Annotated in this window: 56 protein-coding genes and 1 pseudogene; 31 read left to right on the forward strand and 26 right to left on the reverse strand. The window is 59.2% G+C overall.

Annotation, left to right across the window (positions count from 1 at the left end; translation table 11 throughout):
- Window positions 1-316: 316 nt before the first annotated feature.
- The 18 genes and pseudogenes from eat to ASC74_RS20750 all read left to right on the forward strand — a co-directional run bounded on the left by eat (window position 317) and on the right by ASC74_RS20750 (window position 15,115).
- Entirely contained in the window at window positions 317-1,687 is a 1,371-nt protein-coding gene (gene eat / locus ASC74_RS20680) for an ethanolamine permease (RefSeq protein ID WP_056743607.1), read from the forward strand.
- 133 nt (window positions 1,688-1,820) lie between these two features.
- Entirely contained in the window at window positions 1,821-3,215 is a 1,395-nt protein-coding gene (locus ASC74_RS20685) for an ethanolamine ammonia-lyase subunit EutB (RefSeq protein ID WP_056743609.1), read from the forward strand.
- Between the two features lie 8 nt (window positions 3,216-3,223).
- Window positions 3,224-4,048 carry an ethanolamine ammonia-lyase subunit EutC gene (eutC, locus tag ASC74_RS20690; protein ID WP_177338871.1) on the forward strand — a complete coding sequence of 275 codons (825 nt, stop codon included), beginning with the start codon at window positions 3,224-3,226 and terminating at the stop codon, window positions 4,046-4,048.
- A gap of 118 nt (window positions 4,049-4,166) precedes the next feature.
- Window positions 4,167-4,628 carry a GNAT family N-acetyltransferase gene (locus ASC74_RS20695; protein ID WP_056743612.1) on the forward strand — a complete coding sequence of 154 codons (462 nt, stop codon included), beginning with the start codon at window positions 4,167-4,169 and terminating at the stop codon, window positions 4,626-4,628.
- Between the two features lie 221 nt (window positions 4,629-4,849).
- Window positions 4,850-5,506 (forward strand): DedA family protein, encoded by a 657-nt coding sequence (locus tag ASC74_RS20700; RefSeq protein ID WP_056743613.1) that lies wholly within the window; start codon window positions 4,850-4,852, stop codon window positions 5,504-5,506.
- 6 nt (window positions 5,507-5,512) lie between these two features.
- Entirely contained in the window at window positions 5,513-6,325 is an 813-nt protein-coding gene (locus tag ASC74_RS20705) for a zinc-dependent peptidase (RefSeq protein WP_056743615.1), read from the forward strand.
- 113 nt (window positions 6,326-6,438) lie between these two features.
- Window positions 6,439-6,966: an inorganic diphosphatase gene (ppa, locus tag ASC74_RS20710; protein WP_046047374.1), complete on the forward strand. Its 528-nt coding sequence runs from the start codon at window positions 6,439-6,441 to the stop codon at window positions 6,964-6,966.
- A 223-nt stretch (window positions 6,967-7,189) separates the two neighbouring features.
- On the forward strand, window positions 7,190-7,942 hold the full coding sequence (locus ASC74_RS20715) for a S24 family peptidase (RefSeq protein WP_056743617.1): 753 nt from the start codon (window positions 7,190-7,192) through the stop codon (window positions 7,940-7,942).
- Between the two features lie 378 nt (window positions 7,943-8,320).
- Window positions 8,321-8,478 (forward strand): annotated as a pseudogene (locus tag ASC74_RS31645) (IS5/IS1182 family transposase); the annotation flags it as partial.
- A gap of 86 nt (window positions 8,479-8,564) precedes the next feature.
- Window positions 8,565-10,193, forward strand: a complete 1,629-nt coding sequence (locus ASC74_RS20720) for a glycosyltransferase family 61 protein (protein WP_056743619.1) — start codon at window positions 8,565-8,567, stop codon at window positions 10,191-10,193.
- A gap of 21 nt (window positions 10,194-10,214) precedes the next feature.
- Window positions 10,215-10,457 carry a WbqC family protein gene (locus ASC74_RS20725; RefSeq protein ID WP_269084625.1) on the forward strand — a complete coding sequence of 81 codons (243 nt, stop codon included), beginning with the start codon at window positions 10,215-10,217 and terminating at the stop codon, window positions 10,455-10,457.
- Window positions 10,458-10,466: 9 nt separating this feature from the next.
- Window positions 10,467-11,189: a class I SAM-dependent methyltransferase gene (locus ASC74_RS20730; RefSeq protein WP_056743622.1), complete on the forward strand. Its 723-nt coding sequence runs from the start codon at window positions 10,467-10,469 to the stop codon at window positions 11,187-11,189.
- Window positions 11,186-12,034, forward strand: coding sequence for an NAD-dependent epimerase/dehydratase family protein (locus ASC74_RS20735; RefSeq protein ID WP_056743624.1), 849 nt, complete (start codon window positions 11,186-11,188; stop codon window positions 12,032-12,034). The genes ASC74_RS20730 and ASC74_RS20735 overlap by 4 nt, the downstream gene beginning before the upstream one ends.
- The gene (locus ASC74_RS20740; RefSeq protein ID WP_056743626.1) at window positions 12,031-13,008 is read left to right on the forward strand and encodes an ATP-grasp domain-containing protein; all 978 of its coding nucleotides are present in this window, start codon (window positions 12,031-12,033) and stop codon (window positions 13,006-13,008) included. The genes ASC74_RS20735 and ASC74_RS20740 overlap by 4 nt, the downstream gene beginning before the upstream one ends.
- A complete protein-coding gene (locus tag ASC74_RS20745; RefSeq protein ID WP_056743628.1) occupies window positions 12,986-13,663 on the forward strand; it encodes a metallophosphoesterase family protein in 678 nt (225 codons plus the stop codon). Before ASC74_RS20740 ends, ASC74_RS20745 begins: the two co-directional genes overlap by 23 nt.
- A 19-nt stretch (window positions 13,664-13,682) precedes the next feature.
- Entirely contained in the window at window positions 13,683-13,817 is a 135-nt protein-coding gene (locus ASC74_RS32415; RefSeq protein ID WP_269084626.1) for a hypothetical protein, read from the forward strand.
- Between the two features lie 67 nt (window positions 13,818-13,884).
- Window positions 13,885-14,049: a hypothetical protein gene (locus tag ASC74_RS31930; protein WP_201784097.1), complete on the forward strand. Its 165-nt coding sequence runs from the start codon at window positions 13,885-13,887 to the stop codon at window positions 14,047-14,049.
- A complete protein-coding gene (locus ASC74_RS20750) occupies window positions 14,042-15,115 on the forward strand; it encodes a class I SAM-dependent methyltransferase (protein WP_056743630.1) in 1,074 nt (357 codons plus the stop codon). The genes ASC74_RS31930 and ASC74_RS20750 overlap by 8 nt, the downstream gene beginning before the upstream one ends.
- Window positions 15,116-15,179: 64 nt before the next feature.
- Here ASC74_RS20750 and ASC74_RS20755 read toward each other — a convergent pair whose 3' ends face one another.
- From ASC74_RS20755 to ASC74_RS20805, 11 genes are all read right to left on the reverse strand, one after another.
- Window positions 15,180-16,289 carry a DegT/DnrJ/EryC1/StrS family aminotransferase gene (locus tag ASC74_RS20755; RefSeq protein WP_056743632.1) on the reverse strand — a complete coding sequence of 370 codons (1,110 nt, stop codon included), beginning with the start codon at window positions 16,287-16,289 and terminating at the stop codon, window positions 15,180-15,182.
- The gene (locus ASC74_RS20760; RefSeq protein WP_056743634.1) at window positions 16,270-16,740 is read right to left on the reverse strand and encodes an acyltransferase; all 471 of its coding nucleotides are present in this window, start codon (window positions 16,738-16,740) and stop codon (window positions 16,270-16,272) included. The genes ASC74_RS20755 and ASC74_RS20760 overlap by 20 nt, the downstream gene beginning before the upstream one ends.
- A complete protein-coding gene (locus ASC74_RS20765; RefSeq protein WP_056743636.1) occupies window positions 16,737-17,135 on the reverse strand; it encodes a sugar 3,4-ketoisomerase in 399 nt (132 codons plus the stop codon). The genes ASC74_RS20760 and ASC74_RS20765 overlap by 4 nt, the downstream gene beginning before the upstream one ends.
- Window positions 17,132-18,667 carry a glycosyltransferase family 61 protein gene (locus ASC74_RS20770; protein WP_236713316.1) on the reverse strand — a complete coding sequence of 512 codons (1,536 nt, stop codon included), beginning with the start codon at window positions 18,665-18,667 and terminating at the stop codon, window positions 17,132-17,134. The genes ASC74_RS20765 and ASC74_RS20770 overlap by 4 nt, the downstream gene beginning before the upstream one ends.
- Before the next feature lie 106 nt (window positions 18,668-18,773).
- Entirely contained in the window at window positions 18,774-19,703 is a 930-nt protein-coding gene (locus ASC74_RS20775; protein WP_056743640.1) for a phytanoyl-CoA dioxygenase family protein, read from the reverse strand.
- Window positions 19,704-19,822: 119 nt separating this feature from the next.
- On the reverse strand, window positions 19,823-20,638 hold the full coding sequence (locus ASC74_RS20780; protein ID WP_056743642.1) for a YfaP family protein: 816 nt from the start codon (window positions 20,636-20,638) through the stop codon (window positions 19,823-19,825).
- A 3-nt stretch (window positions 20,639-20,641) separates the two neighbouring features.
- Window positions 20,642-22,261 (reverse strand): DUF2300 domain-containing protein, encoded by a 1,620-nt coding sequence (locus ASC74_RS20785; RefSeq protein WP_056743644.1) that lies wholly within the window; start codon window positions 22,259-22,261, stop codon window positions 20,642-20,644.
- 1 nt (window position 22,262) lies between these two features.
- Window positions 22,263-26,828: an alpha-2-macroglobulin family protein gene (locus ASC74_RS20790; RefSeq protein WP_082555857.1), complete on the reverse strand. Its 4,566-nt coding sequence runs from the start codon at window positions 26,826-26,828 to the stop codon at window positions 22,263-22,265.
- On the reverse strand, window positions 26,825-27,427 hold the full coding sequence (locus ASC74_RS20795; protein WP_236713317.1) for a DUF1175 domain-containing protein: 603 nt from the start codon (window positions 27,425-27,427) through the stop codon (window positions 26,825-26,827). The genes ASC74_RS20790 and ASC74_RS20795 overlap by 4 nt, the downstream gene beginning before the upstream one ends.
- A gap of 32 nt (window positions 27,428-27,459) precedes the next feature.
- Window positions 27,460-29,172 (reverse strand): DUF2138 domain-containing protein, encoded by a 1,713-nt coding sequence (locus ASC74_RS20800; protein ID WP_056743648.1) that lies wholly within the window; start codon window positions 29,170-29,172, stop codon window positions 27,460-27,462.
- Window positions 29,173-29,209: 37 nt separating this feature from the next.
- A complete protein-coding gene (locus ASC74_RS20805) occupies window positions 29,210-30,001 on the reverse strand; it encodes a YfaP family protein (protein WP_056743650.1) in 792 nt (263 codons plus the stop codon).
- A gap of 278 nt (window positions 30,002-30,279) precedes the next feature.
- On the opposite strand from ASC74_RS20805, the gene ASC74_RS20810 reads away from it, so the two are divergent.
- The 5 genes from ASC74_RS20810 to ASC74_RS20830 all read left to right on the forward strand — a co-directional run bounded on the left by ASC74_RS20810 (window position 30,280) and on the right by ASC74_RS20830 (window position 36,608).
- Window positions 30,280-31,425 (forward strand): Fic family protein, encoded by a 1,146-nt coding sequence (locus tag ASC74_RS20810; RefSeq protein ID WP_056743652.1) that lies wholly within the window; start codon window positions 30,280-30,282, stop codon window positions 31,423-31,425.
- Between the two features lie 129 nt (window positions 31,426-31,554).
- On the forward strand, window positions 31,555-31,797 hold the full coding sequence (locus tag ASC74_RS20815) for an exodeoxyribonuclease VII small subunit (protein ID WP_056743654.1): 243 nt from the start codon (window positions 31,555-31,557) through the stop codon (window positions 31,795-31,797).
- On the forward strand, window positions 31,794-32,681 hold the full coding sequence (locus ASC74_RS20820; RefSeq protein ID WP_056743656.1) for a polyprenyl synthetase family protein: 888 nt from the start codon (window positions 31,794-31,796) through the stop codon (window positions 32,679-32,681). The genes ASC74_RS20815 and ASC74_RS20820 overlap by 4 nt, the downstream gene beginning before the upstream one ends.
- A gap of 92 nt (window positions 32,682-32,773) precedes the next feature.
- Window positions 32,774-34,672, forward strand: a complete 1,899-nt coding sequence (gene dxs, locus ASC74_RS20825; RefSeq protein ID WP_056743658.1) for a 1-deoxy-D-xylulose-5-phosphate synthase — start codon at window positions 32,774-32,776, stop codon at window positions 34,670-34,672.
- Window positions 34,673-34,724: 52 nt separating this feature from the next.
- Window positions 34,725-36,608, forward strand: a complete 1,884-nt coding sequence (locus tag ASC74_RS20830; protein WP_056743660.1) for a TonB-dependent receptor domain-containing protein — start codon at window positions 34,725-34,727, stop codon at window positions 36,606-36,608.
- Between the two features lie 120 nt (window positions 36,609-36,728).
- Here ASC74_RS20830 and ASC74_RS20835 read toward each other — a convergent pair whose 3' ends face one another.
- The 12 genes from ASC74_RS20835 to nrdR all read right to left on the reverse strand — a co-directional run bounded on the left by ASC74_RS20835 (window position 36,729) and on the right by nrdR (window position 45,686).
- A complete protein-coding gene (locus ASC74_RS20835; RefSeq protein ID WP_056743662.1) occupies window positions 36,729-37,529 on the reverse strand; it encodes a cobalamin-binding protein in 801 nt (266 codons plus the stop codon).
- Entirely contained in the window at window positions 37,529-37,948 is a 420-nt protein-coding gene (locus ASC74_RS20840; RefSeq protein ID WP_033059418.1) for a hypothetical protein, read from the reverse strand. Before ASC74_RS20840 ends, ASC74_RS20835 begins: the two co-directional genes overlap by 1 nt.
- Window positions 37,945-38,562, reverse strand: a complete 618-nt coding sequence (ribA, locus tag ASC74_RS20845) for a GTP cyclohydrolase II (RefSeq protein ID WP_027924335.1) — start codon at window positions 38,560-38,562, stop codon at window positions 37,945-37,947. Before ribA ends, ASC74_RS20840 begins: the two co-directional genes overlap by 4 nt.
- 232 nt (window positions 38,563-38,794) lie before the next feature.
- Window positions 38,795-39,532 (reverse strand): substrate-binding periplasmic protein, encoded by a 738-nt coding sequence (locus ASC74_RS20850; protein ID WP_056743664.1) that lies wholly within the window; start codon window positions 39,530-39,532, stop codon window positions 38,795-38,797.
- 22 nt (window positions 39,533-39,554) lie between these two features.
- A complete protein-coding gene (locus tag ASC74_RS20855; protein WP_056743666.1) occupies window positions 39,555-40,058 on the reverse strand; it encodes a phosphatidylglycerophosphatase A family protein in 504 nt (167 codons plus the stop codon).
- Entirely contained in the window at window positions 40,055-41,020 is a 966-nt protein-coding gene (gene thiL, locus ASC74_RS20860; RefSeq protein WP_056743667.1) for a thiamine-phosphate kinase, read from the reverse strand. Before thiL ends, ASC74_RS20855 begins: the two co-directional genes overlap by 4 nt.
- Before the next feature lie 174 nt (window positions 41,021-41,194).
- Entirely contained in the window at window positions 41,195-41,695 is a 501-nt protein-coding gene (nusB, locus tag ASC74_RS20865) for a transcription antitermination factor NusB (protein ID WP_008153530.1), read from the reverse strand.
- The gene (gene ribH / locus ASC74_RS20870) at window positions 41,692-42,168 is read right to left on the reverse strand and encodes a 6,7-dimethyl-8-ribityllumazine synthase (RefSeq protein ID WP_003185938.1); all 477 of its coding nucleotides are present in this window, start codon (window positions 42,166-42,168) and stop codon (window positions 41,692-41,694) included. The genes nusB and ribH overlap by 4 nt, the downstream gene beginning before the upstream one ends.
- A gap of 91 nt (window positions 42,169-42,259) precedes the next feature.
- A complete protein-coding gene (gene ribBA / locus ASC74_RS20875) occupies window positions 42,260-43,351 on the reverse strand; it encodes a bifunctional 3,4-dihydroxy-2-butanone-4-phosphate synthase/GTP cyclohydrolase II (protein WP_056743669.1) in 1,092 nt (363 codons plus the stop codon).
- A 31-nt stretch (window positions 43,352-43,382) separates the two neighbouring features.
- Window positions 43,383-44,045: a riboflavin synthase gene (locus ASC74_RS20880; RefSeq protein ID WP_046047353.1), complete on the reverse strand. Its 663-nt coding sequence runs from the start codon at window positions 44,043-44,045 to the stop codon at window positions 43,383-43,385.
- 46 nt (window positions 44,046-44,091) lie between these two features.
- On the reverse strand, window positions 44,092-45,225 hold the full coding sequence (gene ribD / locus ASC74_RS20885) for a bifunctional diaminohydroxyphosphoribosylaminopyrimidine deaminase/5-amino-6-(5-phosphoribosylamino)uracil reductase RibD (protein WP_056743671.1): 1,134 nt from the start codon (window positions 45,223-45,225) through the stop codon (window positions 44,092-44,094).
- A complete protein-coding gene (gene nrdR, locus ASC74_RS20890; protein WP_003228656.1) occupies window positions 45,222-45,686 on the reverse strand; it encodes a transcriptional regulator NrdR in 465 nt (154 codons plus the stop codon). The genes ribD and nrdR overlap by 4 nt, the downstream gene beginning before the upstream one ends.
- A gap of 128 nt (window positions 45,687-45,814) precedes the next feature.
- On the opposite strand from nrdR, the gene ASC74_RS20895 reads away from it, so the two are divergent.
- The 3 genes from ASC74_RS20895 to trxA all read left to right on the forward strand — a co-directional run bounded on the left by ASC74_RS20895 (window position 45,815) and on the right by trxA (window position 47,987).
- Window positions 45,815-46,279, forward strand: coding sequence for a hypothetical protein (locus tag ASC74_RS20895; protein ID WP_056743691.1), 465 nt, complete (start codon window positions 45,815-45,817; stop codon window positions 46,277-46,279).
- Window positions 46,276-46,932, forward strand: a complete 657-nt coding sequence (locus ASC74_RS20900; RefSeq protein WP_046047351.1) for a class I SAM-dependent methyltransferase — start codon at window positions 46,276-46,278, stop codon at window positions 46,930-46,932. The genes ASC74_RS20895 and ASC74_RS20900 overlap by 4 nt, the downstream gene beginning before the upstream one ends.
- Before the next feature lie 182 nt (window positions 46,933-47,114).
- Window positions 47,115-47,987, forward strand: a complete 873-nt coding sequence (trxA, locus tag ASC74_RS20905) for a thioredoxin (RefSeq protein ID WP_056743673.1) — start codon at window positions 47,115-47,117, stop codon at window positions 47,985-47,987.
- Here the strand turns inward: trxA and ASC74_RS20910 are convergent.
- The gene (locus tag ASC74_RS20910) at window positions 47,984-48,331 is read right to left on the reverse strand and encodes a hypothetical protein (protein WP_056743675.1); all 348 of its coding nucleotides are present in this window, start codon (window positions 48,329-48,331) and stop codon (window positions 47,984-47,986) included. The genes trxA and ASC74_RS20910 overlap by 4 nt on opposite strands.
- Before the next feature lie 135 nt (window positions 48,332-48,466).
- Between ASC74_RS20910 and ASC74_RS20915 the strand changes: the two genes are divergently transcribed.
- The 5 genes from ASC74_RS20915 to ASC74_RS20935 all read left to right on the forward strand — a co-directional run bounded on the left by ASC74_RS20915 (window position 48,467) and on the right by ASC74_RS20935 (window position 52,621).
- Window positions 48,467-49,045: a DUF2796 domain-containing protein gene (locus tag ASC74_RS20915; protein ID WP_056743677.1), complete on the forward strand. Its 579-nt coding sequence runs from the start codon at window positions 48,467-48,469 to the stop codon at window positions 49,043-49,045.
- Window positions 49,046-49,181: 136 nt separating this feature from the next.
- Complete coding sequence (locus ASC74_RS20920; protein WP_056743679.1) at window positions 49,182-49,892, forward strand: ABC transporter ATP-binding protein; 711 nt, start codon at window positions 49,182-49,184, stop codon at window positions 49,890-49,892.
- Between the two features lies 1 nt (window position 49,893).
- Window positions 49,894-51,159: an ABC transporter permease gene (locus ASC74_RS20925; protein ID WP_046047346.1), complete on the forward strand. Its 1,266-nt coding sequence runs from the start codon at window positions 49,894-49,896 to the stop codon at window positions 51,157-51,159.
- A gap of 11 nt (window positions 51,160-51,170) precedes the next feature.
- A complete protein-coding gene (locus ASC74_RS20930; protein WP_056743681.1) occupies window positions 51,171-51,689 on the forward strand; it encodes a DUF3299 domain-containing protein in 519 nt (172 codons plus the stop codon).
- Window positions 51,690-51,922: 233 nt separating this feature from the next.
- Entirely contained in the window at window positions 51,923-52,621 is a 699-nt protein-coding gene (locus ASC74_RS20935; RefSeq protein WP_056743683.1) for an OmpW/AlkL family protein, read from the forward strand.
- A gap of 56 nt (window positions 52,622-52,677) precedes the next feature.
- On the opposite strand, the gene ASC74_RS20940 is transcribed toward ASC74_RS20935, so the two are convergent.
- Both ASC74_RS20940 and ASC74_RS20945 read right to left on the reverse strand, forming a co-directional pair.
- Window positions 52,678-53,607, reverse strand: coding sequence for an NAD-dependent epimerase/dehydratase family protein (locus ASC74_RS20940; RefSeq protein ID WP_056743686.1), 930 nt, complete (start codon window positions 53,605-53,607; stop codon window positions 52,678-52,680).
- Window positions 53,600-54,484, reverse strand: a complete 885-nt coding sequence (locus ASC74_RS20945) for a sugar nucleotide-binding protein (RefSeq protein ID WP_046047341.1) — start codon at window positions 54,482-54,484, stop codon at window positions 53,600-53,602. The genes ASC74_RS20940 and ASC74_RS20945 overlap by 8 nt, the downstream gene beginning before the upstream one ends.
- Window positions 54,485-54,809: the final 325 nt, after the last annotated feature.

Genomic DNA, 54,809 nt, shown 5'->3' on the forward strand with positions numbered 1-54,809 from the left:
ACTATCAGCAGACCAAAAACCTGCTGGTGAGCTACGACATCAATCCGTTGGGCTTCTTCTAAAAAAGCGTGGGCGATGCAGATGTTTCTGCGTCGCCCTTTCAATAGTCATCGCGAGCAGGTCGGATCGCCGCACCGTCGCTCCCACATTTACACCGCGTTTCCCTGTGGGAGCGAGCCTGCTCGCGATGGCGCCCTCAATGACACCCCGAACATTGCCCTGCCGCTCTGGCACGGGCTTTGCGTGCTCGCTTTACACGAAAACGTCGCACCTGAAAGTCCAACAAATCAAAAAATAAAAAAGACAGCGAGGACTTATGACTTCTACTACACAGCTCAAACCCACACTCGGCACCCTGCATTTATGGGGCATTGCCGTCGGCCTGGTGATTTCCGGCGAGTATTTCGGCTGGAGTTACGGCTGGGGCACCGCAGGGACCCTGGGTTTCCTCGTCACCGCGTTGATGGTGGCGACGATGTACACCTGTTTCATCTTCAGCTTCACCGAATTGACTACCGCGATCCCCCACGCGGGCGGACCGTTTGCCTACAGCCGGCGGGCCTTTGGCGAGAAAGGCGGACTGATCGCCGGCATCGCCACGCTGATCGAATTCGTCTTTGCGCCCCCGGCGATTGCCATGGCCATCGGCGCCTACCTCAACGTGCAATACCCGGAACTTGACCCCAAGATCGCCGCCGTTGGCGCCTATTTCGTGTTCATGGGCTTGAATATCCTCGGCGTCAGCATCGCCGCGACGTTTGAACTGGTGGTCACCGTGCTGGCGGTCGCCGAATTGCTGGTGTTCATGGGCGTCGTTGCGCCGGGCTTCAGCTTCAGTAATTTCGCGCTTAACGGCTGGTCGGGCGCCAACGAGTTCACCATGGGCTCGATTCCCGGCATCTTTGCGGCGATCCCCTTTGCGATCTGGTTTTTCCTTGCGATTGAAGGCGCGGCAATGGCGGCTGAAGAAGCCAAGGACCCGAAACGCACGATTCCCAGGGCTTATGTCAGTGGCATTCTGACCCTGGTGTTCCTGGCCATCGGCGTAATGGTGATGGCCGGCGGCGTTGGCGACTGGCGTCAACTGGCGAACATCAACGATCCGTTGCCTCAGGCAATGAAAGCCGTGGTCGGCAACAATTCGTCCTGGATGCACATGCTGGTGTGGATCGGCCTGTTCGGTCTGGTGGCGAGTTTCCACGGGATCATTCTCGGCTACTCACGGCAATTCTTTGCGCTGGCCCGGGCCGGTTACCTGCCTCGCGGCCTGGCCAAGCTCTCGCGCTTCCAGACTCCGCACCGGGCGATCCTGGCCGGCGGCGTGATCGGCATCGCGGCGATCTACAGCGACGGTCTGGTCAACCTGCAAGGCATGACCCTGACGGCAGCAATGATCACCATGTCGGTATTCGGTGCCATCGTGATGTACATCATCAGTATGCTGAGCCTGTTCAAACTGCGTAAAACCGAGCCGAACCTTGAGCGTACCTTCCGCGCGCCGGGCTACCCGATCGTGCCAGGGATTGCGCTGTTTCTGGCGGTGGTGTGCCTGGTGGCGATGGCCTGGTTCAATACGCTGATCGGGTGTGTGTTCCTCGGATTTATGGCTGTCGGTTACCTGTATTTCCAATTGACCGCCAAGCAACGCTTCGACGCACCGGCGGACGCGATGCTCGAAGGCGTCTGAGTTGCACCGGCTCCGGGCCTGTTGCCCGGCGCCTGCCTTATTGAAGTGCACAACAATCCCCTGTGGGAGCGTGCTTGCTCGCTCCCACAGAGAAGCAGATCGCATTACTTATAGATCAGGAGGACTCCGTCCCATGGCCGCATTTGCCCATTCCGTCGGCGCCCAGACCTATCGTTTCGAGAGTCTCAAGGAGGTCATGGCCAAGGCCAGTCCGGCGCGTTCCGGGGACTTTCTGGCCGGCGTCGCCGCCCTCAACGATGGCGAGCGTGTGGCCGCGCAGATGGCCCTCGCCAACATCCCGCTCAGCCACTTCCTGCAAGAAGTACTCATTCCTTACGAGGCCGATGAAGTCACCCGACTGATCATCGACACTCACGACAAACAAGCATTCGCCGCCGTCAGCCACCTCACCGTCGGCGGCTTTCGCGACTGGCTGCTCAGTGATGCCGCCGACGAACAGAGCCTGCGCGCCCTCGCGCCCGGTCTGACCCCGGAAATGGCCGCCGCCGTGTCGAAGATCATGCGCGTGCAGGATCTGGTGCTGGTGGCGCAGAAAATTCGCGTTGTTACAAAATTCCGCGGCACGATGGGTTTGCGTGGGCGGTTATCCACACGCCTGCAACCCAATCACCCCACCGATGAACCGGCCGGCATCGCCGCGAGCATTTTGGACGGCCTGCTGTATGGCAACGGCGACGCGATGATCGGCATCAACCCGGCCACCGACAGCATCGCCTCGATCTGCGCCATGCTGGAAATGCTCGACGCGATCATTCAGCGCTACGAGATTCCGACCCAGGCCTGCGTGCTGACGCATGTCACCACGTCCATTGAGGCAATAAATCGCGGCGTTCCGCTGGACCTGGTGTTCCAGTCGATCGCCGGCACCGAAGCGGCGAACGCCAGTTTTGGTATTAACCTGAACGTGTTGCAGGAAGGCTATGACGCCGGTTTGAGCCTGAACCGCGGCACGCTGGGCCAGAACCTGATGTATTTCGAGACCGGCCAAGGCAGCGCCCTGTCAGCCAACGCTCACCACGGCATCGATCAACAGACCTGCGAAACCCGCGCCTACGCCGTGGCGCGACATTTCAAACCGTTCCTGGTGAACACGGTTGTAGGATTCATCGGCCCGGAATACCTCTACAACGGTAAACAGATCATCCGCGCCGGCCTCGAAGACCACTTCTGCGGCAAGCTCCTGGGCGTGCCCATGGGTTGCGACATCTGTTACACCAACCACGCCGAAGCTGACCAGGACGACATGGACACCCTGCTGACCCTGTTGGGCGTGGCCGGGATCAACTTCATCATGGGCATCCCCGGCTCCGATGACATCATGCTCAACTACCAGACCACCTCGTTCCACGACGCCCTTTACGCCCGCCAGACGCTGGGCCTGAAACCGGCGCCGGAATTCGAACAATGGCTGGCGAGAATGGGCATTTTCACCCAGGCAGGCGGCAAGATTCACTTCGGCGACAGCCTGCCGCCGGCTTTCCGCCAAGCGATGGCGCAACTGGGATGAGTGTTGAAATGGATAAACCACCCGTTGACCCACAGAACCCGTTGCTGGAACTGCGTCGCCTGACGCCGGCGCGGATAGCCTTGGGTAGAACCGGCACCAGCATGCCGACCAGCGCACAGCTGGATTTCCAGTACGCCCACGCTCAGGCGCGAGATGCGGTGCACTTGCCGTTCGACCATGCGGGGCTCAGCTCACAACTGGCTGAACGCGGGCGTGCCAGTTTGCTGCTACACAGCGCCGCTACGGACCGGAACAGTTATTTGCAACGCCCCGACTTGGGGCGAAAGCTGAGTGATGAGTCGGCGCAGGCACTGCGCGATTACGCATTGGCCAATCCCGGCGGTGTCGATTTGGCCATTGTCGTTGCCGACGGGTTGTCGGCGCTGGCCGTTCATCGCCATACCCTGCCGTTTCTGGCGCGGATGGAAGATCAGATTGTGAGCGACGGCTGGTCCGTCTCACCGGTCATTCTGGTGGAACAGGGTCGGGTCGCCGTAGCCGACGAGATCGGCGAGCTGCTGGGTGCAAAAATGGTGGTGATCTTGATCGGCGAACGCCCTGGTCTCAGCTCCCCGGACAGCCTGGGGCTGTATTTCACCTACAATCCAAAGGTCGGGCTGACGGATGCCTATCGCAACTGCATCTCCAATGTCCGGCTCGAAGGCCTGAGTTACGGCATGGCGGCACACCGTTTGCTGTATTTGATGCGCGAAGCCTGCCGGCGGCAGTTGTCAGGGGTCAATCTGAAGGACGAAGCCCAGGTTCTGACACTGGAGTCGGACGCAGGAGCGGACATGAAAGGTAATTTCCTACTGAGTTCGTCGGATGCCTGAACCGTTTCCGCATTGCGTTTCTGATCCAGTTTCAGGCAGGATCGAAACACGGCCGCCCGAGTGAGAACCGTTCGCCGTCACAGTACGTGAAGACAGCCACTTGAAGACGAGACCTACCATGCGGATTATTCAAGCGACCCTCGAACACCTGGACCTGTTGACCCCGTTGTTCGTCAAATATCGCGAGTTTTATGGCTCCCTGGCTTATCCGGACTCGTCCCGGGCGTTCCTTGAAAAACGCCTGCGTCGCAAGGAGTCGGTGATCTACCTGGCCCTGGCCGATGACGACAGCAACAAACTGATGGGTTTCTGTCAGTTGTATCCGAGCTTTTCGTCCCTTTCGCTGAAGCGCGTGTGGATCCTCAACGACATTTACGTCGCCGAAGAGGCACGCCGCCAGTTGGTGGCCGACAACCTCATCCGCACCGCGAAAAAAATGGCCAAGGAAACCAACGCTGTACGCATGCGCGTTTCCACCAGCAGCAATAACGACGTCGCGCGGAAAACCTACGAATCCATCGGGTTCAAGGAAGACACCGAGTTCATGAACTACGTGTTGCCGATCAGCGACGAGCTATAAGCCGAAAAGATCGCAGCCCTTATGGGGACGGCCCTGTGGCTGCGATCGTCTTCTCACTGCGCTCCGAAATCCCCCGCTACAAACTCAACGCGCTTTTCACTTCTCAGCCCGTATAATGCCGATCTTTCCGGCTTGTAAGAAAAACTACACCCGTCTGTAGCCTTTTCGCGAAGTCATCCGCACAGGCCTGCAGAGTCGGGCCGTCACCACAGGTGCTCTCCATGGATTTCAACCCGCTCGACATTATTCTGCATCTCGATGTGTACCTCGATTTGCTGGTAAACAACTACGGGCCATGGATTTACGCCATTCTGTTCCTGGTGATCTTCTGCGAAACCGGCCTGGTGGTGATGCCATTCCTGCCGGGCGATTCCCTACTGTTCATCGCTGGCGCAGTAGCCGCCGGCGGCGGCATGGACCCGGTGCTGCTGGGTGGGCTGCTGATGCTGGCGGCAATCCTTGGCGACAGCACCAACTACCTGATCGGACGAACGGCCGGCGAGCGTTTGTTCAGTAACCCGAACTCGAAAATCTTCCGCCGCGACTACCTGCAGCAAACCCACGACTTCTACGACAAGCACGGCGGCAAAACGGTGACGTTGGCGCGTTTCATGCCGATCATTCGCACCTTTGCACCGTTTGTCGCCGGCGTGGCCAAAATGCCTTACCCGCGTTTCTTCGCCTTCAGTGTTTTTGGCACGATCCTCTGGGTGGGCGGTCTGGTGACCCTCGGTTACTTCTTCGGCAACGTACCGTTCATCAAAAAGAACCTGTCGCTGCTGGTCGTGGGCATCATCCTGCTGTCGCTGGTACCGATGATCATCGGCATGATCCGCAGTCGCCTTGCTAATGCCGCGTCCAAAGCCCAATCGCGCTGATTCACCATGTGGTCCCTTAGCGCCTGGCGTCGCCAGCGCACCTTGGCCAAGCATCCGATTGCCGACGACATGTGGCAGCGGGTGCGCCATCACCTGAGTTTTCTTGATGGCATCAGCGCCGCCGAAGACCAGTGGCTGCGCGAAGCCAGCGTGCTGTTCCTCCAGGACAAACACCTGACCGCCCTGCCCGGCGTCGAACTTCACCTAGAGCAGCGCCTGCTGCTTGCCGCCCAGGCGCAACTGCCACTGCTGCACTTGGGCGATCTGAATTGGTATCAGGGTTTCCACGAAATCGTCCTCTACCCCGACGACTTCCTCAGCCCCCAGCGCCATCGCGACGCCAGCGGCGTCGAACACGAATGGGACGGCGAACACAGTGGCGAAGCCTGGCAGCAAGGCCCGATCATCCTCGCGTGGCCCGGCGTGATCGCCAGCGGTGGCTGGGAAGGCTACAACCTGGTGATCCACGAACTCGCGCATAAACTCGACATGCTCAACGGCGACGCCAATGGCCTGCCGCCGCTGCACGCCGACATGCGGGTCAGCGACTGGGCCAAGGTCATGCAAGAGGCCTACGACGACCTCGACCGGCAACTGGACCGCAACCCGGATGCAGAAACCGCCATCGACCCGTACGCTGCGGAAAACCCGGCCGAGTTCTTCGCGGTCACCAGCGAATACTTCTTTAGCGCCCCGGATTTGCTGCACGAGGCGTATCCTCAGGTCTATGAGCAACTGAAGCTGTTTTATCGTCAGGACCCGCTGGCCCGGCTGCGGCAACTTCTGGCCGAAGACCCGGTCTATCAGGCACGCGACTAAGGTCTCTACGACCCTTGGATCGTGGCATCGGCGGCGGAATATGCCTATAATCGCCGCCACTTTTTGGTCAATCCGGCCAAGTGTTTTTGGTCAACTAACGGGGGCAACGCCCAATGAGCTACAGCAAGATTCCGGCTGGCAAAGACCTGCCGAACGACATCTACGTCGCGATCGAGATTCCGGCCAACCACGCCCCGATCAAATACGAAATCGACAAAGACAGCGATTGCCTGTTCGTTGACCGTTTCATGGCCACCCCGATGTTCTACCCGGCCAACTACGGTTTCATCCCGAACACCCTGGCTGACGACGGTGACCCCCTCGACGTGCTGGTTGTGACCCCTTACCCGGTTGCTCCAGGTTCGGTCATCCGCGCCCGTCCGGTCGGCATCCTGCACATGACCGACGACGGCGGCGGCGATGCCAAAGTCATCGCAGTGCCACACGACAAGCTGTCCCAGCTGTACGTCGACGTGAAAGAGTGCAGCGACCTGCCACCCCTGCTGATTCAGCAGATCGAGCACTTCTTCGCGAACTACAAAGACCTCGAAAAAGGCAAATGGGTGAAGATCGAAGGTTGGGGCGACGCAGAAGCCGCTCGCACCGAGATCATGAAGTCGGTTGCTGCCTATAAAGGCTGATAGCCGTCTCTCACGAACGGCTATAACGAAGAACCCCGGTTGATCCGGGGTTTTTTGTGGGCGTTTGAATATCATATTCAACAGCACATTTAACGGGCGGGCAAACCGGTTTTTTCTTGTTTAATTTTTACAAAAGACGTCTTACATCAGGACTTAAATTTCACGCCAGATTTGAACGTTTTGTTGAATCAAAGCCTTATGCCGCACGGCTAGACTCGTGTTTATGAAAAAGAACAAAACCTGCGGCCCACGATTCAGAATGCTCCTGAAAGAGCTACAAATCACGACAACAAGATTTGCCGAATTCCTGGGTATTTCCGACCCTCAAACTGTCCATAACTGGTATGCCCGCGGCGTTCCTGACTACCGCATGGAAGATGTCGCCAGAAGACTGTCCGTGAACACTGAATGGCTAAAAACCGGCGAAGGACCGCAAGACGCCAGGGAATTGCATCTGATCGATGCATCCGGCAATACCTTCGACGCCCAGTCAATCCGGGGCACTTATCGGGTCATCGACCCAGTCGATATCGAACTACCCTTTTACAAAGAAGCGGCCACTGCCCCCGGCTCCGACAAAACCCATGTCATCAAAGACCCCAGCGAATCGATCCGCCTGCCGCGCAGCGATCTTGACTCCCTGGAAATCAACCACGCCGATGCCATCTGCGTCCGCATGGTTGGCAACAGCATGGCCGAAAGAATTGAAGATGGCTCCATCGTTGCCATCGACCGCGGGCTCACGCAAATTGTCGACGGAGAGATTTACGCAATCGAGCACGACGGCATGTTGCGCATCAAATACCTGAGCCGGGTACCAGGCAACGCGATACGCATGCGCAGCCACAACAGCTCCGAATACCCGGATGAAGTCTTCAGACCTCCGCAAATCGAAGAACAAAACATAAGGGTTCTGGGATGGGTGTTCTGGTGGTCGACCCTGAATAAACGCAGGCCACCCATACCTTTTCTGTAAACACATAACTATGTAGCAGCAGGCTCCGCCAGCGGCTACAAGTCACGGGATAGCTCTACCCCGCACACCACGCTGGGAGTTCTGCAAAAAAATCAGTATGCTGCGCCCCACATTTGCGTATCGACCCTTCTTCAGGCTCAGATCGCACCGACAAGGCAGGTGATTTTCTCGCCAAGTCCCACAGCCGGACGCAAGATCCGGGTGTACGTTTTGAAGGCTGGCGCGGTTTACCAAAAATGAACCAAGCCAGTCCCCGAGAAGCCGGCCACAAGCCGGCTTTTTAATGCCCGAAATAGTCCTGTCCCATCCGCGAAGCTGATATAAGCTCCACGTCTGGCATAAAATCAATAACCCTAAACAGCCCCCAACCTCAGACTTCTGACCGTTATGGAATACGTGGTGCCCTGGAGCGGTTTTCTTTCGCTGATCGAACCTTATACCCCCAGACTGGCGGTGGTCGACAGCCCTATCCGCCGGACACTCTGTTGCGCATTCACCTGTTGCAGAACGGGTTCGCCCTGAGCAATCCGGCGATCCTGGCGCCTGACAGGCTTTCTGTCATTAATGGTGAGCGGCTCAGTATAATCGCTGATAGTTTGAACACACGTAAGGCGAGGTGAATATGCGGCGTGGTTTTGGCATCAAAATGCGGACGTTGATCTTTGGAACCGGCACCGGCGGCGTTAACTATTATAAGAGCTGCCGTGATCGCCACAAAGTTATTGGCTTTCTTGATAACAACCCACAAAAGCATGGCCAGTTGCTATTCGGAAAAACCATCTATTCGCCAGAACAACTTACCGACCTGTCCTTTGATAAAATAATTATCGCCAGTGATTACTACCAAGAAATCCAAAAGCAACTCATGGATGAGCTCGCAATAAACGAAGATAAAGTCACCGTCTATAGGCCGTCCCAAACGAAACCCTCGAGGCTACAATTTTTAAGGCAGCGCGTGAAGTTGCTTCGCTTTGAACTCAGCTGCAAGCGGACCGGATTGGTATCCGACAAGACACTTCGAGCGTTAATTGAAGCCGTCGCTACGTCTAAAGGCACAGGCTCGGCCGCATCAGAGCCTGCAACGCATTGCCTGCGAATAAGCAGTCCTGCGAATACGGTGACGGCTTCGCTGCGCACGATGCGCGATTGGGCGGAAAAAACCGGGTTAACGCTGCTGGAAGCAGGTGAAGTGGAAAAAATCCCCTTCAAAGCACCTCATGTGTGGGGGCGTCCTGCAACGACCGAAACAACCATAGCGCTATCAAACAAACCCTATGTCGCGGATATTGCGGGTGCCCGCATCTTCGGCAACTCGAGCATCATTCTGACTTCAGACGGCACAGCCATTAGTGACACAGGGGCGCACCCGAAATTTGGACGCTTCGTCAGCTTTGTTTATGAACCCGTGGTGTTTGCCCAACAACCAGACAAAGTCATTTTAAGTTTTGGAAATTTTGAGACCAGAGAGATTGAGGCTGGTATTTTTTTATCGGGCCTGGTCTCTAACGCCTTTGGTCACTGGTTACCAGAGTTTTTGCCAAAGTTGCAATTTCTACAACAGCACCCCGATTTTGCAAATCTGCCACTTATCGTCGATGCCGATATGCCGCAAAGTCACTTTGATCATCTACGACGACTTTCCGACAATCCTCTGATATTGCTGCGAACGAATGAATCGCTCATCTGTCGACGTTTACTGGTAGCGCCATCCCCTGCTTTTTTGCCGACCGAGTTTTTTGCCAACGATATTCCGGTTTCCGAAATGCCGGGCCTATCGCCTCGGGCGATGCGATTTATCCGGGGAAATCAATCGCTCTACAGCAAGGTGCGCCGCGAAAAACGCATATTTTTAGCCCGAAAAAATATGAAATGGCGTCGCTTGCTTAATGAAAAAGAAATTGAAAATGCTTTGTCTGACATTGGCTTCGAAACAGTGTTCACTGAGGACATGACCGCACAAGAGCAGATCGAGATTTTTCAGAAGGCTGAGTGGATAGTTGCGCCTAACGGATCAGCGCTCCTCAACTTTGTTTTTGCCGATCCCAGTGTAAAGCTGTTGGTGCTGACTCAGCCGAACTTACATAACTGGGGGACGTTCCAAGGGCCGATGGAGACCCTGGGGTATTCTCCGCTCTGGGTGTCCGGAGATTACGCACACGCCGAAGATCAAAAACATTCGCACTATCAAGTACCCGTGGAACGTGTTTTTGAAGCGCTTTCGTTTCTGGGCATGAACGTGGTTAAAAATTAACGTGCGTGATAAAAAATATTTTTGTCACCCAGCCATCGTTGCCGCCGCGTAGAACACATCAACGCCATCGGAGGCATGGCGCTGTACGACCGCGAGGTGTTCCAGACTCAGGGCGTGACACTCAAGTTCATCCGCTCGCGGCTGTTCGAGTATCCCCAGTTCGGCGCCCCCTTTGTACCGTGGCTTTCAATGGTGGATGTGATGATGTTCAATGCGCCGGAGCAGGTCTGCGCCGTCGTCATAGGTTGCTATGAATTGGTTTGAGGGGAAGATATGAGCAACGCGCTGGACAAACACGTGGCCGCCTACCAGGGTGACAATATTTACGATTTCGACAACGAAGTTCTCCTGACCTGGTATCCACAGCGCGTGCTACATCACGCCGGAGAGGCGTGCTCCTTGCTGGAGCTCGGGCTGGGCCACGGTTACACCACTGACATCTTCTCGCGTCGTTTCGTCCGCCATGTGGTGCTGGAAGGTTCCCCCGCCGTTATCCAGAATTTTCGTGACAAGCATCCTGACTGCAAGGCAGAGATCGTCGAGACCTGGTTCGAGCGCTTCGACACAGACGAGCGCTTTGACGTGATTGTGATGGGTTTCATACTTGAACACGTGGAAGACCCACTGCTGATCCTTCGACGTTTTCGCGAATTTCTAGCCCCAGGAGGCAAGATGTTCCTGGCAGTGCCTAACGCTGAAGTGCTGAACCGCAGGCTGGGCCAGTTGGCCGGGCTGCTGGACGACGTCACCACCTTGTCCGAGAACGATCACCTGCTCGGCCACCAACGGTTTTACACGGTGGCGACCTTGAGCGCCGACGTGGCCCAGGCCGGTTGCGTCGTGGACCGACTTGAAGGCATCTACCTCAAGCCTTTCACCACCCGCCAGATCCTTTCCCTGCAACTGGATAGCAACGTCATCGACGCACTGTGCACCGTTGGCATTGACTACCCGGAACTGAGTTGTGGCCTGTTCGCCGAGATTTCTGGCCAATGAAGATACTGCTCGTAGGCGGTAACGCTTCACTGGCGCAAGTGCTGCGCCCGGTGCTGGCATCGTTCGCCGAAGTACTGACGGCCGGACGCAGTGGCTGCGATGTGGCGCTGGACCTGAGCGAGCCCGTCGAGCAGTGGTATTTGCCGCAAGGTATCGATGTCGTCGTCAATCTGGCAGCACACTTTGGCGGCGTTGATTTCGATGCAATGCTTGAGGCCGAGCATGTCAATGTTTTGGGCGGGCTCAAGCTATGCCACGCCGCCAGGGAAGCGGGCGTACGGCATTTTGTGAGCATATCCAGTATCAACGCATACGTGGATGGCGACTCCGAGTATTACGGGGTTTATGGCCTTTCAAAACGGCATGCTGATGAACTCATTCAGTTGTATTGCACCAAGGTAAACCTGCCCTGCACCCTCTTGAGACCCTCTCAGCTGTATGGCGAGCTGGATAGCTTCAGGCGGCACCAGGTGTTCCTGTACAGCATTTTGGACAAGGTGCTGCGCAACGAAGATATTGTTATCCATGGCAGCAGAGACGCCCGGAGAAACTACCTTCATGCGGAAGACTTTTGCAGGATTGTCGCAGCCGTCATCCGCGGCCGCGTAGAGGGCCTGTATGCCTGTACAAACGAGGAAGATGCCAGTCTCCTCACGGTGGCCAAAGCGCTTATCAAGGCAGCAGGCTCTACAAGCAACGTAGCGTTCAATGCCGCCATGAACGACCTTTCGGATAACGTCTTTCCTTACGACGACACCTTGTACCGCAAGACGGGGACTTATCCTGCCATCGGGATAGAGCAAGGACTCGCTCGTCTGGTGGCAAACAGGTTGGTGACTCCGTGAAAAGAGTACTGGTTTCCGGCGCCAGCGGCATCGTGGGTTATGGCGTGTTGCGCGCTCTTCGCCAGACAGGGCAAGACATTTTCCTGGTCGGCACATCGATCTACGACGACTCGGTCGCGCCCGCATTCTGCGACGTGTTCGAACAGGCGCCGCTCACCGGTACGCCGGAGTATCTCGACTGGCTGCTCGCCACACTACGGCGACATCGCATTGACCTGCTGGTCCCCGGCATCGAAATCGACATGTACCACTGGGTCGACCACATCCCACACATCCAGGCGACCGGCGCATTACCCTTGCTCAATGAACCGTCGCTGATTGCGCTGTGCAAGGACAAATGGGGGTTTTACCAGCAACTGCTGGCAGCCGGCGTCACCTGTGCCATCGAAAGCTCGCTGGAGCAGGACTTTGCCACACTGGTAGCGCAATTCGGCCTGCCCTTCCTGCTCAAACCTCGCCGGGGCTTTGGCTCCAAGGGCATTGTTCGGGTGACCTCGGAAGCGGTTTTCCAGAAGCATCGCGCAGACATCGGCACCGTACTGATGGCGCAGCCCATCGTCGGAAACGATGAGGAGGAGTTCACCCTCTCTGCGTTTTGCGACGGGAGCGGCGGTTATTTCGCCAGCATGACGTTGCAGCGCAAGCTGTCGCGTGACGGGTTCACCGACAAGGCCGAAGTGGCTGACTCGGCGGAGTTCGACCCGGCAATCGACGAGCTGTGCCGCTTGTTACGCCCACTGGGACCGACCAACTTTCAGTTTCGCCGCTGCGCGCAGGGACCCAAGCTGCTGGAAATCAACCCCCGGATTTCTTCCTCCACCGCCATCCGCACCGCGTTCGGTTACAACGAAAGCGCAATGGCGCTGGATTACTTTCTGGATCAACGCGATCCGGCTCAGCCCGTCATTCGCCGTGGCCGCGCCGTCCGCTACACCGACGAGCACATTTTCTATGAAGACGGCCTTCATCTCTGACATCCACGGTAATTACGAGGCGCTCAAAGCGGTGTTGGCCGAAATTGACCGGCAGGGTGTGACCAGCATTTACTGCGCAGGCGACGTGGTGGGCTATTACGCACAGATCAACGAGTGCTGCCGCGAACTGCGCGAACGTGAGATCCCCTGCGTGATGGGCAACCACGACTGGTACATGGCGGGCGGCGGTTTCTGTTCGCGCTCGCGCAGCGTGAACGACTGCCTGGTCTACCTGCGCACCATCATCGAACCTGAGCATCTGGACTGGCTGAAAACGTTTCCGGTGCAGCGCGAAATCGGCGAAGTCCGACTGGTTCACGGCGGCTGGACCGACCCTATCGATGAATACCTCAAGCCCTCTGCCGAGTACTTCGAACGGGTACAGGGACGCGTCTTTGTCTCCGGCCACACCCATGTGCAAACCGTGCAACGCTACGGCGACAAGATTTACTGCAATCCCGGCTCGGTAGGCCAGCCGAGGGACGGCGACCCACGTGCGGCATTTGCCATTTATGAAGCGGGTGAGTTCACCCTGCATCGCGTCGAGTACGACATGCGGAAGGTGTTCGACCTGATGGAGGCCGCCGGCTTCAACGACTACTACTACGGCGGACTGAAAACCGGCGCGCGCAATTTGCGTCGGCTTGCGGACTGAAGCGGGATTGGAAAATCACATGTTCAGATGGAAAAAACCAGGCAAGGTATTCGATCCCAAGGATCTGACCCAAACCAACTGGATGCATGAATTCTCGCAGTCACCCTCGGTGCTGGTCTCGGAATGGCAAAGTCTACCTGCTGTACAACGGTAATGAGTTCGGTCGCTACGGCTTCGGTCTCGCGATGCTGGAAAACGATTAATGTCCAATGAGGAACACCGTGGAAAAGCAAAGAGACTTTAAAGAAGCTTCCGGCGAAGCGCTTCGGGAAGCGCAGTCAAAACTCAACGACTATCTGGAAGGGTGCTACAAGTTGGGACAACACTACCTGGATCTGTGCTCCAGCATCTTCCTGATGCGTGAAAAAGGAGCTCCCCGTGGCTAAATCAGTACTGATTTTCCCGGCGGGCATGCCACGCTCGATGGCCTATCTCGAACGTGCCCTGAGTGAAGGGCAAAGCGTGATCGGTTCCTCTTCGCTGGGCTACGACCCGGCGCGCCAGCTCTATCCGAACTGGGCACATTTGCCTTACGTCACCGCGCCAGACTTTGACGAGGCGCTGCGCCAAGTCATCGCCGATTTCGACATCGGCGGCATTTTCACCCCCAACCTAGTAGTGTGGGACTACCTTAATCGCTGCATCGCGCAATCGTTCCCGGGTGTGACGCTGGTCAACATCTCGCCGATGGCCAGCGAAGTTGCGCCTTATCACAAGGCGTTGCAGTTCGGCGAATCGGTGCTGTCCGAACCACTAGCAGTGGCAGGGTCCGGAGAAACCAGGCCAACCGCTTCCGCGCTGGAGATCGCCGCACTGTTCCGCCACGCCGAAATCATTCCCGGAATGTGCGACCACGAAAAGATTCGCGCGCTGTGCGAACTGTTTCGTCACGCGCCCGACGGGGATGTGGTGGAGATTGGCAGTTGGTGGGGTAAGTCGGCTTTTGTGTTGATGCGTCTGGCCAGTTGCTACAACGTTGGCAAACTGTTGTGCGTAGACCCATGGTCTAACGAGCACCTCATTCAGAACGACGAAAAGGGCTTCGTTGATCGCGTTCCGGTCAACGCCGATGAAGCCTTGACGGTGTTCCAACTCAACCTGCTGCCGTATGCCCACGGCTCAGTGAACTACATGCGCCTGCCCTCCGTTGACGCAGCAGTAGAATATCGCCGCAGCCGGCAGGTAACGACAGCAGCGTTTGGCGAAACGACCTATGTAGGTCGTATTGCCGTCCTGCATATAGACGGTAACCACAGCTACGATAAGGCTCGCGCTGATGTATTAGCCTGGGCGGACCTCGTGCTGCCGGGTGGCTGGATCATCATCGACGACTACATCTGGCCCTATGGTGACGGACCGCAGCGTGTAGCTGATGAGTTTCTCAGAAGCCGACTCTCCATCATTGATTGTGCATTTGTCATGGGGAGTGCGATGTTTATCAAATTGAAATAACGCTCCCCCGCAAACACTGCGCTCGCTCGGTCAAACTCTATTGAAAGCCTCAGAGCGCAGTCTGCTACGCAATCGAAAATTGATTGATGCATCTGATCACATGGTCCTGCTCCGCCTCGCTCAACGTCGGATACAGCGGCAACGACAGGATCTGTTCGGACAGCGACTCGCTGAGTCCCTTCGACGCCGGCGCCAGATGGCGATAGGGTTTGTGGTGATGAATAGGCAATGGATAATGGATCTGTGTCTGAATGCCATTCTCAGCCAGATGGGCCTTCAACGCGTCACGCCATGGACAGGAGATAACGAACAAGTGCCAGACATGAGCGGACGACTCCACCACCTCGGGCAGCCTGATCAGCGGGTGCTGGATCCGGGCAAGATAGCGTTCGGCAAGGCGGCGGCGCCGAAGGGTGTCAGCCTCTAGCCCCTTAAGTTTTACGCGCAGCATAGCGGCCTGAATTTCATCCAGACGGCTATTCACGCCCGCAAGATCATGCTGGTACTTGATGCTGGAACCATAGTTTCCGAGGGCACGCACAAGCTTTGCCAGCCCTGGATCGTCAGTGGTCACAGCACCGCCATCGCCCAAGGCGCCGAGGTTCTTTCCGGGATAAAAACTGAATGCTGCCGCATCCCCCCAATTACCTGCCTTGCGCCCCTGCAAGTGAGCGCCATGGGCTTGTGCGCAATCTTCCAGTACCAGCAGATCATGCTGTTTGGCCAATGCCAGAATCTGCGGCATCGGTGCCAATTGACCGTACAGGTGCACCGGCAAGATCAAACGGGTTCTGTCGCAAAGCGCGGCTTCAACGGCTGCCATGTCCAGGTTATAGGTAGCGGGATCAACATCTACCAGCACCGGTACCAAGTCGTTTTCCACAATGGCTGAGACAGTGGCAATAAACGTGTTTTTCTGCACAATCACTTCATCGCCTGCGCTCAGCATCCCCTGTTCTTTCCACGCTCGCAGAACCAGGGAAAGGGCATCGAGACCGTTACCGACGCCGATCGCGAATTGGCTGTTGCAATAACGAGCGAACTCCGACTCGAACTGAACGAGTTCGTCACCCGAAATGTACCAACCCGAGTCGATCACTCGACTGCAGGCCGCTTTCAACTGGTCGGCATACTCGTGGTTTACACCTTTCAAATCAAGGAAGGGGACGTGCATCGATATACCTTACAATTTTGGCTGGATTGCCCATTACAACCGCGTTATCAGGTACATCGCGGGTCACTACAGCACCTGCACCCACCATACAGTTTTCACCCAGAATGATACCGGGCAACACGGTGGCATTGGCACCGATCGATGCCCCTCGCTTGACGAGGGTTTGCACAAAAACGTCAGGATAAACTTTTGATCTTGGGTATTTATCATTGCTGAAAGCCACGCATGGACCGATGAATACATCGTCCTCAATCGTCAGGCCATCCCACAAATAGACACCCGACTTGACGGTGACTCGGTGGCCAATGACCACCTCATTCTCGATGAAGGTATGCGCGCAGATATTGCAGTCGTCGCCAATCACTGCTCCCGGCAAGATCACGGCAAACTGCCACACTTTGGTGCCGATTCCGATAGACGTTGACTGGACATCGCTCAAGGGATGGATCATTGCGCCACCGCCGTTAAAAAGCTGGCGTAGTCCCGAACATAGTCCGACTCCTCATAGAGCTGATCGGCCAGCACCATCAGCACACAGTCTTCAGAAAAATCGTACATCTCTCTCCAGATAAAAGACTCAATCAGAAGACCCTGGCAGGGATGATCCAGCCGAATCTCGATTTTTTCCTGGCCATCATCCAGCATGAAGCGACAGGAGCCTCTCACCGCGACCACGACTTGTTTGAGGGTCTTGTGGGCATGAAAGCCCCGTCTAACGCCTTTGCCGGTATCGAACATGTAATAAACACGCTTGACGGAAAAAGGAATGTTTTTACCTTCTTCCAACGCAATCAGCGAGCCACGCTCATCGCCATGCGTTTGCAGTTGCAGAAACTGAACCTTCATCGAGATTTCTCAACAACCATTGTCGACACCTGCGACTGCAGCCAAGTAGCAATGATGTCGGGATCAATAAAATAGGGTTTGTAGTAGAGCTCTCGTGAATCCAATGCGCCGACGCGGTAGGAAATGTAGTCCATCTCTACACCGACAATGGCCGCAATGTTGGAGAAACAGGAGAATGCTCCACCCTCTTCGGCCATCCAGCACAATGCCTTCGTGCCTGCCGTGGCAAACAAAATGTTGGTCCAGGCGGCGCCTGTGGGGCCTACGATTATTTCGGCATTAGCCATGATGGCCACCTGTTGGCTGACGTCCTGATCTTCCATGTAAACACAGACAAAACCATGGGCTTCCAGCAGCGTCGCTACCTCTGTCTGATTATACAGTCTCAAAAAGCCCTTTCTGGCCAGGAACACCCGCTTTGGCAAGTCGTCCCTGGGCAGGTCCCGACTCAAGGCAAACGCTTTTTCACGCAGGAACATGATGGACTCGTGACGGGCAAAACTATTTTCGGCAAGGTTCCAAGCGGTGCCCTTGAGGTTGGGAATGGCATTATTGGGGGCTCCGATCAGCAATAGATCGTCCACTTTATAGGCCGTGACAATACTCAGGTAAATAAACGGTCTATTGATGCCGAAACTCTCGATCAACGTCTTGATCGATGAAATTTTCTGGCTAGCCACGGAGATCAAAATTGGATAGTCAGCATAGTGGGGAGGCAGTTCTTCGACAAACTGCAGCTGAGTGAGGATTTCCAATACCCAGTGGTAATAATTAAGCTCGTTACAACCCGAAATCAATATGCCCTTTTCAATACGCTCCGGTTGGAGAGCGCGGACCAGCGCCAGGCTTTTTCCATGATGGAGCAGATGAGCACCGCTGTAGTCAGCACGGGTCGACGCCGAGGTGGTGACGCGCTCAATCACTATTTGTTCATCGGGAAGGATAACCGAGCGGGAAACAGAGCAGACCTGACCATGGCGAAAATGATAAAGCGCCACTTCCGGCAACGTAATACCCGTCGGCGCAACGTGCTGGTTCAGATACCGAGGGCCCTGCACCTGCCCTTTCATGGAGGATCGAAAAATGTGCACCTTGCTGGCAGTCACCTCATCCAGCCACTGCACCGACAACCGCTTGATATTGTTTGTTGTGGTCCCGACTATAAAACGATATAGCCAATCGGAAACCCACCCGGGCCGCGTACAGATGCGCTCATAGCCGAGTAACTCAAAGCGTTTTCTCAAAGACTGTAGCCTGGAGCACTTTGCCGGGTCTGGCCAATACACCGTAATTTTATCTTCGCTTATCGCGAACTCGTCGATGAGTTGACTTTGAATTTCGCGGTAATAATCACTGGCGATAATGATTTTATCAAAAGATAAGTCGGTAAGTTGTCGTGGCGCATAGATAGTTTTCCCGAACAACAAGCCGCCCTGTTTCTGCTGATTGTTATCAAGAAACCCAATCACTTTTTGACGGCCGCGGCTGCTCTTGTAAAAGTTAACACCGCCCGCGCCGGTCCCAAAGATCAAGATCCGACTTTTACGCTTAAACCACGTTCGCACACTCACCTCGTCTTACGTATTTTTCAAAGCATCAGCGATAACACTGAGCGGGCAACCCATCGTATTCAGTGCCCTAAACCTTATTGATGATATTGCCTTTTACTTGTGCGATACCTTTTGCATCCAGGTCCCGACGTGTTCTGGCCGGCCTGATTTCACCCTGGATAGTGCTGTTTATCTCATCGATCTGCGTCTCGCCCGCCTGTCCATTGGACTTGCCCACCAAATAGCGCAAAGACAATCGAAACCGATCGGATTCATCGTCCAATGGACGGGTCCCGTGCAACGTACAGTTATGCCAAAGGCCGACATAACCTGGCCCACCGACCAACTTTTGATCCACGCACTCAATCGTCTGGCCTTGGTCGTCAGCGTAAGCCCAACGGTCATCCCCAAGATTCTTCAGCTGGTGAGGAAACAATGTCGCGCCCAATCGGTGCGAGCCGGGCATCAGGTGCAGCGGGGAATCACGCTCGGTCACTTCATGCAAATACACATAAACCGTCAGAAACGTTGACGGATCCAAGTCAACACGCCCCTGCGGCCAATCGATAATATCTTGATGGAAGTCGATGCCACGGAAGTAAGTAATGTCGCGAAATGGCTTCCTGATGTAGGGCCCCAGGTTCGCCACGTTAACGTCGCGAATCCTTTCCCGCACCCATTCCGGCAGCCAGGCATCCGGCACACCGCAAACGGCCTTTTTAATCACCACCTCATAGTCGTCACCCAGCACACTACCGAGTACCTCGGTCAGGACCGGGTCCTGCTCTATGAATTGCAGTTGAGGTTCAAACGCATTGAGGTAGTTGAACGTTTTGGTCGGATTGGCGTTGAAGTGGTTTTCCTGAGCGAGGTACTCGACCTCCTCCATGAACAGACCCGGGCCGAAGTCCCGCGCGCAGATCATTTGCTGATACAACGCCTGAGTCTGACCGACGTCCAGGATCTCCCCAAAGAGATAGGCACCCTGTTCTTTGAGGCTATCGATGTAGGTCTGCATACTGCGTTCGCTCATTGTGTGCCGTAATGTATCTGAATTTTATCGGCAGGCTTGGGTGAAACTAGCGGGTAGCGGGTGAAAATATTTGCGTCGCGGACACTGGCCGGGACTGTCAGTCCTCACGGATAACTAAACCCCTTGACCAACGTCAACTCCCCCACCGCCCGCATCGGCACCAGGAACGTCTCCATCTTCTCGTTCGGCGTCCCCTCCTCCGTAATCACCGTCACCTGTGCGGTCGTCAGCGGCTGAACCGCCTCCTCCTGCCCCTCATCATCACTCCGATATCCGCCCCCAAAGTAGTTCACATAGACGAGGTATTGGCCTTTGATCGGCGCCGGCATGGCGAAGATTTCCGGGCCATAGCCGGTCGTCACGTCTACATCGAGCGCAGCACCATTGGGAGCAACGCGGTCGCCGTACCAGATGTGGGCGCCGTCGGGGGTGATGAGGTGCAAGTCGAGGTCCGTGCCATCACTGTCCCAAGCCAGCAGCACCCGCAACTTCGCCGGAGTGGCCCCGCCGCTGGCGTTCAGGAATTGCGTGCGATGCCGCTGCTGGCCATCGGGGCTGCGAACTTCGACGCTGTTGCTGCCATTGGGGAATGAGAACGGGCGATCAAAGCGACCAGCGGGGTCAATCTTCAGCGGCATGCTGACACCGTTGACGATCAACCGGCCCGGCTCACCGGACTTGGGTGTGGCTTTGATTTGCCCTGTGATGCGTGCAGTGTTGGCCTGCCCCACCGGGGTGTTCACCGAGGAGGCCGGGTAGTTAACGATCTGGCGGAAGTTTTCGCCTTCGCCTTCAGGCGCGCCAGTGCGCCAGCCGCCAACGGGTGTATCGAGTTTGGCGGCACTTTCGGCGGCAAACGTCGTCGACCATACGCAAAAAGAACAAAGGAACAGGAGGACCTGTGGATAACGGAGTTTCATGGCCTATTCCAGCAAGAGGTGGCGGGCGAGCCCTTCGATGTAGGTTTCATCCTGGCCGTTGGGGTGTGCTTCGAAGGCCAGGTGCAGGTATTCGTGGGTCAGGTCGAGGCGGTCTTGCAGCGACAACACGCCGCGCACGTAGATGCGCTGGCGTTCGCGGTCGACAAAGGGGCGGCCGAAGGCCAGGCGGCAGACGGCGAAGGTGCTGACTTCGTTGTAGCCAATCTCGCTTTCCAACCGCGGACGCCAGTCGCGGCGTTGGTTCAGCAGCCAGTCTTGCGCGGCGGGGAGTGCTTCGCAGGAGGCGACTGGATTGTCCCAGCGGCTGAGGCTGGCGCGGGGGTAGGCGTGGAGCAAGATGGCGTCGTAGCGTTGGCCAGCGTTGGCTTGTTCGACGGCTTGTTGCCAGGAGAGCTTGTCCGGGCCGGGCTGGTCAGAGTGGTAAGTGACGGTGCTGCCGGCGAGGACCAGGTCGCTGGTCCAGGCGGCGATGTGGCGTGATTCGGCGGTGGCTGGACGTGGGGCGACGCGTTGCCGGCTGCTGCTGTCGTCGATGCTCAGGCAATCGCCGTTGCGGGTGGCGTTTTGCAGCAGGTACGTGCGGATCGCGACGGCCAGGGCTTTGGCGGCTTCGGCGGGTTCGGGCTTGGCTTCGCGCTGGAGGACGCGGGCGACATATTCTTCGCGGTCCAGGCGGGCGATCAATTTGTCTTTCACCAAAAACAGTTCGCCGTCGCTGTGGATATCGAGTTGGTTGCCGTTGGTGAATTCGACGCGGTAATCGCCCTGCAAGGGCCCGGACTCAACAACACGATCCCCAGCCAGAACGCGCCCGATGGGATAGCGTGAAAACAGCCCCACCTCGACACAGCGTCCCGCCTCCGAAGGCCAATCCACCGGCAACACCGAAGCCAACGCTCCACCGTAGTGACGCAAGACCATTTGACTGGTTCCTCGCCCGCCAGCCCAAACCGGCGTGCCATCCACCGTCCACCCGGCAAAACCACCCTGACGCGACGAAGGGTCCTGATCCCCCAACCAGCTCCAGGTTTTCACCCGCAACCGGCCACCGAGTTCGCCCATAACATTGCCGTCAGCCGCATTCAACACCACATCCAGCAACACCCGCCGCGCCGAATCCTGCGCTGGCATCATGGCCAGCACCTTAAGCAATTCAGCCACCGATACTCGCGTAGAAGGCTGCAACGAAGACAAGTTCAGCAACCACTCCGGTGCCTTACGTGCCTGCCAATACTCTCGCCAACCAGCATCAGAAATACCCAACCGCGCAGGCTCAAAGTACAAACCGCACGACTTCACCAACGCCTGATCGCGCTCAATCTTGCCGCCCGCCGTGCAGCAGTAAACTTCCTCCTTCGACTGCCCGCGACATTCGTAAGCCGGCTCATGGGCGTTGGTATCCACCAGCCAGCCGTAAACAAACAACTTCCACACACTGCCCAATGGAGTCTGTAAATCAGCCGGCAATGGCTCGCGCGCGATCACCTGAGTCCGGCTCAACGACAGCAACTCACCTTTAAAAGCCAGACGCAGCGGCTCCTCCTGCGCTGTTGCCAGCGCAGGAATCAGACACAGCCACCACCAGAGCAAACGCCGGGTCATGTCAGTTGACCGTGACCTGGCCGAGGGCCGGTTTCTGTTCCTGAGCCTGATGATGTGGCGCGTAGACCTGAGTGAAACGCACCGGCGGCAGGTTGAACTGGCCTTTCTGCGAGAAGCGCACCAAATGACGCAGACGCAATTCGCCACTCAAGGCGTCGACCGGAATGGCATAGGCCATTTGCCCCGGCTCGAAACGCGCTTTCTCCAACGCGGACGGTTCGGTGCCGGCCTTGCCCATGAGCTTGATGCCCCACGTGGTGCGCTCGACATCGGCGCCCGGTGGCAGCGGCACTTCGAGCATGCCGTAACGCAGCGGTTTGGCCGCTTTACTGGTGATGATCACTTCGTCCAGATACAGGCTGTCGCTGGACAACGGTTTGTTGCCGACCGCTTCCAGTTTGAAGGTGAAGGCTTCGTCGCCCGGCACCAGACGCGACAGGCGACGGGTGATGGTCACGGCCATCGGATCTACCAGCGGTTGCTTGGTCTGGAAGCTCAAATCCGCTCGCAACGGACGCTCTTGCGCACCGGTCAGCGACAGCACCGCAGGCACTGGCGCAGCACCCTGCCACGTCCAATACGTCTCACCGGTATCACCGTATTTTTTCTTCCAGCCTTCACCCGGTGCCAATGCGATGGTGGGTGATGCCTGCTCGATGCTGCGCTGCAACCAGGTCAGCGCCAATGCGCGTTCCAGGGTCGATTGCTGTGGCAACAATCGTTGCAACAACGCTGCCGCTTGAGCCTGATCGAAGGCTTGCAACGACAGGTTCAAGGCTTCGGCAAACGGCTGCGAACTGACCGCCAATCGTTGTTGCGCGTCTGGCAATTGACGATTGAATGCGTCCGGCAGAGTCACCTTCGATTGCTTAGCCAACGAGGCAGTCAACGCTCGAGCAGCCGCCAGACCCAACGCCGAATCCGGATCGCTCATGACGATGCTGTCTTCGCCATCGTCCATCAGGTTCGCCGCATTGCCCTCGCCCGCTTTCGACAGATCATCCATCAAACCGCTGAGCAAGGTGTTCACCGGCAATTGCATCTGTTTGGCGAACGACAGGATCAGCGCGCGCTGCAACAGCGGCGTGTTTTTGGCTTGCTTCGAATAAACCTCCAGCACCCGCTGCCAATGCTCCGGCGGCAGACTCAACTCCAGCGCTTTGCTGGCGTGCCAGTCGGCGTAATACGCGTAAGCGGTGAGGAATGCATCCGGCTCACCGTCCATGCCCCACCAGGTGAAGCTCGCCGAAGGCCCGGCCATTTGCACCAGGCGCAGACGGCTGTTCTGCATGATCAGGCGCAAGCGATCGCGGATCTGTGGGTTCGACGACAAAGTCGGATACGCGATGCTCAGCGGCAGCAAACGACTGGCCGTTTGTTCGACGCCGCCGTATGGATAACTCAACAGATCGTCGAGCGCCGAGCGGAACAGCGCTTGCGGACTGTCGTCCAGACGCAGGCGAATATCCGTGGCATCTGCCGGCAAAGTCAGCGGCGTATCACCGCTGGCCACGTCCAGACTTTGGCTCTGGGTCACCTGCCAACCTTCGCCGGTCGCGGTCAGCCGCACAGCCAAGGCATCAGCCGTTTTACCGTCCTGCACCAGCTCAGCCGACCACTCGCCACTGGCCAGCGCAAACTCCGGCAGCGCGATGTAGTTGATGCCGTTGTTCAGCGTCACCGGCACCCGCTGCTCGGTACCGCCGAAATGAATCACCAGCTCAGCCTTGGCCGGTTTTTCCGCTTGGCTGAAAGCAAACACACCCAGATCAGGTTTGTCGCCAGCGCGGAATTTTGTTGGCCCGCTCCACTTCAGGTAAAGCGGTTTTTCCGAGCGTACGAATTGCTTTTTCTGCCCGACCTGACCGTCATCGGCGATGGCCCGGGCGGTGATGCGCCAGCGGGTCAGCGAGTCCGGCATCTTGAAGGTGAAACGGGTTTTGCCGTTGGCGTCGGTGATCAATTCCGGCTGCCACGCGGCGGTGTCGACGTCTTCACGACGCGGCCGCTCCAGCACTTTCACGCCCCGCTCGCTACGGTTGGCTTTGCCCGGCGCGCCAGGGCTGCCCGGCAATGCCACGTCGTAGCTGATGAACGACAGACTGGCGCTGGTGCGCACATTGTTGCGGCGCGGGTGGTAGAAAAACTGGTCGATGGTCGGCGCGACTTCCGGTTGCAGCGCGTAAACCATTTCGTCCACCACGCTGACCGTCAGGTGCGCTGGAATAGGCTTGCCAGCGAACTGGGTGGTCAAGTCCACCGACACGGTATCGCCCGGCTGATACGCCTCTTTATCGGTGGCAATGACCACGTCGATTTGCGGCGCGATCACTTTGATACCGGCGTTCTGGAAGCTGTACTGACCGCCCTTGGTGTAAAGCACTGAGAACGTCAGGTTCGGCGCAAAATTATCCTTCACCGGGATCCGCGCGCGGTATTGGGTCTCGCTGAGTTTTTCCATCTTCAGCCAGTCGCCGCCCTTGGACAGCAGCGCTGTGGCCTCGACCTTGTCGCGCTCCAGCGACAACAGTGCATCGCTGATCGGCTCAGGGAACGTGATCAATGCGAGGGCTTCGTCGCCGGCCTTGTACTCGGGTTTATCGAGGACGATTTCCACGGTGCCCGGCACGGCTTTGACGCCGTCGCCAGTGACCGAATGCCCGGTGGCCCCCACCACGCGGCCATGTTCATCCTTCAGCGTCAGGTTGTAGGTCCCCGGACGGTCGAAGGCCAGGCTGAAGCCTTTGTCTTTCGCGGCGAGTTTGCCTTCGCCGGTGCTCTGGTCTTCCAGGCGCACCCAACTGTAGCTGCTTGGCGTGACTGCTTTACTTTGCTCGCTGCCGCCTTCATTCAAATAACTGAACGCAACCTTGTCACCCACCGCACTGAACCGCTGAGGCGCACGCAGGCTGAAACTCGCCGCGCCGCGGTCGATGAGGATTTCCTTGGTGGTCTTGACCCGATACGCCGCGCCATCGCTGGCGAACACGGTGAGCATGTAGCGACTCGGCTTCTCGGCAGCCGGCAGATCCAGCGTCGCGTTGCCCTTGGAATCGGTGGTCAGTTCGGTACTGGTCAACTCAACCGGGAATTGCCCGAGGTATTGCAGTTCGTTGTCGACCATCGACAGTTGTTGAGCACGCAGACTCAGGCTCAACTTGGCGTTGGCCACCGGTTTTCCGTCCGGGTACAGCAGCACCAGGCTGCCCTTCACCGGTTCGCCGGTGCGGTAATCCTGCTTGGCCAGGTTCAGGGAAATTTCGAAGTGCGGCTTGATGTATTCGGCGACGCGGAAGGCGCTGCTGTAGGCCTGATCCTTGTAGCTGAAACGCAGCTCATAACCGCCCGCCACCGCGTTGTCCGGCAACTGGAACCGACCTTGAGTGCCCGCCTTGGAATCGAGTTTCAGCGCCAACGATTGCAGCGCCGTGCCGGTCGCATCGAGCACGGTCACGTTGACGTCGGCTGCAGTCGGCAGCACAGAGTCGCGGGCGTTTTTGAACTCACGACCAACGATTTTCAGCGACACCCAATCCCCCGGGCGATACAACGGCCGGTCGGTGAAGGCATAGAGTTTGGTGTCGTAGATTTCGCTGTCGTAATAGAAGTTCTCGGAGACAAACACCCCGCCCTCTTCGTCCTCGCCAATCACGAACGAACGCTCGGGGCTGACGTGTTTCAGACGCAGCAAACCATCGGTATCGGTGGCGCCGCTGCTCATCACACCCAGGCCATCGGTCCACAGCACATTCACCTTCGGCACCGAACTGCCTTCGTGTTTGCGCGCGGCCCACACCAGCAATTCATCACCGGCAATCTTGCTCACGGCCACGGTGTTGGAGACGAAGACCATGGTGGTCGCACGGTACTTGCCGATCAGCGCTTCCACCAGGTACAGGCCCGGTTTCAGGTTACCCAAAGGAATGTAAACGTTGCCCGGCGAGACACTGACGAACTCGCTGGAAGAGCCGGCGAGGTTCACACCCTCGGGCGGCTGGATCGGTTTGGCTTGCCACAGCGGATAACGGAATTGGCTGATCACCGGCAGGCCCGGAATCAGCGCGAATTGCGGCTGAGCGTCGTAAGGCGTTGGCGCGGCCATCGCGGCGCCCATCTTCAGTTCCGGCACTTCCTCGGTGACTTGTTTGCGCGATTCGTAGGAGAACGCTCGCTGCATCACGCGACGGGATTTGCGGTACCAGTTGTCCCACAGGTACGCGAGGGTGTTCGACAGGCCTTCGCCCTTGAACTGGCCGTCGCTGACCACGCGGTGCAGGTTCTTCTGGCGCTTGAGGAAATCCAGCGGCTTGTCGATGCGGTACACGCGAATGTCGGCGCCGCCGTAAGGCTCCATGCGGAACCGGCGGTAGTCGCGGCCCGGCGCTTCGAGGCGAACCATCGCCTGTTCGTCGCTGGCAAAACTGCTGTCGGCCAGCAGGAAAAAGCTTTCACCGGCCACCGGCGTATAGCCGCTCGGCTCGACGGTGTCTTCGGCATTCACCGCCGAAAAAGGCAGCACTAAGACCAACAGCAGAGGCAGAAAACGCAGCATGCGGGCACCGATCATTGGGAGAGAAAGTTCAGTCGATAGACGCCGATGAAGTTGGGGTTGGCTGCGTCGGGTATCCATCGGGTGTCCTTCCATGTCATGAGTTGCTGCAGGCTTGCGGAGCGCATGCCGTTGTCAGTCGGGGTGGTGGTGCCGGTGTGATAGGCGATGTAGCGGCCCATCCAGATCATCAGGTGCTGGTCGTCGCCCTGATCGAAAAACATCAGGTCACCGGGCCGGGCTTGCGCCAGATCGCGACCGACCAAATGGCTGTTGAACTGAATCAGTTTGATCGCGTTGACGTAGGGCCCGACCTTGCCGCCGCCCTGCTGCCATTGCTGGGCGAGGCCGCGCTGGGCCTCGCTCAGTTGCAGTTCCGGCGGCAGGTAGCGGTTGGACAGGCCATTGCTGCGCAGCCATTTGTCGTCGTGGACTTTCAGCGCTTCGTTGGCGGCGAAACGAACCAGGCCGGCACAGTCCTGCTGATACCAGCGCGGGCTCGGACCTTGGGTCAGTTGTTCCTGGGCGATGCGCACGAACCAGGCGCGGAACACCTGGGATTGCTGCACGTCCAGCGACGGTGCCTCAGTGGCAAATGCCCGGGTGCCCAGCAACATCGCCAGCAGGCCGAGGCCTCGAATGAGTGCGGTCACAGGGCTTTCCATTCCAGCGGCAGCCATTGCCAATGGCCGTCGGGCTCGCTGCCTTCGGGCAAGGTCAGGGCGTATTTGCCGTAGCCGCCGAGCTTGCGCAGTTTGGGAATCAGGTAGGTTTGCGCGGCGTTGTAGAACACCGGCTCCATGTCTTGCGGCAGGCTGTCGAGGGTTTCCTGTTGCATCAGTTGCGCCATGGAATCCGGGCCGAAGTAGACCGGCATCAGCAGGTCTTTCGGCACCACGTCGGCCATCGGCGGGAAGCGTTTGTCGAGGGTGCCGAGGGCCTTGTCCACGAGCTTGTCGTCGAGGGAGAACAGCAGCGTCGAACCGTGGCGTGCCAGGCTGACTTTCATGAACGCCTTGCCGGTGATCGCGTCCGGCTGCTCGGCATCCTTGGCCTTGTAAGGACCGAAGTTGGAGCTGACCTGACGCTGCCATTGGTGGGTTGGGCCTTCCTGTTTCTCGATCACCGGGAACGCGTGCTCTTCGACGTTGCCTTCGTAGGCACCGACCATCGAGCCGAACAGGTTGCCCAGATCGCCGTCGAGTTTGGCGCTGTCATCATCGTTCAGGCTGGCCACCAGCAACGGCGTGTACAACCGCGAATCGGCGTACCAGCACAGGCCGGCGGCACCGGCCATGTGTTCGGTCAGGACCTGGGCCACAGACTCGTCAGCGCCAAGTTTCACCAGCAGCGGTTTCTGTTGTTCGGCAGCGAGCGGCAAGGCGACGCAGGCGCTGGCGCCCATGGGCATGGCTTGCCAGATCGGCTTGAAATCGAAGTCCGGCTGGTCGTCCAGTTCGTCCATGGCGAGGAAGCTGTGCCAGCCCTTGTCGTCCATGTCGAAACGCAGGCCGGCGAAGTTCGGGATGAAACGCTGGTATCCCATGGCCAGGACGCTGGAATTCACTGAGAGACGTTGCTTCACCTCTGGCGCGCGGGGTGGCAGGCCGAAGGCTTCGGGGAAGAGTTTCTGGCCGCCGAGCAGTGCTTCCAACGATTCAGTCGACACCATGCCGGGTTCGTCGACCGGACCGTGGCCGGCCTCATACAGCTTGGCCGGATTGGACAGCACCACCAGTTTGTCGCCATGAGAGGCGAACAGCAGCGCTTTACTGTGGTTGTAGGTGAGTTGATAAAGCGGCACCACATCGCCGGCAACCTTGATTTCAGCCAATTGGGTCAACTGCGAATCATCCAGCGCCACTTTGGCCAGCGGCTCCAGCACCTTGGCCAGTCCACCGCGATCCATCACCAACAAAAAGTCTTTCAGGCGACCATCCGCCCCACGCCACAGCGCCACATCCGCCGGCTGATCAAACAGCTGCTCAATCAAACTGTCCTGCAACTTCAGGTCATGTTCGTAAATGATCCGCCGCAGACTGCCGATCAAACCGAGACGATCCGCATGCGCTTCATAATAGAAGACGAAATCTTCGGTCAGGGTTTCCTTAAGGAACGGCACCGCCAGCAAGTCCTTGGGCAATTGGCTCAAGGAATGGGTTTCGAGCAGACCGTCCGGCCGGCTCATGCCCAGTTTGTCGCTGGCCAACGCCGCCGGGGGCGCCTTGGGTTTGTGCATGAACCAGCCCAACCCGGCCGCAACGCCGACCACCAGGGCCAGGCCGACCAGCAGCGCCGGCCAGCGGCGAGGAGTTTTGGCTGCAGGCGTTTCGGCGGCCGGAGAAACAGTGTTATCGCTCATGTTCACAAAACCCGATGTCATCCGTGGAGCGGGATGCTTAATAGTTGAAAGTCTTGACCAGCAGCAGGTCACCGATGGCCCGCAGGGGCACGATGAAGGTCTCGCGTTTTTCGTCGACGGTGTTTTCGTTGAGCACCAGGTTGATCTGCGAGGTGATCACCTCGTTCTGGTTGCTGGTCTCATCGAAGTTATAGCCGCCACTGCCGAAGTTGCCCCAATAGTTCACGTAAACCAGATAGGTGCCATGCATCGGCGCGGTCATGGTGAACATTTCCGGACCGGGACCATCGACGCCGTCCGGGTCCAGACCGCCGCCGTTGCTCATCGCCGGGCGAGCCCAGAACGCGTGCTGTCCGTCGGGGGTAATGATGTGCAGGTCGAGTTCGGCTTTCGGGTCATCCCAGCCCAGCACCACGCGAATCCGCGCCGGGGTGCGCAGGTTGTTGGCTTCATAGAATTGAACGCGCTTGAGCGATTGGCCTTCAGAGCTGCGCACTTCGACGCTGTTGGAACCGGCGCCGAACGCATACGGCCGGGCGAAACGCCCTTGGTCGTCGGTATACAGATTCAGAGGATTGCCGTTGACGGCCAGGGTGTGCGGCCCTCGCTGAGTGCCGATGGCCTTGAGCTGGCCCTGGATCATCGTGCGATTGCGCTGCACACCGCGATCGATCGGTGGCGTGGGATAGGCGACTTGAGGATTTTCACTGCGGTCCAGCAGGCCGGAATAACGCCAGCCACCCACCGGTTCCGACACCTCGGCCGAAGGCTCGGCCAACGCCGCGCTCGCGCAGACGAGCCCCATCAGCAATAGAAGAAATGAACGCATGTGACGCCTCCTGCCATGCATAACGAAACCTTGCGCCCGATCCTCGGCGCGTTACAGATCCAAAAACTGCGTTTCGTCAGAAAGACCCATGACTTTCGGGTCGTAGAAGGCGCGAAGATTAGCCATTCGGCGGTTTTTTAACAATCGGATACATCTATATTTGCGGTGGGATTCACGCTAGCAGGTGGACGGTGAGCCGAATTGGCGTCATATTCGGCTCACAATATGAGCCGAATAACGTTTCTATTCGGCTCACCCACACCAAGAGCACCGAGTTCATGGCACCTCACTGGATCTGGCAGCAGCCCGATTGGCCGAATTTCAACTGGCAAGCCGAGCGCCTGACACCGCTATTGCGCGAGTGCGTGCAGGCCCAAGGTCGGTTGATGGGCATGGCCAGCTCAGTGGGCAGTTCGCTGAGCGCTCAGAGCGAACTGGATGCACTGTTGCAGAACATCGTGACTTCATCCGCCATTGAGGGTGAGCAGCTGAATGTAGGTTCGGTTCGCTCGTCATTGGCGCGGCGGTTGGGGCTGGAGCTGGTCGATGGCAACAATGTCAGCCAGCGCAGTGAAGGGCTGGCGCAATTGATGCTCGACGCCACTCAGCATTTCGCTGAACCGCTGACGTTGGAGCGATTACTCGATTGGCACGAATGGCTGTTTCCCGAGCAAGAGACCGATCTCGCTGCCCGACCGATCCGTGTCGGCGCATTACGTGGCGATGACCCGATGCAAGTGGTGTCCGGGCAACTGGACAGACCAACCGTTCACTTCGAAGCCCCGCCTCGTCAGGGCCTTGAGCGACAGCTCGACACCTTCCTCACCTGGTTTACCGCCAGCCGAAATCAGGCGGGACTCGACCCATTACTGCGGGCCGGCATCGCGCACTTCTGGTTTGTCACTCTGCACCCTTTCGACGATGGCAACGGGCGCCTGACGCGCACGATCACCGATCTGGCTTTGGCTCAGGGTGAAGACCAAGCCATCCGCTTCTATGCCATGTCGGCGAGCATTCTCGAAGACCGGTCCGGCTATTATCGAGTGCTCGAAACCTGCCAGAAAGCCACTCTGGATATCACCGAGTGGCTGGAATGGTTTCTGCAAACCCTGCTGCGCAGCTTGCAACAGGCCATGGCCCGGATCGAGAGCGTGCTGGGCAAGGCGCGTTTCTGGCAGGCGCATCGGGAGTCAGAGTTGTCTGCGGAACAGACCAAAGTACTGAATCGCTTGCTTGATGGCGGGGAGCGCGGCTTTGTGGATGGCATTAGCGCAGCACAGTATCAGGCCGTGGCGAAGGTATCCAAAGCTACCGCAACCCGTCATCTGGCCGAGTTGTTGGAGAAAGGATGCCTCATACGTCTGCCCGGTGGCGGTCGCAGTACTCGATACCAGATCAACTACTCCGATGTCTCACCACTTTAATTGAACCAAACCGCGATCTGTAGAGTGTGTTGCTGCTGAAACCAGTGGCCGAAACACCCGGCCCATTTGCCCATACCCCCCATGTCTGCTAGTGTCGCGCCGGTTTAACGTCAACCGGAAATAGCCGCCATGGCCCGCAAAAAAGCTGCACTGGATTTCGAACAATCTCTCGCTGACCTGCAAACGCTGGTGGAGCGTCTGGAGAACGGCGAATTGTCGCTGGAAGACTCGCTGACGGCTTTCGAGCAAGGCATCGGTCTGACCCGCGATTGCCAGGCGGCGCTGGCCCAGGCCGAGCAAAAGGTTCAGGTGCTGCTCGAGCGTGATGGCGAGCTGGCCGAGGAACCCTTCGAAGCGGATCAGCCAGAATGATTGCAGCGTATTCGGCGACCAGCCAGGCCCGCGTCAATGCTGCACTGGAAACCCTGTTCAACGCGCCGAGCCCTGAGCTCGCGCGTCTGTACGCGGCCATGCGCTACAGCGTGATGAATGGCGGCAAACGGGTCCGCCCGCTGCTGGCCTACGCTGCGTGCGAAGCGCTGGGCGGCAAGGCTGAGCACGCCAACGGCGCGGCGTGCGCGGTGGAGTTGATTCACGCTTATTCCCTGGTGCATGACGATTTGCCGGCCATGGACGACGATGATCTGCGTCGCGGCCAGCCGACCACTCACAAAAAATTCGATGAAGCCTGCGCAATTCTGGCCGGTGACGGCTTGCAGAGCCTGGCCTTCAGCGCCCTGCTTGATCCGCGCCTGAGCACCTCGGACGCTGAAATCCGTCTGCAAATGGTCAGCGCTCTCGCATTGGCCGCGGGCCCGGCAGGCATGGTCGGCGGTCAGGCCATCGACCTCGGCTCGGTCGGTCTGAAACTCGATCAAAAAGCCCTCGAAACCATGCACCGGCACAAGACCGGCGCGCTGATCGAGGTCAGCGTCAAACTCGGCGCCCTGGCCAGCGGCCGTGCCGAGAAGGACGAACTGAAGTCTTTGCAGACTTATGCACAGGCCATCGGCCTGGCGTTCCAGGTGCAGGACGACATTCTCGACGTCGAAAGCGATACCGAAACCCTCGGCAAACGCCAGGGCGCCGACATCGCACGCGACAAGCCGACCTACCCGGCCCTGCTCGGACTCGATGCTGCCAAGGCCTACGCCCTAGAACTGCGCGATCAAGCCCTGCATGCGCTGCGACCGTTTGACGCGGCAGCCGAGCCATTGCGCGATTTGGCCCGCTACATCGTCGACCGGCGCAGCTGACGGCGTATCCGCCAAGTTAAAACCAACGCGTGGGCAGGGGGCGATGCATCAGGTAAACTGCCGCATCTTTTATACCTATAACGATTCGCCTGATGCCCACGACGTTTCATGAGATTCCCCGCAAGCGCCCGACCACGCCCCTGCTCGACCGTGCCAACACGCCGGACGGCCTGCGCCGGTTAGGCGAAGCCGAGCTGGAAACCCTGGCAGATGAGTTGCGCCTGGAATTGCTCTACACGGTCGGTCAGACCGGCGGGCATTTCGGTGCCGGCCTGGGCGTCATCGAATTGACCATCGCGTTGCATTACGTCTTCGACACCCCGGACGACCGGCTGGTGTGGGACGTGGGTCATCAGGCCTATCCGCACAAAATCCTCACCGGCCGTCGCGGGCGCATGGGCACCCTGCGCCAGAAGGACGGCGTCGCGGCCTTCCCGCGTCGTTCCGAGAGCGAGTACGACACCTTTGGTGTCGGACACTCCAGCACCTCGATCAGCGCAGCGCTGGGCATGGCCATTGCCGCCCGCCTGCAAAACAGTGATCGCAAGGCGATCGCCGTGATCGGCGATGGCGCACTGACCGCCGGCATGGCCTTCGAGGCGCTGAACCATGCGCCGGAAGTGGACGCCAACATGCTGGTGATCCTCAACGACAACGACATGTCGATCTCGCGCAACGTCGGCGGGCTGTCGAACTATCTGGCGAAAATCCTTTCCAGCCGCACTTACGCGAGCATGCGTGAAGGCAGCAAAAAGGTCCTGTCACGCCTGCCCGGCGCTTGGGAAATCGCTCGTCGCACCGAAGAATATGCCAAAGGCATGCTGGTGCCCGGCACGCTGTTTGAAGAGCTGGGCTGGAACTACATCGGCCCGATCGATGGCCACGATCTGCCGACCCTGATCGCCACCCTGCGCAACATGCGTGATCTCAAAGGCCCGCAGTTCCTGCACGTCGTCACCAAGAAAGGCAAAGGCTTCGCCCCGGCAGAAGTCGACCCGATCGGTTACCACGCGATCACCAAACTCGAGCCGCTGGACGCTCCGGCCGCCGCGCCGAAGAAAGCTGGCGGACCGAAGTATTCCGGTGTGTTCGGTGAATGGCTCTGCGACATGGCCGCGTCGGATCCGCGTTTGGTGGGCATCACTCCAGCGATGAAAGAAGGCTCCGATCTGGTGGCTTTCAGCGAGCGTTTCCCGCTGCGCTATTTCGATGTGGCGATTGCTGAGCAACACGCTGTGACCCTCGCTGCCGGCATGGCCTGCGAAGGCGCGAAACCGGTGGTGGCGATTTATTCGACGTTCCTGCAACGTGGCTACGATCAATTGATTCATGACGTCGCGGTGCAAAACCTCGACGTGCTGTTTGCCATCGACCGCGCGGGTCTGGTGGGCGAAGACGGCCCGACTCACGCGGGCAGCTTCGACCTGTCGTTCCTGCGCTGCATCCCCGGCATGCTGGTGATGACCCCGAGCGACGAAAACGAACTGCGCAAAATGCTCACCACCGGCCACCTGTTCAACGGCCCGGCGGCGGTGCGTTATCCGCGCGGCTCTGGCCCGAACGCGACGATCGAGAAAAACCTCGAACCGATCGAAATCGGCAAGGGCGTGGTTCGTCGTCAGGGCAGCAAAGTCGCCTTGCTGGTGTTCGGCGTGCAACTGGCCGAGGCGCTGAAAGTCGCCGAGACGCTGGATGCAACCGTGGTCGACATGCGTTTCGTCAAACCGCTCGATGAAGCACTGGTTCGCGATATCGCCAGCAGCCACGAACTGCTGGTGACCATCGAAGAGAACGCGATCATGGGCGGTGCCGGTGGCGCCGTCAGCGAGTTTCTCGCCCGCGAAAACATCCTCAAGTCGATGCTGCACCTGGGCTTGCCGGACAGTTACGTCGAGCACGCCAAGCCTGCGCAAATGCTGGCCGAATGCGGGCTGGATGAGGCCGGGATCGAGGCTTCGGTGCGTGAGCGGTTGCAACTGCTGAGCCTCTAAAGACACATACAAAAACCCCTTGTGGGAGCGGCGGTGCGGCGATGGATTACCGATGAAACTCTCCCGCCTCGCCCTGACGCTGACCCTGCTGCCGGCCGGCCAACTGCTGGCCGACACCTTCGAACGCGACCAGGCCCTGAAGCTTCCCGACGTGCTGATCAGCGCCAACCGTCAGGTCGAAGCGCGCAATGACAGCAGCGCCGCCAACACCGTGTTCACCCGCGAAGACATTGATCGCCTGCAACCGAGCAGCGTGACTGACTTGCTGCGTCGTGTGCCGGGTGTGCAGGTCGGACAAACCGGCGGGCGCGGGAGTCTGCCGGGGATTTACATTCGCGGAACCAAGTCGGCCCAAAGCCTGGTGCTGGTCGACGGCCAGCGCATCGGCAACTCCACCTCCGGCGACAGCAACCTGCAACACATCAACATCGAACAGGTCGAGCGCGTGGAAGTGCTGCGCGGTTCCCGCTCGGTGATTTATGGCAGCGATGCGATTGGCGGGGTGATCCAGATCTTCACCCGTCGCGGCGACGAGCAAGGCCTGCAACCGCGAATGCACGTGGGCTTTGGCAGCAACCAGACGTGGGAACGCAGCCTCGGGCTGTCCGGCGGCGACGAGCAAACTCGCTTCAATCTGGGCGCCAGCCTCGATGAGACCGCCGGGATCAATCGCACCCATGAGTCGTACCCGAGCGATGGCGATCACGATGAGTATCGCAACAAGTCGTTGAGTCTGAGCCTGAGTCACGCACTCACCGATGACATCGAAATCGGTGCCAACCTGCTGGATAACCGTGGCAAAAGCGCATTCGACAACCCTTTCGGCCGCTTCGATAGCACCACTTTCGAATCGGTCCAGCAGCAGCCTTACAACGAGTTCACCGTGAGCAGCCTCAGCAGTTACATCGATGCGTGCATCAACGACCTGTGGAAAACCCGCGTTGAATTCGGCCACAGCGAAAACCGCGAGAAAACTTTGGACAAGCTCAGTGACGAACGCAGCGTGTTCAACACGTATCGCGACTCGGTGAACTGGCAGAACGACCTGACCCTCGACGAGCGCAACAGCCTGATCCTCGGCGGCGACTGGTACGAGGACCGGATCAACAGCAGCACGCCATTCGACGAGGACAGCCGCTGGAACCGTGCCGCGTTCATTCAGCATCATTACCAGGCGGACAGCTTCTCCACCGAACTGGGCCTGCGCCGGGACCAGAACCAGCAGTTCGGCAGCCAGAACAGCTGGAGCGGCACCTTCACCCTGCCGCTGAATCCGGACAACGATGTGCTGCTGACCTACAGCGAAGGTTTCCGCGCACCGACGTTCAATGATCTGTATTACCCCGACTTCAGTAATCCGGATCTGAAACCCGAGACGTCGAAAAGCTATGAGCTGCAGTGGCGCAGTCAACTGACCGACACCGCTCGCCTTGAAGCTTCTCTGTACCGGACCGACCTGGAAGACGCGATTATTTTCGGCAGCAACTCACGGCCGCAGAACGTGGCCTCGGCACGCATCAACGGATTCGAAGCGGCCTTGAAACAGGAACTGTTCGGCTGGCAGAGCAACCTCGGCGTGGCGATCATCGACCCGCGGGATCGCGACAGCGGTCACACCCTGGCTCGTCGCGCGCGGCGGACCTTGAGCCTGGATCTGGATCGGCAGTTCGACCGGCTAGGGCTCGGCGCCAGCTGGCAAGCGGTGAGCAGCAGCTATGACGATGAGAACAATCAGCAGCCGTTGGGCGGGTACGCGTTGCTCGGGTTGCGCAGCAGTTGGGAATTGAATCGCGAGATCAAGCTTGAGCTGAAGGTCGATAACCTGCTGGACAAGGGATATAGCCGGGCACTGTACAGTCATGACGGCAGTCAGTATGGGTATCGAGAGGAAGGTCGGGCGTGGATGTTTGGGGTGACGTGGACGCCAGAACTCTGACCCGAAATTAGTAGTGTTCGGGCGGGCCTCTTCGCGAGCAAGCCCGCTCCCACAGGGGTTTTGTGTCGCTCACAAATCAAATGTGGGAGCGGGCTTGCTCGCGAAGCAGGCACCTCGGTCTCACCGGTCGGGTGCAATCACCTGGCACAACTTGGCCGTCGCTTCGATCATCTGCCCACTCGGCCGCTCCAGACCTTTATCCGTCACCAACAGCAATTGCCCCTGCGCCACTGCCGCCACCTGCGACCACGACTTCCACGCATCGAGCTGCGCCTGGTCACTGGCCAGAATCACGTCTGGATTACGCTGCAATACCGCCTCAATACTGACCTGCGGCGCCGGCAGGGTCAGGTCGGCAAACACATTGCGCGCCCCGCATACTTCAAGCGCATCGCTGATGATCTGCCCGCCACCAACGGTGTACAGCGGCCGATCCCAGACCTGATAAAACACCCGCAATGGCACATCCCGACGATAACGCTGGCGCAGCGAATCCAGTCGCTGACGCAAATTTTCAACCAATGAAACGCCACGCTCCGGACGGCCGAGCTGTGAGGCAATCGCCTCAATCTGCGACGTGAGTTGTTCGAGGTTGTGGGGTTCGGCAACGTAGGTCGGGATGTTCAACCGCTTGAGCTGTTCACGCTGGGCCGGGCCAACGCTGCCGGGCCAGAGCAACAGCAGATCGGGTTTGAGACTGAGCAGCTGTTCCATGTCCAGCTGACCGTAGCGGCCAACCGAAGGAAGGTCTTTGAGCTCGGCAGGACGCTCACCGGCATCCAGCACACCCACCAGCAGGTCCGCAGAACCCAGTTCAACAACGATTTCAGAGAGCGACGGCGCGAGGCTGACAACGCGTTCGACCGCAACCGCCGGGCCACTGACGGCCAGCAACAAAACCGCCAGCCAGACGGGTCGCATCAGCCGAGTTGACGCGGAATACGGTAGAGGTAAAACAGCACCAGGGTCGACAGCGCCAGCAGCATCAACGGTACGGCTTCGAGGCCGACGAATACCGCCAGCGCGCCGATCCAGGCCGGCAGCCCGGCAGCCAGGAACGCCGTGCGACGCTTGGCAGCCAGGGCGATCCAGGCAGCAGGTTCTTCAGGGGTATCGAGGGCTTTTTGAGTGGCGATCAACGCGTGCTTGTAGCCGCCAAAGAATTTCAGGCTGACAAACATCGAAGCCACACCGGCGATGAACAACGGCATCGCCAGCACCGGCAGGATCGCCTCGCTCTGGCCAAAAACGCCGTTGATCACGAACAGCGGCACCAAGGCCAGCGCCAGATATTGCCACCAATTGACGGACAGTCGCCGCCGAACCTGACCGCGGGTCACGCCCGGTCAGCCTCACCCTGATGCTCGTTGCCCATCATGTGGTCGAGCTTACTGGCCTTGGTGGCCAGGTAGAGTTTGTTGTGCGGGTTGTGGCCGGTGTGCAGCGGCACGCGCTCGGCGACCACGATGCCCATGTCGGTCAAAGCTTTGACCTTGCGTGGGTTATTGGTCATCAGACGCAGGGATTTCACGCCCAGGTGCTCCAGCATCGGCAGGCACATGGCGTAGTCACGTTGGTCGGCGGCAAAGCCCAGACGCTCGTTGGCTTCAACGGTATCGGCGCCGCCATCCTGCAATTCATAGGCGCGGATCTTGTTCAGCAGGCCAATGCCGCGGCCTTCTTGACGCAAGTACAGCAACACGCCACGACCTTCACGGGCGATGGCCTGCAAGGCAGCCTCGAGTTGCGAGCCGCAGTCGCAACGCTGGCTGAACAAGGCATCGCCGGTCAGGCATTCGGAGTGCAACCGGCCGAGTACCGGGGCACCGTCGGCGAACTCACCCAGGCTCAGCACAACGTGCTCGCGCCCGTTTTCTTCATCGAGAAAGCCGTGCATGGTGAATTGCGCAAAAGGCGTTGGCAGCTTGGAAGCGGCGACAAAAACGACAGGCACCGGTGTGCTCCTGATCAATAAGTACTGGAGATTCGCAGACGCGGCATTGTAACAGCACGTTCCGACAGACGCTTAGGCTGAATTATGGGGCATAACAATCAAAAAGTTAGATATCGGCCCTGCTGTCGACCGTGTGGGAGCGGGCTTGCTCGCGAATGCGGTATGTCAGCCGGCATCAATGTTAACTGATACACCGCATTCGCGAGCAAGCCCGCTCCCACATTGACCGTGTTCAGTTTGAGTCAAATGGATAGGGTTGTTTCCAGCGCTCGAAGATCGGTTTCAGCTGGCCGCTTTTCACCAGTTGTTCCATGCGCTGATCGAACAGCGCCATCAGGGTGCGAGCCTTGGGGGTCTTGGCAAAGCACAGATACAGCGGCAACTCCGCGATGTGGGTGCGACGGAACTGCGACGGATCCTTGGCCCATTTGAGGACATAGTCGACCTCGGTCAGCGCGTCGATGTAAAAGTCGGCGCGATTGTGGGTCAACATCGACAAAATCCCGGTACGCCGCAGTACTTCGTTATAGCGGCGGACGTTGGGCAGGTAATCCTGATAGTCGTAGCCGCGGACCCAGGCCAGTCGATAGTTGCCCAGGGTTTCCGGGGTCGGCGCGGGGTTGCTGGCCAGGCCCAAGGCATAGATGTGATCGGTATCGAAGTTCCAGCGCGGATAGAGTAGATCGCTGGACTCATCAAGATAGGAGCCGACGCAGGCATCCACTTCGCCGCGCTGGGCCAGGCCCATGGAGCGGACGTAGGGTTCGCTGCGGATGTCCAGTTTGACCCCCGCCGGCTCGAAGACTTCCCGCAACACGTCCCAGCCCAGACCATGGCCATCGGCGGCGGTGTAGTCTTCCCAGTCTTCGCTGGCCAGATGAATCACCGACGGCGTTGTGCCCTCGTCACTCGCCTGGGCGAGCGAGCAAAACATCGCGAAAATCATCAAAGCCAACCAGCGTCGAGCCATCCCTAGTCCCCTGTTTTGCCCGTCAGGCAAAAATCCATACCAGCCCTTGCATCCCCAACCAAGCAAACACCCCGGCCAATACGTCATCGAGCATGATCCCGACGCCGCCATGCACATGCCGGTCGATCCAGCGAATCGGCCACGGCTTGAGGATGTCGAAGAAGCGGAACATCAAAAACCCCGCCAGCAACCAGTACCAACCTTCCGGCACCAGCCACAAGGTAATCCACATCCCGACCATTTCATCCCAGACGATGCCTTCGTGGTCGTGCACCCGCAAATCGTCGGCGACCTTGCCGCACAGCCAGAAGCCAAACAGCATGGTGATGCCGAGCATCAGCCAGTAACCCCAGTCGGGCAGCATCTGCCACAACGGGATAAAGGGTAGCGCAACTAACGACCCCCAGGTGCCCGGTGCTTTTGGCAAGGTGCCCGAACCGAAGCCGAACGCCAGGAAATGCCACGGATTGCGCCAGACCGAGGGCGGTACGAATTCCGCCGGGACCTGTTTGGGATGATCTGTCACGGTGTCTCCCGAAAATGTTGATAACCCCGGGTTTGCGGGGTGATGTCTTGTCCATCAGCGTCCAGCAGCACCACGCCCTGCCCCGTCACAACACGGCCGACCACATGGATCGGCCAGCCATCGGCCACCAATTTCGGCAACTCGACGGACGGCAAGGTAAAGGCCAGCACGTAATCATCACCGCCGCTCAGGGCCGCTTTTTCGGCACCCGACTGGCCGAGGAAGGCGACTAAAGCGTTCGATAATGGCAGCTTGCCCCGTTCAACCTGAATGCCGACCTGTGACGCGAGGGCAATATGCCCGCAGTCCGCGAGCAGGCCGTCGGAGATGTCCAGCGCCGAGGTGGCTTTGCCGCGTAGCGCCTGGCCCAACGCGAGTTGCGGCTGCGGCGACCAGTAATGTGCGAGCAACGGATCGGCGATGGTGGCTTCAGCCGTCCGCTGACCGAGCACCAGCGGCAATGCCCCCGCCGCGTTACCCAGTTCACCGCCAACGCACAGCAAATCGCCTGGCTGCGCACCGCTGCGGGTCAACGCCTGACCGGTCGGCACACGACCGAACACGGTCATCGTCAGGCTCAACGGCCCACGGGTGGTATCACCGCCCACCAGCGCCACACCGCAGCGTTGCGCCATGAGGTTCAAACCACGGGCATAGGCGTCCAGCCAATAGGCGGTCACCGTCGGTAAAGTCAGGGCAAGGGTAAAGGCAACCGGAGTGGCGCCCATGGCAGCCAGATCGCTGACGGCCACGGCCAGTGAACGCTGACCGAGCAGAAACGGGTCGCAAGGATCTGCGAAATGCACACCGGCAACCAGTGTGTCGGTGGAAATCGCCAACTGCTCCCCGGGGGGAACAGCCAGCAAGGCGCAATCATCACCGATCCCAAGGGCAACGCCTTCGCCGCCTTGCGCACAAGGCGCGGCGGCGAAGAAATTGCGGATCAGCTCAAACTCGCCCATTGGGTGTCCTGTCTCACCAATACTGTTCATTTTTTAGCGGCGTCTGGTGTCGCCATACTGCGTTGCCGCTCCTCGCCATAGCCAGCTATGACTCGTCGCGGCGCCTTGTCTGGCAACACCAGCCACTCGCTAAAAAACGAACGTATCGGCGAGACAGGACACTGCAAGCGCGAATCAGCGCTTGAACGCCTTCACTTCAGCTTCACGCAGACGCGGGGCCAGCTTGTCGAGTACACCGTTGACGAACTTGTGGCCGTCGGTGGAACCGAAGACTTTCGCCAGCTCGATACCTTCGTTGATCACAACGCGGTACGGCACGTCGACGCGCTTGAGCAGTTCCCAGGTCGACAGGCGCAGAACGGCCAGTTCAACCGGGTCCAGCTCTTCGATGGTGATGTCCAGGCACGGCGTCAGTGCAGCGTCGATCTCAGGCTTGTGAGCCGGAACGCCGTGCAGGATGTCGTGAAAGTAAGCGGCATCGACATCGCTGAAATCGTTATCGACCCGGAACTGCGCTTCGATCTCGTTCAAAGATTGCTTGGCCATGTGCCATTGGTACAGCGCCTGAGTCGCGAGCTGACGGGCTTCGCGACGCTTGACGCTTTTCGATGGCTTGCCGGCATCCGCAGGCTTTGGATCGCGCGGGTTGAAACGATCGCTTTCGTCGCTAATCACTTGGCCTCCAACTGCGCCAGCAGGCTGACCATTTCCAGAGCGGACAGGGCAGCTTCAGCACCTTTGTTACCGGCCTTGGTGCCGGAACGTTCGATGGCTTGCTCGATGGAATCAACGGTCAGCACGCCAAATGCGACTGGAACGCCGAACTCCATGGACACCTGGGCCAGGCCCTTGGTGCATTCGCCAGCCACGTATTCGAAGTGCGGAGTACCGCCACGAATGACCGCGCCCAGGGCGATGATTGCCGCGTATTCGCCCTTCTGAGCGACTTTCTGCGCAACCAGCGGGATTTCGAAGGCGCCAGGTGCGCGGATGATGGTGATGTCGCTTTCGCTCACGCCGTGGCGAACCAGGGCATCAACTGCACCGCTGACCAGACTTTCAACGACGAAGCTGTTGAAACGGCCTACTACCAAAGCGTAGCGGCCTTTAGGGGCGATGAAGGTACCTTCGATGGTCTTCAGGGTCATTCGTTAGATCTCTTAAAGAGCCGGGACGCGTTTTCTACGCGTCCCTCAGTGATGTGTTAACCGCGAATCAAGGACTGGAAACAACCGGTCATTAATCGGAGGGCACGTATTCTACAACTTCCAGATCGAAACCGGATATCGCATTAAATTTCATTGGCGCACTCATCAGGCGCATTTTGCGCACGCCCAGGTCCCGAAGGATCTGCGAACCGGCACCGACAATGCTGTAGGTGGTCGGTTTTTTCGCCGGTACGTGCTCCGCGGTTTCGCGGATGTGCGCCAGCAAGACGTCGCCATCGAGCGGGTGACCGAGCAACAGCACCACACCGCTGCCAGCCTCGGCAACCGCGGCCATCGCGGCGCGCAGGCTCCAGCGACCGGGTTGCTTGACCATCAACAGGTCGCGCAGCGGGTCCATGTTGTGCACCCGAACCAGTGTCGGTTCTTCGGCGCACACGGTGCCCAGGGTCAGGGCCATGTGCACGTCGCCTTCCACTGAATCACGATAGGTCACCAGGTTGAATTGGCCCAGTTCGCTGTCCAGCGGCTGCTCGGCAATCCGCTGAACGGTACGTTCGTGGATCATCCGGTAGTGAATCAGGTCGGCGATGGTGCCGATCTTGATGTTGTGTTCGGCAGCAAACGTTTCCAGTTCCGCGCGGCGGGACATGGTGCCGTCGTCGTTCATCACTTCGCAGATCACGCCGCTTGGCTCGAAACCGGCCATGCGCGCCAGGTCGCACGCCGCTTCGGTGTGGCCGGCGCGAGCGAGGGTGCCGCCAGCCTGGGCCATCAGCGGGAAGATGTGGCCGGGGCTGACGATGTCTTCAGCCTTGGCGTCTTTCGCGGCAGCGGCCTGCACGGTGCGCGCACGGTCAGCAGCAGAGATGCCTGTGGTCACGCCGGTGGCCGCTTCGATGGACACGGTGAACTTGGTGCCGAAGCCGGAACCGTTGCGCGGTGCCATCAAGGGCAGCTTCAGCAGTTCGCAGCGCTCGCGGCTCATCGGCATGCAGATCAGGCCACGGGCGTGCTTGGCCATGAAGTTGATGTGTTCTGGCTGGCAGCACTCGGCGGCCATGATCAGGTCGCCTTCGTTCTCGCGATCTTCGTCATCCATGAGGATGACCATCTTGCCTTGGCGGATGTCTTCAACCAGTTCTTCGATGCTATTGAGCGCCACAAGGCACCCCCCTTCTTTCGAAATTTGAGCTTCAGGATTTGAGGTAGCCGTTTTGGGCCAGAAAGCTTTCGGTGATGTTACTGGACGTAGGCTCTGCGGCCTTATCGCCCAACAACAGGCGTTCCAGATAACGTGCCAGCAAGTCAACTTCAAGATTCACCCGGCGACCTGGCTGGTAAGACGCCATGATGGTTTCGCTCAGGGTGTGCGGAATGATCGTCAGCAGGAACTCGGCGCCATCGACCGCGTTCACGGTCAGGCTGGTGCCGTCGACGGTGATCGAGCCTTTATGGGCGATGTACTTGGCCAGTTCTTTCGGCGCGCGGATGCGGAACTCCACCGCGCGAGCATTCTCGGTACGGGCAACCACTTCGCCCACGCCATCGACATGGCCGCTGACCAGATGCCCGCCGAGGCGAGTGGTAGGAGTCAGGGCTTTTTCCAGGTTGACCGGGCTGCCGCTTTTCAGATCATTCATGGCGGTGCAGTCGAGGGTTTCGCGGCTGACGTCCGCCGCAAAGCCGTTGCCTGGCAACTCAACCGCGGTCAGGCACACGCCGTTGACCGCGATGCTGTCGCCCAGTTTGACGTCGCTCAGATCGAGCTTGCCGGTTTCTACGTGTACCCGCACATCTCCGCCTTTTGGGGTCAATGCACGAATACTGCCGATGGATTCGATGATGCCGGTAAACATGGAGTCCTCCTCGAGAACAGGGCCGTCGCGTGGCGCAGGCCCGGAATTATACGCTCGCCGCTGGCGAAGGAATGGCGATGACTCGCCAGTCATCGCCAACCGCGCGAATTTCGGTGATTTTGAGTTCAGGCGCATCCTTCATTTGCGCGAGCGGCCAATCCAGCAGCGGACGCGCAGACGAACCTAAAAACTTGCCAGCGATGAAAATCTGGAATTCGTCCACCAGCCCTTGCTGAGCGAAAGCCCCGGCCAGACGCGGCCCTGCTTCGACCAACACTTCATTGACCCCACGGGCGGCCAGTTCGACCAGCAGCTTACGCAGGTCGACCAGGCCATCCTCGCCCGCCACGATCAGGCATTCCGGGCCGTTGGCGTATTGCTCTTCGATCGCCATGCACGTGGCGACCAATGCAGGCCCGGCCTTGAAGAACGGTGCATCCAGCGGCACCCGCAGGCGGCCATCAATCAGCACGCGAAGCGGCGGACGGCTCATGGCCAGGGCAGTTTGCTCAAGATCCAGGCCCAGCTCATCGGCACGCACAGTGAGACGGGCGTTGTCTGCCAGCACCGTGTCGGCGCCGGTCAGCACCACGCTGGCCTGAGCGCGCAGGCGTTGTACCGCCGAACGCGCCGCAGGACCGGTGATCCATTGGCTTTCGCCGCTCTCCATCGCCGTGCGACCGTCGAGGCTCATGGCCAACTTGACCCGCACGAACGGCACGCCGTGCTCCATGCGCTTGAGGAAACCTTCGTTGAGCTTGCGCGCTTCGCCTTCCAGCACGCCGCTTTCGGTAGCGATGCCGGCCTGGGCCAGGCGCTGCATGCCACGACCGGCAACCGATGGGTTGGGGTCTTGCATCGCCGCGACGACCCGAGCCACACCGGCATGTACCAGCGCATCGGCGCAAGGCGGTGTATGTCCGTGGTGACTACAAGGTTCAAGGGTCACGTAAGCGGTGGCGCCTCGCGCCTTATCGCCAGCGGCGCGCAGGGCGTGGACTTCGGCGTGGGGTTCGCCGGTGCGCACGTGCCAGCCTTCACCGACAATCTGCCCGTTCCGCACGATCACGCAGCCCACCCGAGGGTTGGGGTGTGTCGTGTAATGACCTTTGCGCGCCAGTTCCAGCGCGCGGGCCATGTAATGGGCGTCGAGGATGGCTTGTTCGGAAGAGGTGGTCATTCTTTCACCGGCTCACGGGCCAGGCGATCGATCTCTTCGCGGAACTCGTTGAGGTCCTGGAAGCGCCGATACACGGAGGCGAAACGAATGTAGGCGACTTCGTCGAGCTTTTGCAGCTCGGCCATCACCAGTTCACCGACGACAAGGGATTTAACCTCTCGCTCACCGGTGGCGCGCAGTTTGTGTTTGATGTGCACCAGCGACGATTCCAGGCGCTCGACACTCACCGGGCGCTTCTCCAGCGCACGCTGCATGCCGGCGCGGAGTTTTTCTTCGTCGAACGGCTGGCGGCTGCCGTCGGTTTTGATCAGGCGCGGCAACACCAGTTCGGCCGTCTCGAACGTCGTGAAACGCTCGCCGCAGGCCAGGCATTCACGCCGGCGGCGTACCTGTTCGCCCTCGGCGACCAGACGCGAGTCGATGACCTTGGTGTCGTTGGCACCGCAGAAGGGACAGTGCATGGTGGCAGGCAACAAAAAAAGGGAGGGCCATGGTAGCGCATCCCCGTGGCAAGACAAGCCATAGGGTTTGCGGTATACAGACGGGCTATAGAGCTAGATCCATGGATTTCACCTTGCTGGAGCCGAAAATGTCCCTAAGACCGCTCGTTTTGCTCAGTCTTTTCAGCCTGCTGGTGGCCTGCAGCAGCGATGCGCCCAAGCCCCAGCCGCCGACGCCAGGCCCCGCGCCACAACAGGCACAGAAGAAAGCCAAGGAATCGGCCAACCTCGGCCCGCTGCCCGCGTATCAGCGTGAATTGAGCGGCACGCTGCAAGGCGTGCCGGCCGACGCCGAAGTCGAACTGGCGCTGCTGGTGATCGATGACAAGGGCCGCCCGCAACAATTGCTCGCCAGTTCCAGCCTGATCGGCACCAATCAGATTTTGCCGTTTCACCTGCGATTCAACCCGGAATCCTTCCCGGTCGGTGCCCGCGTTGAACTGCGCGGCCGCGCCAGCCAGTCCGGCCAGCTGATTTTGCATCTGCCGTCGCAAGTCATCAGCCAGCCAACGACGCAAGTGCTGGGTCAGCTGCAATTCGTCAAAGCGCCATGATTGCACCGCTCGACCTGCAACAGGCACTGGGTGAGTTGCTCGGTGACGCACAACTGGTTGCCTGTGAATTGCCGGACACCGATCTGAAGCTTTGGCTGATCGACGGCGACAACATGGACCGCGCGTTCAGCCCGGAAGAAACCCGGCGGATTCTGCATGAGCCGCCCTATTGGAGTTTCTGCTGGGCCAGCGGCCTGGCGGTCGCCCGCTATCTCGCCGAATTCCCTGAGTGGGTCAAAGGCAAACGGGTGCTGGATTTCGGTGCCGGTTCCGGGGTGGCGGGGATCGCAGCAGTCAAGGCCGGAGCGCTGGAAGTGGTGGCCTGTGACCTCGACCCGCTGGCGATTGCCGCCTGTCGGGCGAATGCCGAACTCAATGACGTACACCTCAACTACTCAACGGACTTTTTCGCCGAAGCGGATCGCTTTGATCTGATTCTGGTGGCCGACGTGCTGTACGACCGGGCGAATCTGCCGTTGCTCGATGAATTCTTGAGTCGCGGCCAGCAAGCCCTGGTGGCCGATTCACGCGTGAGGGATTTTCGCCACCCGTTGTATCAACGCATCGAGATGCTGGAAGCGATGACCCTGCCCGATCTGGCCGAGCCCGAAGAGTTTCGGCATGTGAGCCTCTACCACGCGCGGCGCGCTTAAAAGCTTCGCGAGCAAGCCCGCTCCCACAGTTGACCGCATTCCCCTGTGGGAGCGGGCTTGCTCCGGGCGGCGTTCCGACGAAGGCGCCCTGTCAGCCAACACATCTCCAACGACCACACCGCTTCCGGCCAGCCCCCACCAAGTCGTATAGTTGCCCCATTCACGCTTTTACGAGATCCCCCATGAGTCAGGAAACGCCGTACATCTTCGACGCCACGACTGCCGATTTCGAGCAGTCGGTGATCGAGAACTCTTTCCACAAACCGGTGCTGGTGGATTTCTGGGCCGAATGGTGTGCGCCGTGCAAGGCGTTGATGCCGATGCTGCAGACCATCGCCGAGAGCTATCAGGGTGAGTTGCTGCTGGCCAAGGTCAACTGCGACGTCGAGCCGGACATTGTTTCGCGCTTCGGCATTCGCAGCCTGCCGACGGTGGTGCTGTTCAAGGACGGTCAGCCGGTGGATGGTTTCGCCGGTGCACAGCCGGAGTCCGCGGTGCGCGCCATGCTCGAACCTCACGTGCAAATGCCGCCACCGGCTGCTGCCGATCCGTTTGAGCAAGCTCAGGCGTTGTTCGATGACAACCGCTTTGCCGACGCCGAAGCCACACTGAAAGTGCTGCTGGGCGAAGACAACACCAATGCCAAGGCGCTGATCCTCTACGCCCGCTGCCTCACCGAACGTGGCGAGCTGGGCGAAGCGCAAATCGTGCTCGATGCGGTCACGAGCGATGAGCACAAAGCTGCCCTGGCAGGCGCCAAGGCGCAGATCCAGTTTCTCGGTCAGGCCAAGGACCTGCCGGATGCGGCAGACCTGAAAGCGCGCTTGGCGAAAAATCCGCAGGACGATGAAGCGGTTTATCAGCTGGCGATCCAGCAACTGGCCCGTCAGCAGTACGACGCGGCGCTGGATGCGTTGCTCAAGCTGTTCGTGCGCAATCGCAGCTACAGCGAAGGCTTGCCGCACAAGACCTTGCTGCAGGTGTTCGAACTGCTGGGCAACGATCACCCGCTGGTGACCACGTACCGCCGCAAGTTGTTTGCTGCGCTGTACTAACCTGCGTTGATCCAGCTGTAGAGCGGCGTATCCCCGCCGCTCGTCACCTTCACATCCGAGCAATGGCGCAGTCGCACCAACAGGCGTTTGCCCGACGCCGCGCTGCCGGTCAGTCCTTCCAACTGATCCAGCAAATCCGGCCCGCTCAATTGCCCGGCCTTACGCAGCAAATCCTTGGCGATCTGCCACAGCGCATCATCCTGATTGATCGGTTTTGCCGGCGCTGTACTGGCCTCCGGCGTCATCACCTGCAACTGCGCACCGAGCCGTGCCCAGTCGCCGTCATCCATCTCCAGCGTCAAATCCACCGGCCAGTCGCCGATGCTTCCGCGTATACGCAACATAAGTCTGCTCCTGCACATTTCTGACTTGCATGCTCCCATGTGACTTGCGCAACGCCAAGCAGGCGGTCAAACTCTCGGCACTTACGTTATAAGATTACATAACAAATTCTTCATTTTACTTTTCGGAGACCCGCCATGCGCCGTCTGCTTCTCGCTCTGCCGTTTGCCCTGTTGCCGCTGGCCGTCGCCCACGCCGCTGATGAACACGACCATGAGCACGGCAGCCTCGGCGCCCACGAACATGGCGTCGGTCGCTTGAACGCAGCGCTGGACGGGCAGACTCTGGAGCTGGAACTGGAAAGCCCGGCGATGAACCTGGTGGGTTTCGAACACGCTGCCACCACCGACGCCGACAAGGCCAAAGTCGCCGCGGTTCGTGCGCAGCTAGAGAAACCGCTGGTGCTGTTCAACCTGCCGAAAGCCGCTGGCTGCGTGATTGCGACTCAGGAACTGGAAAGTCCGTTGTTCGGTGACAAGCCGGATGCCGATGATGATCACGACGAAGATGCCAAAGATGGACACCACCACAACCACAGCGAAATCCACGCGCATTACCAATTCAGCTGCTCGGCACCCGGCGCGCTGAAAAACCTGGACCTGGCGAACATCTTCAACACATTCCCGGCGACCCAGAAGATTCAGGTACAACTGATCAGCCCGAGCGGGCAGCAAGGTGTAGAAGTGACGGCCAAGGCAGCTGCCCTGAAATTCTAAGTTCACCACAGAACCAATGTGGGAGCGGGCTTGCTCGCGAATGCGGTGTGTCAGGCAACATCAATGTCGACTGATACGCCCTCTTCGCGAGCAAGCCCGCTCCCACAGGGTTCACCACCAACTTGACCGGTTTCACATGACCCAAGCACTCATCGAACTGTCCGACCTGGGCTTCAGCTGGCCCGGTCATCCGCCGCTGCTGGATATCCCGGCGTTTCGCCTTATGCCAGGCGAAACCCTGTTCCTCAAAGGCCCCAGCGGCAGCGGCAAGACCACCCTGCTCGGCCTGCTCGGCGGTGTGCAGAAGCCTGATCGCGGCAGCATCCGATTGCTGGGCCAGGAGCTGACCGAACTCTCGGCCGGCGCTCGCGACCGCTTCCGGGTCGATCACACCGGCTACATCTTCCAGCAGTTCAACTTGCTGCCGTTTCTCTCGGTGCGCGAGAACGTTGAGTTGCCCTGCCACTTTTCCAAACTGCGCGCTGAACGGGCGATCCAGCGCCACGGCAGCGTCGATCAGGCGGCGGCCACCCTCCTCGCCCACTTGGGTCTGAAGGATGAAAGCATCCTCAGTCGTCGCGCCGATTCGCTGTCCATCGGTCAGCAGCAACGGGTTGCCGCTGCGCGCGCGTTGATTGGTCAGCCTGAATTGGTGATCGCCGACGAACCGACTTCGGCCCTGGATTACGACGCTCGCGAGAACTTCCTTCGCTTGTTGTTCGCCGAATGCCGCGAAGCCGGGTCAAGCCTGCTGTTCGTCAGCCATGACCAAAGCCTGGCACCGCTGTTCGATCGCCACCTGTCGCTGGCCGATCTCAATCGCGCCGCCACCCCGTCTGAGGTCTGAGATGTATTTGTTTCGTCTAGCCATGGCCAGCCTGGCTAACCGCCGCTTCACCGCGATCCTCACCGCGTTCGCCATTGCCCTGTCGGTCTGCCTGCTACTCGCGGTGGAACGGGTGCGCACCGAAGCCAAGGCCAGTTTCGCCAGCACCATCAGCGGTACCGACCTGATTGTTGGCGCACGTTCCGGTTCGGTGAACCTGCTGCTGTACTCGGTGTTCCGCATCGGCAACGCCACCAACAACATCCGTTGGGACAGCTTCGAACACTTCGCCAACAACCCGAAAGTGAAGTGGGCGATCCCGATGTCCCTCGGCGACTCCCATCGCGGTTATCGGGTGATGGGCACCACTGAGGCGTACTTCGAGCATTACCAGTACGGCCATCAACAACACCTGGAACTGGCCGACGGCCGCGCCTTCGCCACTGACCCGTTCGAAGTGGTGCTCGGTGCCGAAGTGGCCGATGCGCTGCACTACAAACTCGGTGACAAACTGGTGCTGGCCCACGGTGTGGCGGTGATCAGCCTGGTCAAGCACGACGACAAGCCGTTCACCGTGGTCGGCATTCTCAAACGCACCGGCACCCCGGTGGACCGCACGTTGCACATCAGCCTCGGCGGCATGGAAGCGATTCACATCGACTGGCATAACGGTGTGCCGGCGCGCGGCAACGGTCGGATCAGTGCCGATCAGGCACGCAACATGGACCTGACGCCGCAAGCGATCACCGCGTTCATGCTCGGCCTCAACAGCAAGATTTCTACCTTCGCGCTACAGCGTGAGATCAATGAATTTCTGGGTGAACCGATGCTGGCGATCCTGCCGGGCGTGGCGCTGCAAGAGCTGTGGAGTTTGATGAGCACGGCGGAAAAAGCCTTGTTCGTGGTGTCGCTGTTCGTGGTGCTGACCGGGTTGATCGGTATGCTCACGGCGATCCTCACCAGCCTCAACGAGCGCCGCCGGGAGATGGCCATACTACGTTCGGTGGGTGCCCGGCCGTGGCACATCGCGACGTTGCTGGTGCTGGAGGCGTTTGCCCTGGCACTGTCGGGCGTGATTGCCGGGGTGGGTCTTTTGTATGTGGGCATCGCCTTGGCTCAAGGTTATGTGCAAGCGAATTACGGCCTGTACCTGCCGCTCGCCTGGCCGAGCGAATATGAGTGGACGCTGCTCGGTGGCATCCTGATCGCCGCGTTGCTGATGGGCAGCGTGCCGGCCTGGCGCGCGTATCGCCAATCCCTGGCCGATGGCCTGTCGATCCGTTTATGAGGACGTTGAACATGCCCCGCGCCGTGCTTGCGCTGTTGATGCTGGTCGCCTTGCCCCTGTGGGCGGCCGGACCGAAAGAGCTGACCTGGTCGGAAATGATCCCGCCGGACGCCGCCCCGGAAGTGCCGAACATGACGCCGTTGCACGACCTGTCGCAGATGGGCAACGCGTTGGCCGCCGAATCGGCGCCAGCGGCCAAGCAAGACATGCCTAATGCACCGGTGGTGAAAAGTCTCGACGGTCAGCACATTCGGCTGCCGGGCTACATCGTGCCACTGGAAGTGAGTGAAGAAGGTCGCACCACCGAGTTTCTGCTGGTGCCTTACTTCGGCGCCTGCATCCACGTGCCGCCACCGCCGTCGAACCAGATCGTACACGTCAAAAGCAAGGTGGGCGTGAAGCTTGATGAGTTGTATCAGCCGTACTGGATCGAAGGGGCATTGCAGGTTAAAGCGTCGACCAGCGAGTTGGCGGATGCCGGGTATCAGATGCAGGCGGACAAGATTTATGTGTATGAATTGCCGGAGTGAAACCGGTAATTATGTGGTGTTTGATAGATAGCCTTCGCGAGCAAGCCCGCTCCCACATTTGAATTGTGTTGATGCACAGATCAAATGTGGGAGCGGGCTTGCTCGCGAAGAGGTAATCAGCCGCACCACAAAAAACGAGCCATCACTGTTTCATTGAGCTGAGTCAAAAGACCGTATCAGACGCCTCCGTACCATTGGACATCGAATATTTTTAACGTCCTTTGGAGCCCTCCATGCACAAGTCTTTGCTCAGCGCTTCGCTGTTTGCCCTCGCGCTCGCAGCACCGTTAGCCTACGCCCACGAAGCCGGCGATATCATCGTTCGTGCCGGTGCAATCACCGTCAACCCGAAAGCCGACAGCTCCAGCGTCAAGGTTGATCAAGGTCCGCTGAAGGGTGCCGATCTGGGTGGCAAGGCCACCATGAGCAGCGACACGCAACTGGGTCTGAACTTCGCTTACATGCTCAACAGCCACTGGGGGATCGAGCTGCTGGCGGCCTCGCCGTTCGAGCATGACGTGAAGCTCAAAGGCACCGCCCTCGGCGCAGCCAATGGCAAACTCGGTTCGCTGAAACACCTGCCACCGACGCTGAGCGTTGTGTACTACCCACTGGACGCGAAGTCCGCCTTCCAGCCGTATGTCGGCGCCGGTATCAACTACACCTGGATCTACGATGAGCACGTTGGCAGCGAAGCCAGCGCCAACGGTTTCAGCAACTTCAAGGCGGATAACTCCTGGGGCATGGCGTTCCAGGTCGGCGCCGACTACATGCTGACCGACAACATCATGATCAACGCCCAGGTGCGTTACATCGACATCGACACCACCGCGACAGTGCAAAATAACGCAGTGGCGCAGGGCACTCGCGCCAAGGTCGATGTAGACGTAGACCCGTTCATCTACATGGTTGGCCTGGGTTACAAGTTCTAAAATTGCCGCACAAAAAAGGCGCCTCGAAAGGCGCCTTTTTCATGACTGCGTAAACCTCAGCGCCCCAACAACCGCGCCAGGCCGACACTCATCGGTGTCTGCTCCGGGTAGGTAAAACGCTCCAGCAAACGCTGATTGTTCGCTCGCGAGTGGCGGATGTCACCGGAGCGCGCCGGACCATAGCTCACCGGCGGCAATTGACCGACCACCGCTTCAAGGGCTTCAAGCATTTGCTTGAGGGTCGTGGCCTGGTTCCAGCCGACGTTGACCGCGCCGACTTCGACCTGCGGTTTCTCGATCGCTTGCACCAACAAGTCGACCAGGTCTTCGACGTAGACGAAATCGCGAGTCTGCTCACCGTCACCGAACACCGTGATCGGCAGGCCCTTCTGCGCGCGCTCGCTGAAAATGCTGATCACCCCGGAATACGGCGAGGACGGATCCTGGCGCGGGCCGAAGATGTTGAAGAAACGGAAAATCACCGGCTCCAGACCATGCTGGCGACGGTAGAAATCGAAGTAATGCTCGCTCGCCAATTTGTCCGAAGCGTAGGGCGTCAACGGTGCCTTGGGCGTGTCTTCGTCGATCGACTCGCCTTCGCCATTGTTGCCGTAGACCGCTGCGCTGGACGCATACAGCACCCGCTTGACGCCGGACTGGCGCATGGCTTCGCAGACATTCAGCGAGCCAATGAAATTGCTCTGGTGAGTCTTCACCGGATCATCCACCGACGCCTGTACCGACGCCACCGCGGCCAAGTGCGCCACAGCGCTGCATCCGACCATCGCCTGCGCGACCAGCGCGGCATCGGCGACATCGCCCACGATCAGTTCGACGCCGGGATTGTCCAGCGGCAAGTTGCTGCGTTTGCCGGTGGAGAGGTCATCGAGGATGCGTACCGAATGGCCCTTGGCGAGTAAGGCATCGGTGAGGTGCGAGCCGATGAAACCGGCGCCGCCGGTGATTAAAACAGGGCCGTCAGCCATGGCGATAAAACCTATCCAGTAAGCCCGGGAGTGCCGCACGCCAGGCGCGGGGTTTGATCCCGAAAGTGTGCAGAATTTTCTTGCAGGCCAGCACCGCGTGTTGCGGCTCTTCGGCGGCGTCCGGTCGCGCGGCGTGAGCCTGGGCGGTCGGCGCTTCGATGGCCAGCGGATGCAGAGCGCGTGCTTCGGTGAGGATCGCCTGCCCAAGTGCCAGCGGCGTGGTCGCCTCATGACCGGCGTAATGGTAGGTGCCCCACAGCGGCGCCGAGCAATCGAGTTGCTTGAGGACCGAGATGATCACACGGGCGGCGTCATCCACCGGCGTCGGATTGCCCCGACGGTCGTCGGCCATCAGCAATTCTTCAGGCAGTTCGGCGCGACCGAGGAAACGCCCGAGGGTGCCGTCGGGGCTGTCATCGAGCAGCCAGCCGAATCGCAGCAACACGTGTTGCGGGCAGGTGGCGCGCACGCTTTGTTCGATCCGCCACAAGGCCTGACCGCGCAGGCCCAAGGGCACCGGTTCGTCTTTTTCGCTGTAGGCGGTCGCCCGGGAGCCATCGAACACGCGATAGCTCGACGGTTGCAGCAGCACGATGTTGTGATGCTGGCACAGTTCGGCCAGACGCTCGATCGCCCGCTCCTGCCCGGCCAGACGCTGTTCGCTGACCGTCTCCGCCTGAAACCAGTCGAAGTAATAGGCGAGGTTGATCAACGCGTCCGGACGGGTGTCGTCGAGCAGTTGCGTCAGGCTCGCGGCGTCCCAGCCGTCTTGCGGTGGGCGGGGGGCGAGGAAGCCGATGTCTTCCTCCGCACCGAGGCGAATCAGCGCCTGCCCAAGGGCATTTCCGCCGCCCAGTAACATAAGGCGCATTCGCATAGAGTCAGCAGGCCCAGTCTGATTGAAACAATGGCTTTATCGACACCGCTCGCGGGCGATGCCGTGGATAGTTGCCGGAATCGTTGCATTTTGCGGGTTTAGTGCGCAACCGTCATCCGTAAAGTGTAGATACCTGAGATCTGTGCTGCCTGTTCCGGCCCCTTCGCGAGCAAGCCCGCTCCCACATTTGAACGGTGTCGGTCACAAATTATGAGTACTCAGGAGATCCAATAATGAAATGGCTACCCCCGCTGCCCTCTGTGATCGCCCACTAAGCTTTCACAGGGGGCTCACCGGAGACCGTTGCCATGAACAAAGTAGCTAT

It is taken from the genome of Pseudomonas sp. Root329, from assembly GCF_001424925.1.
Lineage (GTDB): Bacteria > Pseudomonadota > Gammaproteobacteria > Pseudomonadales > Pseudomonadaceae > Aquipseudomonas > Aquipseudomonas arabinosi.

Coding starts and splice junctions, on each gene's coding strand:
- eat (WP_056743607.1), top strand. CDS start 317: ATGACTTCTACTACACAGCTCAAACCCACACTCGGCACCCTGCATTTA.
- ASC74_RS20685 (WP_056743609.1), top strand. CDS start 1,821: ATGGCCGCATTTGCCCATTCCGTCGGCGCCCAGACCTATCGTTTCGAG.
- eutC (WP_177338871.1), top strand. CDS start 3,224: ATGGATAAACCACCCGTTGACCCACAGAACCCGTTGCTGGAACTGCGT.
- ASC74_RS20695 (WP_056743612.1), top strand. CDS start 4,167: ATGCGGATTATTCAAGCGACCCTCGAACACCTGGACCTGTTGACCCCG.
- ASC74_RS20700 (WP_056743613.1), top strand. CDS start 4,850: ATGGATTTCAACCCGCTCGACATTATTCTGCATCTCGATGTGTACCTC.
- ASC74_RS20705 (WP_056743615.1), top strand. CDS start 5,513: ATGTGGTCCCTTAGCGCCTGGCGTCGCCAGCGCACCTTGGCCAAGCAT.
- ppa (WP_046047374.1), top strand. CDS start 6,439: ATGAGCTACAGCAAGATTCCGGCTGGCAAAGACCTGCCGAACGACATC.
- ASC74_RS20715 (WP_056743617.1), top strand. CDS start 7,190: ATGAAAAAGAACAAAACCTGCGGCCCACGATTCAGAATGCTCCTGAAA.
- ASC74_RS20720 (WP_056743619.1), top strand. CDS start 8,565: ATGCGGCGTGGTTTTGGCATCAAAATGCGGACGTTGATCTTTGGAACC.
- ASC74_RS20730 (WP_056743622.1), top strand. CDS start 10,467: ATGAGCAACGCGCTGGACAAACACGTGGCCGCCTACCAGGGTGACAAT.
- ASC74_RS20735 (WP_056743624.1), top strand. CDS start 11,186: ATGAAGATACTGCTCGTAGGCGGTAACGCTTCACTGGCGCAAGTGCTG.
- ASC74_RS20745 (WP_056743628.1), top strand. CDS start 12,986: ATGAAGACGGCCTTCATCTCTGACATCCACGGTAATTACGAGGCGCTC.
- ASC74_RS32415 (WP_269084626.1), top strand. CDS start 13,683: ATGTTCAGATGGAAAAAACCAGGCAAGGTATTCGATCCCAAGGATCTG.
- ASC74_RS20755 (WP_056743632.1), bottom strand. CDS start 16,289: ATGCACGTCCCCTTCCTTGATTTGAAAGGTGTAAACCACGAGTATGCC.
- ASC74_RS20760 (WP_056743634.1), bottom strand. CDS start 16,740: ATGATCCATCCCTTGAGCGATGTCCAGTCAACGTCTATCGGAATCGGC.
- ASC74_RS20765 (WP_056743636.1), bottom strand. CDS start 17,135: ATGAAGGTTCAGTTTCTGCAACTGCAAACGCATGGCGATGAGCGTGGC.
- ASC74_RS20775 (WP_056743640.1), bottom strand. CDS start 19,703: ATGCAGACCTACATCGATAGCCTCAAAGAACAGGGTGCCTATCTCTTT.
- ASC74_RS20780 (WP_056743642.1), bottom strand. CDS start 20,638: ATGAAACTCCGTTATCCACAGGTCCTCCTGTTCCTTTGTTCTTTTTGC.
- ASC74_RS20785 (WP_056743644.1), bottom strand. CDS start 22,261: ATGACCCGGCGTTTGCTCTGGTGGTGGCTGTGTCTGATTCCTGCGCTG.
- ASC74_RS20790 (WP_082555857.1), bottom strand. CDS start 26,828: ATGATCGGTGCCCGCATGCTGCGTTTTCTGCCTCTGCTGTTGGTCTTA.
- ASC74_RS20795 (WP_236713317.1), bottom strand. CDS start 27,427: ATGTTGCTGGGCACCCGGGCATTTGCCACTGAGGCACCGTCGCTGGAC.
- ASC74_RS20800 (WP_056743648.1), bottom strand. CDS start 29,172: ATGAGCGATAACACTGTTTCTCCGGCCGCCGAAACGCCTGCAGCCAAA.
- ASC74_RS20805 (WP_056743650.1), bottom strand. CDS start 30,001: ATGCGTTCATTTCTTCTATTGCTGATGGGGCTCGTCTGCGCGAGCGCG.
- ASC74_RS20810 (WP_056743652.1), top strand. CDS start 30,280: ATGGCACCTCACTGGATCTGGCAGCAGCCCGATTGGCCGAATTTCAAC.
- ASC74_RS20815 (WP_056743654.1), top strand. CDS start 31,555: ATGGCCCGCAAAAAAGCTGCACTGGATTTCGAACAATCTCTCGCTGAC.
- ASC74_RS20820 (WP_056743656.1), top strand. CDS start 31,794: ATGATTGCAGCGTATTCGGCGACCAGCCAGGCCCGCGTCAATGCTGCA.
- dxs (WP_056743658.1), top strand. CDS start 32,774: ATGCCCACGACGTTTCATGAGATTCCCCGCAAGCGCCCGACCACGCCC.
- ASC74_RS20830 (WP_056743660.1), top strand. CDS start 34,725: ATGAAACTCTCCCGCCTCGCCCTGACGCTGACCCTGCTGCCGGCCGGC.
- ASC74_RS20835 (WP_056743662.1), bottom strand. CDS start 37,529: ATGCGACCCGTCTGGCTGGCGGTTTTGTTGCTGGCCGTCAGTGGCCCG.
- ASC74_RS20850 (WP_056743664.1), bottom strand. CDS start 39,532: ATGGCTCGACGCTGGTTGGCTTTGATGATTTTCGCGATGTTTTGCTCG.
- thiL (WP_056743667.1), bottom strand. CDS start 41,020: ATGGGCGAGTTTGAGCTGATCCGCAATTTCTTCGCCGCCGCGCCTTGT.
- ribH (WP_003185938.1), bottom strand. CDS start 42,168: ATGACCCTGAAGACCATCGAAGGTACCTTCATCGCCCCTAAAGGCCGC.
- ASC74_RS20880 (WP_046047353.1), bottom strand. CDS start 44,045: ATGTTTACCGGCATCATCGAATCCATCGGCAGTATTCGTGCATTGACC.
- ribD (WP_056743671.1), bottom strand. CDS start 45,225: ATGACCACCTCTTCCGAACAAGCCATCCTCGACGCCCATTACATGGCC.
- nrdR (WP_003228656.1), bottom strand. CDS start 45,686: ATGCACTGTCCCTTCTGCGGTGCCAACGACACCAAGGTCATCGACTCG.
- ASC74_RS20895 (WP_056743691.1), top strand. CDS start 45,815: ATGTCCCTAAGACCGCTCGTTTTGCTCAGTCTTTTCAGCCTGCTGGTG.
- ASC74_RS20900 (WP_046047351.1), top strand. CDS start 46,276: ATGATTGCACCGCTCGACCTGCAACAGGCACTGGGTGAGTTGCTCGGT.
- trxA (WP_056743673.1), top strand. CDS start 47,115: ATGAGTCAGGAAACGCCGTACATCTTCGACGCCACGACTGCCGATTTC.
- ASC74_RS20910 (WP_056743675.1), bottom strand. CDS start 48,331: ATGTTGCGTATACGCGGAAGCATCGGCGACTGGCCGGTGGATTTGACG.
- ASC74_RS20915 (WP_056743677.1), top strand. CDS start 48,467: ATGCGCCGTCTGCTTCTCGCTCTGCCGTTTGCCCTGTTGCCGCTGGCC.
- ASC74_RS20920 (WP_056743679.1), top strand. CDS start 49,182: ATGACCCAAGCACTCATCGAACTGTCCGACCTGGGCTTCAGCTGGCCC.
- ASC74_RS20925 (WP_046047346.1), top strand. CDS start 49,894: ATGTATTTGTTTCGTCTAGCCATGGCCAGCCTGGCTAACCGCCGCTTC.
- ASC74_RS20930 (WP_056743681.1), top strand. CDS start 51,171: ATGCCCCGCGCCGTGCTTGCGCTGTTGATGCTGGTCGCCTTGCCCCTG.
- ASC74_RS20935 (WP_056743683.1), top strand. CDS start 51,923: ATGCACAAGTCTTTGCTCAGCGCTTCGCTGTTTGCCCTCGCGCTCGCA.
- ASC74_RS20940 (WP_056743686.1), bottom strand. CDS start 53,607: ATGGCTGACGGCCCTGTTTTAATCACCGGCGGCGCCGGTTTCATCGGC.
- ASC74_RS20945 (WP_046047341.1), bottom strand. CDS start 54,484: ATGCGAATGCGCCTTATGTTACTGGGCGGCGGAAATGCCCTTGGGCAG.